This is a genomic window from Paenibacillus sp. FSL P2-0089 (assembly GCF_038595095.1).
Classification (GTDB): Bacteria; Bacillota; Bacilli; order Paenibacillales; family Paenibacillaceae; genus Paenibacillus_AQ; species Paenibacillus_AQ silagei.
Window position 1 is genome coordinate 4,092,753 of sequence record NZ_CP152006.1, and the last position, 57,671, is coordinate 4,150,423.

Genomic DNA, 57,671 nt, shown 5'->3' on the forward strand with positions numbered 1-57,671 from the left:
TCTGGATCACCCAGCACCTCTACTCCAGTCAACACCGGATTCTCTCCTTGGTAGAGCAGGTCCTCGATGAATTTATCCAGCGTGACCGCGACGGTCTTGGAAGAGATCCTGTAGGACTTGTCGAGGGAACTAAATAATTTAGTAGCCGGCAGCCGGTCCAGCGGGGTCAGCACCTTCAGAACATTCTCGGCGGTCGTCTTCCGCGCAACCATCACATAGAAGTCCATGCGCGGCTCCCGGCTTCTTTTGATCACATCCAGCGTCTCACCCACCCCTTCGCGCGCCAGCTCTTCTCCAATCACGAGTACCCGGATATGGCCCATATATGGGGAACGGGAGCTGATCAGATTGAACTTGCGGAGGGATTCATAGATCGTTGGCACGTTAAAATTATACACTACTACGGGAACCCCGCTCCCCCCTGTTCCCCCCGCATTCTGTGAAGAGATAGAGGAGGGGATGACCACCTGCATCGTTACGTTGTAGCCTTTCTCCGCTTTATCAAGGCCCAGCGCCAGCACAAAAGCCAATTCATTCAGCTCCTTCCTCTCCCAGCACCCGCTAAGCAATAGCGAAAGCAGCAGCAGGGGAAGGCAAGCAGCGACGGCTCTCTTTATACGGCTTGTCATATCAGGAACCTCCGCGTTTGGATCTGTTCTGGCGATACAGATTCTGGGTTCTATTCTCTTGCGGTCTTGTTCTCAGGAACGGCCAGGGGAACCTGAAGATCGAATCCTTAAGGTCTGCCGGCCGGAAGGGCCCCAGCGGACTCATATAAGGAACGCCGAAGGAGCGCAGGCTGACGAGATGCAGCACCACTAAGAATACTCCGCACAATATTCCGTACAGCCCCATGAACCCGGCCAGTGCAATCAGGAAAAACCGGATGATGCGTGCAGCGATGGACATCCCGGCTTCGGGAATCACAAAGCTTGAGATTGCTGTTATGGATACAATGATAACCATAGCTGAGGAGATGAATCCCGCCGCAACCGCTGCTTGCCCGATGACCAGCGTACCGACGATAGAGACAGCCTGGCCCACGTTTTTTGGAATCCGTACGCCTGCTTCCCGCAGAATCTCATAGGTTAATTCCATCATCAGCGCTTCGACAAAAGTCGGAAACGGCACCGTCTCCCGCTGGGCCGCCAGGCTGATCACCAGATTGGTCGGGATCATCTCCTGATGAAAGGTGGTTATAGCTACATAGAACGCAGGGGCAAACAAGGTGATAAAAAAAGATAGAAACCGGATGAACCGCAGCAGGGTAGAAATATCCGCCCGCTGATAATAATCCTCCGCCGACTGAAAGAACGAGACAAATACGGTTGGGGCCAGCAGCACAAAAGGCGTACCGTCAACCAGGATAGCCACCTTCCCTTCCAGGATGCCCGCCGCAATGGTATCCGGCCGGTCACTGTTATAGATCGTGGGGAAGGGAGTTGCCACCTTATCCTGAATGAATTCCTCGATATAGCCACTCTCCAGAATACTATCTGTATCAATGCTGTTCAGGCGCCGCTTCACCTCCTGCACCAGCTCTTTATTCGCAATGTGGCTGAGATACATAATCGAGACACTGGTCTGGGTGACGCGTCCGACCTGCATCGTCTCCAGCCACAATTGACTGTCTTTAATTTTGCGCCGGATTAGTGCGGTGTTGGTCCGCAGATTCTCGCTGAATCCCTCCATAGGTCCGCGGACCACAGACTGCGAGCTCGGCTCACTTACACCCCGGTCTTCCCAGCCGGGCAGCCCGATCCGCAGCGCTGATGCCGTCCCCTCCACCATCAGCATCACGTTGCCGGATAACAGGTCGTGTACGAACTTGGCGTAATCCTGAACCACGGTAAGATCACCGGCCATTAGCACACGGCTGGTTAAGATTTCTATTTTCTTATCCGGGTCCTGTTCTTCCAGAAGAGCCGAGGTCCGTCCCTCCTGAAGCGAATATAGAATCGAATTATGCAGCAGCTGATTATCTATCAGGCCATCAATATAAAAAATAGCCAGCTCTGTATGCTCTCCCAGCTTCAGCTGTTTTCTCACCAGGTCAGTGCTCTCGCCCAGCAGCTTGTACAGCTGTTCATTATTGACCTCCAGCCGGCTGGATAACTTCCCCTCCACCGCACTCTTCATCCGGGCCACTCCTCCTTCCCGTGAACCTTCTATTCAGGTTAGTTTGGTAGCATTGCTTGATAATTATTCCTCAAAATCAGATCCGTACTTGATTCACATAATTCTGGAAGGGGATGCCATACTAAGAGGGTTCCGGGTTCATAGGCCCTGGAGGTCACATGTAAAGGGGGATAGAGATGAGTATTGAAAAAGATCGGATCAGTACGGCACAGTTGGTAATCCTCGGTCTTTTCACCTTTATCGGTGATATGGCCCTGGTCTATCCTGCAGCCATGACTTCCGAAGCCCATCAGGATGCCTGGATCGCCGCCTTATTCAGTATTCCGCCGGGGATTGCACTAGTCTTCCTGTTTGTTGTAGTAGCAAATATCAGTCCGGACCAAAATATTATTGAGATCAGCCGGCAGGTGCTGGGGAAATGGCTAGGCAGCGCGGTAGGCGGGTACTATCTGTTCTTCTTCATCATCGCGGCCTCTACGTATGTCCGGGAAATTGAGGATTTCATGTGTACCCAGATCTACGAGGGAACTCCCGGCGGAGTCATCCGGTTCATGAGCATTGTTCTGCTGGTGTACGGTCTGCGTCTGGGGCTTGAGACGGTCGGCCGGGCAGCGCAGGTGTTCTTTCCGCTGTTTGCCTTATTCCTGGTGGCCCTGATGGTGCTCCTATTTCCGCAAGTCCAGCTGGAGCGTGTCTATCCTATGCTGACCACACCCCTGCCGGATATGCTGCATTCGATCATGATCGGTGTATTCTATCCCTTCGGAGAGATCTGCGTATTCTTCATGATCTACCCTTACACCCGCAAGAACAGTAAGATTAACCGTGATATCTTCATCGCGCTCTGCATAGGCTCCGTAGGTCTGAACCTGATTCTGTTTCTCTCGCTGACCGTTCTTGGCGTCTATTTCTCCGAGCATAATTTCTATGCCGCCTATATCCTGGCCCAAAAAATCAATATCGCCAACTTCTTGCAGCGGCTTGAAGCGCTGATGGCTACCGCCTGGATTATCACGACCTATTTCAAAACAGCACTCTACTTCTATGCCTTTGTGCTCGGAATGGCGCAAATATTCAAGCTGAAAAGCCACCGCCCTCTAATCTTCCCTGTCGCGTTCCTGATCTACGGACTTTCACAGCTCATCTCCAAGGACATCATCTTCTATGTCAAAGAAATCCCCCCTTACTGGGTGGACTGGAATTTAACCTATTCGCTCGCACTTCCACTGCTTATTCTCGTAGTACACAAAGTGAGGCAGCGGCGCGCTGCCTCCTAAGCTGTAGAGCTATAAGCTGTGCGGGGCTGATACGTCCAGGCCTATATATTCAAAGTAGTCAAAATACGCCGCTCTCGCCTGTTGATCCAGATCCTGCGCGCAGATCGCGGCATAAGAGCCCGTGAAGCCCAGCTTGCCGCCATGCTCATCCGAAAGGGTGCCGAAATCCAGCGGTGTACACATCGCTGTCCAGACCTCCCCGTCCCGGGAAGCGTAGAACATAATATCTCTGCCATGAACCTCTGCCTTCAAATAGTAACGCTCCCAGTCCTTCACCGAGATCTGCATGGAGGAGATTTCTGCATATTTACCGGCCTGGCACATTACAACGCCTAGAGCTACCCCTCTGAGTTCATCCGCAGTTACGCGCAGATAATAGTAATCCTTGTCATCATAGTAGAGCACCAGTCCAGCCATCTGCATGAAGCTGTCCGGCTTGTATTCCAGGCAGGTAGTCACGGTGCAGGCAAAATGCTGAATCGGCCTCCCGATCAGACTCTGGTCAAACAGCGATGCCAGGGATTCCCGGCCGCGGAGCCGCAGGAATCCGGGACGCTCCTGCAGGCTCACCCATGATTCATCGAACGGCACGCGCAGACTCTGGTAGGGATAACCCAGCACACGGCCGTCAAAATCATCCCGCTCCGGCAAGGCATCGAACGGGTGCGGGGGAAGCTCCGGCGCTTCGGACCGCAAGGCCGGCAGCTTCCCGCCGTGTGCCAGGCGCAGCCAGCCGTCCTCCGTCCATACGCAGCGCTGGATGGCCGTCTCCCGGCCCAGCGGATTCAGCTTGCCCGTTCCCGGGATCGGCCGGGTGCACAGATGAGCCATGTACCATTCCCCCGACTGCGTCTCCACCAGTGAGCCGTGCCCTGCCTGCTGGAAGGCATAGGTCAGATCATGAGCCGTAGTCATAACCGGGTAATCGGGATCGGTCTCATAAGGTCCGGTCAGGCTGCGGCTGCGCGCCATCGTGACCATATGATTCACTCCGGTGCCCCCTTCGGCAACCAGCAGATAGTAATAATCCCCGCGCTTGTACAATTGCGGTCCTTCCGTTACCCCTGTAGGAGTCCCCTGGTATATTTCATGAATAGGGCCGCTCAGCCTGCCGCTCTCAGGGTCATACTCCTGCATCACGATGCCGGAGAAATTGCTGTGATTCTGCCGGAAATCCCAGCGCATATTCAGCAGCCATTTACGTCCGTCACTGTCATGAAACAGGAACGGGTCAAACCCGCTGCCGTTCAGCCGTACCGGCGGACTCCAGGGTCCTTCAAGACTGGCAGCAGTGATCAAATAGTTATGCAGATCCTTATATACACTCGAGCGGGACTTCACATCCGTAAACAGCAAGTAATACAAGCCGTTATCGTAGGATATTGCCGGTGCCCAGATGGAGCCGGAGCTTCCGTTGCCGCGCAGGTCCACCTGTGAGGTCTCGGTCAGCACACGGGTAAGCGTATGCCAGTGCACCAGATCACGGGAATGATGAATCTCCACACCGGGGAACCATTCGAAGGTTGAGGTTGCGATATAATAATCATCACCCACCCTGAGGAAGGACGGATCGGGATGAAAGCCGGTCAGCACCGGATTGACAATAATTGGAGCCATAAATATTACCCCCTGGTCAATGTAAATTACAGATTGAATTGTACCTCTTGGATTCTATTGAAGAATCCCCATTTTTATTGTAGCTCCTAAGGGAGCGGAAAGTTATAATGAGTTATAATAAAATGTTTGTATTTTGTCTTGTTGGAGGCGTCATAGAGTGTTATGAAACAGCTATTCGAACCTGTTCTGTTTGCGAACCGGCAGTCTCTGATCTGGGACTACCGCATCTATACCGACGACCATTACAAGGGATACTACCACTGGCATCAGTGCTGTGAGATCATGTTCGTGCACGGCGGGCAGGGCAGCATTGTTGTGAATCAGCAGATGTATGATATCCGGCCGGGCATGCTTTTCTTTTTCCAGCCGTATCAGCTGCACCGGATCTATTCAGAAGTATCACCAGCTTGTCCATTCGTACGCACGATCTTCTATCTCGATCCCCATATGGCCGAGAATCTGCTGCAGGGCTTCAGCAAGCGTAAGGCATTATTCGCTGCTCTCTGGCAGGGGGACAACCCGTATTGCGGCTTTGATCTTCGTGACCGGATTGAAACCATAGAATGGTTCTACCAGAATTACAATGAGTTAAGGATGAAATCGTCTGAGGAAGACCCTGAGGATATCACGATGCTGCTCCTGCAGCTGCTCAGCTGCCTGGGAACAGGTGGGCAGTCACTGATCCATACCGGAGAACGGCGGAATCTCCGCTATTCGGAGCAGATTATGAACTGGATCGAGGCGCATTATCAGGAAGAGGTGAATCTGGATCAGCTTGCGGAGGAGACTCATCTCTCGAAATCCTATGTCTCGCGGATCTTTCATCAGGAAACAGGCGGCCGACTGGTCGACTATCTTACCGCCAGGCGGCTCAAGCAGGCCTGCCGGCTGCTCGGAACTACCGATATGCCTGTAGAGCAGATCGGCATCGCCGTCGGATTCCCGAACGCCTCCTATTTCAACCAGCTGTTCAAGCGGGTCCTCGGGACCACTCCGCTGAGGTACCGGAAAGGGAACCTGTAGGTAAATGACAATTTAACAATATTTCTTCATATCAAAGTGCAACTTTCTATAACCATATGACGCTATACTGAGGCCATATTCTAATTAATGGAGGCATCAGTGATGAGTACAGCATATTGGCAGGAAGTTATGAACCGGCTGGATACGAAGGTTACGCGGATGATCGGGCAGATCGGCGGGAAATGTCCGCATTTCGCCGGAGAAGACGGTAAGTTCGATGATATCGCCTCCGACTGGTGGACAACCGGCTTCTGGCCGGGGATGCTCTGGATTATGCATGATATGACCGGCAAGGACCACTATAAGGATGCGGCCTGGCCCTGGGATGAGACACTGGAGCAATGGTTCGTTAAGCCGACCGTGGAGCTGCATCATGATGTTGGTTTTCAGTTCCTGCCTACAGCCGTAATCAAGAACGTTCTGACCGGGGATGAAGATGGCCTGCGCCGGGGTCTTGAGGCGGCTAACTTCCTGGCTGCACGTTATAATCCGGTTGGCAGGTTCATCCGCGCCTGGAATGAGGACAAACACGGCTGGGTGATTATCGACTGCATGCTGAACATTTCCCTCCTGTTCTGGGCCAGCAAGGTGACTGGCGATCCGCGCTATAGACATATTGCGGTCAGCCATGCGGAGACTGCGATGCAGTATGGTGTACGGAAGGATGGATCGACCAAGCATATCCTCTCCTTCGATGCCGAGACTGGCGCATATATCGAGAATTTCGGCGGTCAGGGCTATTCCGCGGAATCCTGCTGGAGCCGGGGGGCTGCCTGGGGACTGTACGGCTTCATTAATACTTACCGCCACACCGGAGATGAACGTTTCCTGAATACTTCGAAGCGGATTGCCCATTATTTCATCTCTGCCCTTCCGGAGGATCATGTGCCTTACTGGGACTTCCGGCTGGCAGACGACAAGAGGATGTTCAGAGACAGCTCCGCTGCATCCATCGCGGCATCAGGCTTACTGGAGCTGGCTGACATCGTGCCGCTTGGCGAGAAAAGCCTGTACGCAAATGCGGCAGAGCGGATTCTGCGTTCACTGACCGAGAACTATGCCACCTGGGACCAGCCGGAGCATGAAGCGATTCTGCTTCATGGTGCAGGCAGCGGCGACTCCTTCATTGATGTATCGCTGATCTACGGTGACTATTACTATGTCGAGGCTGTCGCCAAGCTGAACGGCTGGAAGCATCGTATTTTCTAGTCTGGTAATGGCATAACAACAAACAGCGGACCTCCCTATCCTTGGGGATTCGCACATAATACAAACAGCGAACCCCCGCATCCGGGAGGCTCGCTGTTTGTATTTTTAAACTTATGCTTCTTGAAAACTCACCCTTTAATCCTGCGTATCCACATCTGCGCTTCAAAATCCTGCAAAGAATGCAACTTAGCTACTGATAACAGTATCCTTATTTCAACAATGTTGAATAAAAAGCACTATTTCTCATAATGTTTAACACGTTCCCCCGCTTATGCGCCGTCCGAATGATTACCCCCGCTGCTCATCCAGCCACAGAATAGCCGTCACACCGCGCGGATAATATTTGCTGCCGGTGATCTTGCCGGAGATAATCTGGTCGCTCCAGCTCCAGACCGAGAGCTGCGGATGCGTAAGCCAGCTTACATGTGCCGAATCGGCTGCATGGCCTTTGTCCCCCCACTCCAGACCGAGAATTTGTCTGGCGATGAACTGGCAGAGATAAATCTTGCTCAGCCAGCTGTTGTTGCTGGTGGAGGAGATTTTCCAGCCGCCGTCTTCGAACAGGCACACCCCTTCCACAAGCACGGCTTCAAGATGAGTGTCCAGCGCCGCAATATATTCGCTGAACCGTCCACCACGCTCCAGAGCTTCCTTGCAGCCGGTGAAGTAAGGGAACACGAGGCCTTCAATCGCCGGAATAATCTTCGAGTCATTGCCTTCTCCGATTACAGCCGGGATATAGCCGCCCTCGGTAACACTGCCCACAATGGTTGCTGCGCAGAGCTCTGCCTGTCTGCCGGCAGTCTGTGACAGCTCCGTATTGCCGTTATCGCGGAAAATCTTCTCCATCGCCAAATATGCTGCCCAGCACTTACCCGCCAGGTAAATATTGTTGCGCGCCTGGCCCAGTGACACATCCAGACTGTCGTACGTAGTAATCTCCGCACCGCCCATGGTCCGTGAGCTGTCGAGCGCCATCACACCGTTGCGTTTCGCCGGGTCCGGATGATCCCGGTTGAGCATACTTTGCAGGCAGCTCTCCAGTACCGTCAGATTGCGCTCCATCCAGCTGCGGTCGCCCGTGTGCTCCACATAGGTTGCTGCAGTGAGAATCCAGTTGACCAATTGCTCGTGAGTCATATGCGAGAAGCAGCCGTCAATGCCGTACAGCTCATAGGAGGAATACCCCGGGCGCGACACGGCGTTGGCTACTCCCATATCATGCGTGAAGCTAAGTCCGCCCGGATATTCGGTGCTATCTCCCGGGAAACGGACGGTGTCCACATAACTGAACCGGTCCACGAACATATCCAGCTCATTGCGTACGGTCCACGGGTTCATCTTCAGCTCGTAGAACAGCTGGTCTACCGTAAGGTCGAAGGTGTTCATCATCCGGTATTCGCCTTCGTTGACGACCCAGAATGGCTGGCCTTTGTACTCCAAGAGTTCGGTGGAGCCGTAATAGCTGCGGATGGCGTGAGCAAGCATGAAGGTCTGATCTTCGCTGAGCCCTGTTCCTTCCAGCATGGAGTTAGCCTGCATGGCCTGCTGCTTCAGCTGATCGAAATGGGACAGCGCATATTCCGCTACCGCCTCTACATTGCTGTAATAACGGTTATAGTAATAACTGGCATCCATCCCCGAGGTCACATAGCCGGACCGGTGGAAGCAGACTGCGAAGCGGTAGACCTTCCGTTCACCCGCAGGTACATCCATGATAAGTGCACCCACTTGACCCAGCCCGAAGGTCCAGTTCTCCTCCAGCTCCGCAGTGAGTATATCCTCCATAGTGAAGTGCATGGCGGACTTGATGCTTCCCTGCTTCGCGGCGATCGCCAGGAACCGGCCCTGGCCGACACCCGTCAGATCCTCCTTGCCTCCATCGAATCTTCTAAGGGCGCTATACGGGTCATTCCCCTGGAAGCCGAAGAAAGCACGGCGCGCAGAACTGCCCGCTGTGTTATCGACTTCAAGCTCTACCAGCACGGCTGGCAACAGCACTTCCTTCAGCTCTGCATCCGAGGCCGTCTCCGGGTCCGGCACCGGCCGCACTGGTGACAGAATGCGGAAGGTCAGATCCCCCGCCTGCCAGCTGTCCGTACCCAGCCGGAAATCACGGGTGATCTCTTCGTCCGCATAATGATACAGAACCTGCGGCTTATCCGGGTTCGGATCAGGATTCTCGATGTCATAGCGCTTACTCTCATCGTCACTGCCCTGCTCATGGAAAGGCAAGGTATCGAAGCCGCGGCCATCCTTGCGTTCCAGGCCAATATATACATTCTGTCTCGGCGGCTTACCCGCTTCCAGGTCGAAACCGCCGGACGCTCCCTTAAACCCTAAAGTGAAGCTGGAAAAAGAACCAATCGGTGAATGATGGGCATTAAAAAACTGATTTGTTGGCATAACGTAAATGCACTCCCTCCAGGCTGTGTCCCGGCAGTTCCGGGATCATAGCTCTATGTTAGCTCCGGCCCGGCTTATGCAACAGGCGTAAAGCCGCCAATTATTTGGACAAATCAATCGGACGCGGCGGCCTATGTTATAATAGAGCCAACTTTTAGTGAAAAAGAGGCCTGAGTATGAACGCATTAGATCCCGGAACACAGCATTCCATGGACGGCCGTATGTCCCCGGATATACAGGCTGCCTTCCATATATTCGCTGCCCACTGGCGCAAGGTGAACAAGGAGTGGCAATATCCGGCGCACACCCATCCGATGTTCGAGATCAATATCGTCCTGCAGGGTTCGCAGCAAATGACCGTAGGCGGGCAGTCTTACATCCAGCACAGCGGCGACATTCTGTTCATCCGCCCAAGTGTCCTGCATTCCAGCCTGGGTACGGTTTCAGAGGATGAAATGACCTATTATTGCCTGCATTTCGACATTGATGATCTGGTCCTGCGCCGCTCCCTGATGACGATGGACACTGTCAGCCTAAGCGGTGACACTCCGGAGCTGCAGGCGATCCGTTCTTCGCTCGATGCCATTATCAGCTCGACGATCCTCCCTGATGCCAGCGATACCCAGCGGGGCAGGCTGGTGACGCTCAATGCTTCGCTGCAGCTGTTCACCGCACTCAGCAGCTGGGTGCTGGCTGCATTGTCCTCCCCTGCCCGGAGCACCCTGCCGGGCGTTACGGAGAAAACCGTTGCCCTGGCGAATGCCATTGAAGGACTGCTCCAGGAATCCGTATTCACCGCTGCGGCAACCGGCAGCCGGGGCGGAAGCATCGAAGACATCGCCGCAAAGCTTGGCTATAGCCCGAGTCACTGTAACCGCGCCTTCCGGCAAATCTACGGACTGCCGCCGAGGCAGTATCTCTCTGACCTGATTATCCGCCATGCCAAGCTGCTCCTGCTGGATAACAGCCTGTCGGTGGAGAGTATCGCCTACAGGCTCGGCTACCGTGATGTCTCCCATTTCAGCAAGCAGTTCAAGCGCTGGACCGGCCTGCCGCCCATGGGCTACCGCCAGCTAACGGAGGAACCGGGGAAGACAGACGGCAAAGCGTTATCCGCTACTGCGCAGGAAATTATAACAAAAACTCCGCAAACCATTATATAATGGCCTGCGGAGTTTTTTATTCTCCCCCAGAAGACACAGACCTCTTACCCCTTGGTGGCCCCTGAGGCAATCCCCTTAACGAAATACTTCTGCAGGAAGATAAATACGATCAGCACAGGCACGACCGACATGGCGGTTCCGGCAAAAATCATATCCCAGCGCGAGGAGAATTCCCCGATATACCGGTAGATTTCTACAACCATTGTCTTAGCCTGGCCTGAAGGCAGAACCAGCATCGGCATCAGGAAGTCATTCCAGATCCCCAGACCGTTCAGCACCACCATACTTGCCGTAACCGGCCCGAGCAGCGGGAAGACGATCCTCCAGAAAATCCCGTAGCGGGAGCACCCGTCAATCTCTGCGGCCTCTTCAATCTCCCGTGGAATACCTTTGACGAAGCTGGTATAGAGCAGGCATCCGAAGCCTACAGCACCGGCGACATAGATCATGATAGGTCCCGCCAGACTGCCGTACAGGCCGAGTATTCTCAGCTCTTTGAACAGCGGAATCATATACGCCTGGAACGGAATCATCATCCCGGCCAGGAAATAGATGAAGACCAGCCGCGTCCAGCGGGCATTTCTGCGTTCAATCGCGTAACCTGCCATCGGAATAATCAGCACCTGGGCAACAATCGCCACAACGGTCAGAATCAGGCTGTTAAGTATCGCACGCGGAAATTCGGTCTCTGTGAGCAGATATTTGAAGCTGTCTAAATACAGTGTCTTCGGAAGAGCAACCGCATCGCGCATAATCTCGGCGTTGCTTTTGAATGCGGACATCAGATTAAAGAAGATCGGGAAGAAAAAAACAACCGCCACCAGGAGCGTAATGACAAACAGGACAATTTCAGTGATTCTCCGCTTGGTCTGCATCGTCATCTTAGAGCTGCACCTCCCGTTTCTGCAGGAATTTAACCTGGATGACCGTAATGATCAGAATAATCAGGAACAGAACCATAGCCAGCGCCGTGCCGAACCCTTGTCTCAGCTCCCCGAAGCCTACTTTGTAGATAATATAAGTTAATGTCTCTGTCTCAAAACCCGGGCCGCCGTCGGTCATTACGGCAATCTGGTCAAATATCTTCAGCGCACTGATCATAGAGAGCACCATACACACGGTCATCGAACCCGCAAGCAGCGGGAACGTAATATGCCGGAACTGCTGCCAGCCGCCTGCGCCGTCAATGCTGGCCGCTTCATTAAGCTCCTGCGGAATACCCTGCAGTCCGGCCAGATAGATGATCATATAATAGCCCGCGCCCTTCCAGACCGTGGACAAAATAATCGACAGCATAGCGTATTTCGGATTACCCAGCCAGTCCACGATATAATCGCCCAAACCGACGGAGGTCAGGATCTGGTTAAACACGCCGAAGTTGTAATTCAGAATCATTGCCCAGACAAAACCCATAACGATCCCGCTGAGCAGGGTCGGGAAATAGAAGATACTTCTGAATAAATTGCGGAACCAGCGTACCTTGTCAACCATTAAGGCCATCGCGATTGCAGCAATGTTCTCAAGCAGAACCAGCGTAATTGTCATAACCAGAGTGTTCTTCAGGGCGTTCTGCACCCGCGGACTCTGGAAGATCTCGACGAAATTGGCGAATCCGATATACCGGATATCACTGCTGATCCCATCCCATGATGTGAAGCTTAGGTAGACGCTGCCTGCTGTAGGGACAATGACAAACAGTGTGTATAAAAGGAATGACGGCAGGATGAACAACAGCGCGTAGGACTGCCATTTTTTCTTTTTCTTGCCTGGCTTCTCTGCGGCTATAAAAGACTTGTCTGTATTCACAATGGATGTAGCCATGGTTCCTCTCCCCTCCCTGGGACGCGCTTGTCTAGATAAGAGGAACCTCTGCCGGAGCAGAGGTTTCCTTCCGGCGCTTTTTATTTACAGCGAATTGGCTTTGACCTGATTGTCGTATTCGGCGTCGGCCTTTTTCATATATTCGGTTACGTCGGCATCGTTCACCACCATATCCTGGAGCAGCTTATAGTACCAGTTGCGGAATTGAGGAGGAATAAGGTTATCGCCCCACCAGTTGTTGATGGCCAGAGACTTGGTGACACCCGTGTCCGCAATAAGATCCAGGGCAACCTGCATTTGCTCGCTGGTCTCATAGGTAACTTGCTCTTTGGTCGACGGGATGGCATTAATCGAAGCCAGGTAGACCGAGTATTGCTCGGGTGCAAAGAAGAAGCGGATAAAGTCTTTGATCGCTGCCGTCTTATCGGCATCCTTAGCGGCATCCGCGGATAACGACCAGCCGGCCGGTGACGGGAGACCGATGACATTCACTTTACCTTCGCGGTCCGGGATCGCGTAGAAGCCGAATTCGAAGCCTGGATCAGCTTCAGCAATCTGGGTAAACATCCAGGTGCCGGAATACAGCTGTGCGGCTTTGCCGGATACCAGAATCGACGCGGTCTGATTATCAGCGGTGCTCAGCCAGCCTTTGTCCACATAGTTCTTGAACAGCTCTTTGAAATCAGTCATGGCCTGGACTACAGCAGGATCTGCGAAGCTGACGGTCTTGGCCGTACGCTTGGCGTTCCAGTCCGGGTCTTTGCTGTAGACATCGTCAATCAGGAATTTATTGACCCAGAAGCCCATATGGAAGATATCCTTGCCGCCTACTACCAGCGGGGAGATACCTGTTGCTTTCAATTTTTCCTGGATGGCAATGAACTCGTCATAGGTTTTGGGAAGCTCGGTGATCCCGGCGTCCGCGTAGGCTTTTTTGCTGTAGATGATTCCCTGTGGCGCGTTGACCTGCATCGGAGCGTTCCATACTTTGCCGTCCACCTGCGGCGGCGATTCGAACAGATCCAGCAGATCGGCCGGAAGCTCTACAATTTTGCCGGCATCCGCGAATACCTGGGTGTCACGCATTTCCACCAGATCCGGGAATTCTCCTACCGCGTCCTTCGTCTTTAACCAGTCCAGATAAGCCGCCGATGAGGTTTCACTTAAGTCTTTGATGGTGACGTTAGGATTCGCTTCCATGAATTTCTTAACGGTATCGGCAATGGCTTTCTTGGTCGCCGGGTCACCTGATGCATAACCGATGGTGAAGCTGACGTCCTTCTTCGCAGCATCAGTAGCTGCAGCAGTCCTAGCCGGAGCTTCAGTCGCGGCTGCGTTGCCGCCGCTGGCCTTGTTATTGTTATTTCCGCCGCATGCGGTGAGTACAGTGGTCGCTGCGAGCAGCATGACGGATAATTTCGTAATGGTGTTCTTCATATCTTGAGTAACCTCCCCTTGGGTATACAGCCCGGAAGCTGGCGGCCCGATGTGCGCATCATCGCCCGTAAGCGTTTCCTTATGCTCCAAGAATAGCATTCAGCCCTCGGGGTTAGAATGAACTAATTTAAGAGGGAGGTGCGGTAAATTTAAGAAGATGTGCAACATGTAAATTCTTAATTCACAGCAAAAAACGAAGGTCCCAGAGACCTCCGTTCTTGCGCGGGCTATAGTGTAATGTCACTGCCAGTATTCCTGTACCTGCCTGTCATATTCAGTATCGGCCCGCTTCATATATTCCAGTACATCCCCGTCCTGAACAACCATTTCCTGCAGCAGCTTGTAGAACCAGTTACGGAACTGCGGAGGAATCAGGTTCTCTCCCCACCAGTTGTTGATCATCAGGGATTTGGTAACGGCCGGATCGGCCATCAGATCAAGCACCACCTGCATCTGTTCACCGGCTTCCCGCCTGAACTCCTGCCTGGTCGAAGGAACCGAATGAATCCGGCTCAGGAATGCGCCATAAGGCTCCGGTGAGAAAAAGAAGCGGATGAAGTCTTCGATCGCCTGCTTTTTGAGCGGCTCCTTGGCCGCCTGGGCAGACAGCGACCAGCCGGAGGGCGACTGCAGACCGACCACATTCAGCTTCCCTTGACGGTCCGGCACAGCATAGAAACCGAATTCGAAGCCCGGATCGGCTTCCTGGATCTGTGAGAACATCCAGGAGCCGGAGAACAGCTGGGCCGCCTTGCCGGATACCAGAATCGATGCCGTCTGGTTATCCCCTGTGCCCAGCCAGCCTGTATCCACATCATTCCTGAACAGCTGTTTGAAATCAGTCATGGCCCGGACTACATTGTCATCGGCGAAGCTAACCTCACCAGCCGTCCGCTTCGCGTTCCAGCCGGGATCAGCGGCATACACCTCATCTATCAGAAATTTATTAACCCAGAAGCCCATATGAAAAATATCCTTGCCGCCTACAACGAGCGGGGTGATCCCGCTTGCCCGCAGTCTGTTCTGGATCTCCAGAAACTCCTCGTAGGTTGCCGGAAGCGTCTTAATGCCTGCCTTGGCATAAGCCTTCTTACTATAAATAATGCCCTGCGGGGCAGAGACAAACAGCGGGGCATTCCACACCTTGCCGCCGATCTGCGGCGGCTGATCGAATAATTCCGCCAGTTCATCGGGGAGCGGAACGATCTTTTCCGCATCGGCGAAGGCCTCAGTATCCCTCATCTCTACCAGATCGGGGAACTCGCCCACGGCATCCTTAACCTTTAGCCAATCCAAATAAGCAGAGGAGCTTGTCTCACTGACATCCTGGACGATTATGTCCGGATTGGCCTGCATGAAGGCCTTAATGGTATCCCCGATAGCCTGCTTCGTCGCCGGATCACCGGAGGCATACCCTATAGTAAAGCTTATTTTACCGCTCTGGGATGGTGTATCCGGGTGGCTCCCCTGATCAACCGCCTGGCTCCCTCCGATTCCGCCTGATCCGGTTTTGCCTCCACAGCCGGACAGGATCAGCGCGGCCGCAAGCGACACTATTGTTATTTTCACACCTGATATCCTCGGCATTTGCACCCCTGTGACCTCCTCATTCTGTGATAACCGGGAATGTCAGCGTAATAGAGGTCCCGACATGCTCTCTGCTGTTCACAGACAGGCCATACCCCTCGCCGAAACTGGAGCGGATGCGCTCATGCACATTTTTCATGCCAACATTCTTGCTTGGGGCCTCCGGGTCTTCCAGAATCTTATTCATGCGGGACAGCGTCTCCCTGCTCATCCCCACGCCATCGTCATATATCGTTATCGCCAGCACTTGCTCTCTCCGTTCGACCGTAATGCCGACGGTTCCTCTTCCCTGCCCCCGCAGCCCATGCTGAACTGCATTCTCCACCATCGGCTGCAGGGACAGCTTCAGGATGGGCCAGTCCAGGTTAACATCTTGGGCAATATCCAGATGCAGCTCGAAGCGGTTCTCATACCGCACAGAAATGATATAGAAGTAATTCTGCAGATGGGCGAGCTCGCTGGCAAGGCTTACACGGTCTTCCCCGTAATCAATGACATACTTCAGCTCATTGGATAACGCCAGAATCATATCCGCCACCTCGCCCGCTTCCTTATCCACCGCGTTCATCCGGATCACCTCAAGGGTGTTGTACAGGTAATGGGGCCGGATCTGACTCTTCAGTGCATTCAGCTCGGTCTGCTTCTGCTTGATCTGGGCCACATAGGCCTCATCAATGTAGACCTGCAGCCGTTCCACCATCCGGTTGAACCCGTGGGCCAGCCTGCCCATCTCATCATTGCTGTTCACCGAGAGCTGGATATCCAGCTTGCCCGACTCCACCACCGCCATCTGCCGGATCAGCTCCCGGATGGGAGCGGCGAGACGTCTGGAGAACCAGGCCCCCATTACAACCATCACAAAGGCACACATGCCGATAGCGATATATACCGTTGCCCGGGCCGACAGCAGCTGCTCGAACAGGTTGCCGCGGTGGATTTTGGCGATAACCTGGCCATTCAAAAAAGGGATCGGCTCACTGAGCACAATCATCTCATTGTTAGTTAGCTCAGCAGCCCCAGCTCCCGCCGCACCCGCAGGCTGGTTGCTGAAATACGTCCGACCCTCTCCGTCCAGCAGGTACAGCTCATCCTTCTCCCCGAGACTCAGCTCACGGAAGAACTGCTGGAATAACGAGGTATCAATATCGAGGAAAAGCGTTCCGACTACCTTGGGCTCTTTGGTCACGCGCCCGGAGGTATCAATCAGGCTGCGCCCGATCGTGAACACCCTGCGGTCCGAGCCATAGAAATAACTGTCCTGATGAGTCGGGAAAATAGCCACCTTCGCAGGATCACCTGCCATAGCGGACAGCCACTCCGCACTCGGAACCGTCTCCATATTCAGCGACCGGTTGCCGCGCTCCTGAACATACAGCTTACCGTCAGACTGGCGGATAAACTGGACACTGGATATATAAGAATCACTGAATAGAATCGTCTTCAGGAAGGATTCTATCGGAATGGTGTTGATTCTCTCCAGCTCATTCACATTCTGTGTCTGATTCTGCGAATAGCTCTCGATGAACCCTTCATAACGCCCTGTATACATTAATTTGGATACTTCATTATACTGATTGAATGCTGAATTCAGATTATAGCTCATATAGAGCACCATTTGCTGCAGATTGCTGGTGGTATACCGCTCCACATAACCCGAGAAGGTCTGGACGGAGAAGAAGCTCAGCGCAAAGAGCGGAATCAGCCCGACCAGCAGGAAGGATGCAGAAAATTTAACAAAAATACTCTTCGGTCCCCGTCCCCAGACCGGCACAGGCCATCGTCTTGTCACTCTATGATCCTCCTCCAATCCGCTTAGCTCCTGACCGATTGCTTGTATTCCTGCGGCAGCTTGCCGAATTGCTTCTTGAACATGTCACTGAAATGCCGCGCGTTGTTGTAGCCGACCCGGTCGGCAATCTCGTAGACCATCAGATCACTCTGCAGCAGCAGCCGCTGGGCATGACCCATCCGCACTTCGGTAACATAATTCTTGAAGTTCTGGCCGGTATGCTTCTTGAAGAAGCTGCTGAAATAATAGGGATTCATATACACCATGGCGGCTATGGACTCCAGCGTAATATTCTCGGCATAATGCTCCTCCACATAGGTTTTCACCTGCGCAAGCTGCGGCATTTCCTTGCTGGAGATCCGGCAGATCAGCTGCTCGGACATTTTGGACAGGACCGCTTCAAATTCCTGCTGCAGTGCGCCGAAGGTCGGGGCATCCGCCAGCTTTTCCAGCAGCGGCTTCTCTCCCTGATTCAACAACCCCGCATCCGCGCCGAAGTCAGCCATATCCTGTTCAAGCTGGATCACGGCATTATACACATAGGACACCGCCTGGTTCCGGCTATCTCCAGAGAGCAGCCGCACGGTCTCCAGCAGCTCGCCCGTTAATGCCGTTAGCCGCTCCTTGTCGAGTGATTTGAGCGCTTCCGGCAGGCTGCCCTGGATGGCAGCAAGTGCAGATACAGGTACAGCGGCCTCCAATGACTCTTCGGGATAGGGAATTACCCGGTTCAATCCGGCGAAATATCTGAATCTTAGCGCTTTCAGCGCTGACTGGTAGGAATCCGCCGCCTCTTCAATGCCGCTGGCCGGGCGCCCGATGCCTACCGACACCTGCAGCTTCAGAAAGCTGTTGATTTTGTGATGCAGATCCTCCATTAATTGCTGCGGTTCATTCAGATGCTCATGCTGGAGCAGCACCCCGAAACGCTCTCCTTTGCGGAACACATACCCGTTGCCCCTGCTGTCCACTGTCTCCTTGATGATGTTCAGCAATGCGAATTCCACCAGCTTGCGTTCCCGTTCCTCCCAGCGCGAAGGCTGGCCGCTGTATTCATCCGTCTCAATGACACATACGCTGGCATAGCGGGTAATCGCCGTGCTGCCCATCCGGGCAAGCGTAGCTGCCGCAGCCTTATTGCCGTCGGTCAGCTGCTCCAGCTGCTCCTCAACCGTAACAGACAGGTTCTTCCGCTCATAGGATTTGAGCATTTCCTTGTTGCGCTCTTCTTCGGACTCCTGGCGGATCACCGTTACTGCGCGGATCACTACCTGCTCCAGCTGTCCCGTATTCACCGGCTTGACCAGATAATCCAGCGCCCCGTATTGTACCGCTTGCTGGGCATAACTAAATTCCTGATAGGCGCTAATAAAGACCACTTTGATCGGACGCCCGGAATGATGAATTTCACGGATAATATCTATACCCGAATAACCCGGCATACTGATGTCACTGATAATGAGATCGGGATGACAGCTGTCGATCATCGCCTTCAGCTCTATCCCGTCACATGCTTCCCCTACTATATCAAGCCCGAGCCTCTCCCAGGCTATGAGCTTCTTCAGCCCGCGCAGAATAACCGGCTCGTCATCCGCAAGCAGCACCCGTATGGTTCTGTTCATTGCTGCACCTCCGCATGGTTGTCATTGATATATTATTACAGGATTGCGGCTGTTTCAGTCTGTATTCATTATTGAAGAGATGCATCCAATTATACTGTATCATGACACCTCCGGCAGCCAGGTGAAGCTTTTTAAGAGGAAAGCGCAGTTTTTTAAGACAATTGTGAAGCTGGGAACTCCCGCCGGACTCGTGGTACAATATCTGATATGATCCTCGAAAAAGTTGGTGAACTCTTGATCTATCTCATTAAATTCGTATACAGCTTTATCTTGCCGCCCGGGATATTCGTCCTGCTGCTCCTGGGGATGGTAGTCTGGCTGTGGAAAAATAACCGCCGTCCCGCAATCGTGCTGCTGGCAGTCACGCTCCTGCTCTATCTGTCGATGACCTCTGCTGTCAGCGACACGCTGATCGGAAGCCTGGAGCGGAAGTACCCTCAGCCTGCTTCCGCAGAGGGGGATGTGATCGTAATCCTCGGCGGCGGGGCCACCTCCGGCACCCCGGATCTGGACGGGCAGGGCAATATGTCCGGTCCGGCAGCGAACCGGCTGCTGGCAGCTGCGCGGCTGTACCGCGAGACCGGCCTGCCGATTATTTTCTCCGGGGGACAGGTATTCGCCGACAGCGGCAACGAAGCGGATATCGCCCGGCGGCAGCTCATCGGCCTCGGCATCCCCGCAGAGGACATCCTGCCGGAGAACCGCTCGCTCAATACGGAGCAGAATGCGGTCAACACCGCGAAGCTCATGCAGGAGCATGGCTTCAGCCGTCCTGTTCTGGTGACCTCCGGCTTCCATATGCCGCGCAGCATGGTCCAGTTCGGGCATGCCGGACTAACCCCGCAGCCTTTTCCCGTGGATTACCAGGCCAGCCGTCCCGTGTCACTCTATGTAAGCAAATTCACTCCGTCTGCCGGAGCCGTCTCCACTACCGGACTGGCGCTGAAGGAGTATCTGGGGTTAATCGCTGCGAAGCTGCTGCCTTGACCCCTGCAGCTAGCTGCACGCGGCCGGACGCCCATCCAAGAAAGCGAGGTGCCGTAACCAGTGAACCCGTATGATGAAGAGAAGTTAACCGGCGGAAATGTAAACGAGATTATCCGCAAGGCAGACACCGTCTACCGTCCCACAGGGAGCTGGAGCACAAGTATTCATGCACTGCTACAGCATTTGGAGCAGCAGAATTTCGCAGGAGCACCCAGATTCCTGGGTGTAGATGAAGCTGGGCGCGAAATCCTATCCTTTCTTCCCGGCGAGGTTGCGGGCAACGCTTATCCTGAGCTGGAGCCGTACATGTGGTCGGAAGAGGCCCTTACGGGCCTGGCGCGCCTGCTGCGCAGCTATCATGATGCAACGGTGGGCTTCGTACCGAATAGTATACATACGGAGTGGCAGCTTCCCTATGCCGATCCTGACGCACATGAAGTGATCTGCCATAATGACGCGGCGCTGTACAACGTGGTGTTTCAGCATGGTTCGCCCGTGGCGCTGATTGATTTCGACATGGCTGGTCCAGGCCCGCGCCTATGGGACATTGCCTATACCCTCTATACTTCAGTACCGCTCGCCGGTTTTGCACCCGACTATCTGACAGGCTCCACGGTACCTTATCAGGCAGACCTGCATGCGGCAGACCGGCAGCGGCGGATTGAGCTGTTTTTTGAAGCCTACGGACTCGCTGTCCCGGAAGATCTGCATGTCTGGTTGACCCGGCGGCTCACGGCTATGTGCGATACGCTGAAGAAGGAGGCCGGGGCGGGCAATCCTGCTTTTGTCACAATGGTGGAAGAAGGCCACCTGGCCCACTACGAGCGCGAGCTGCAATTCATAGCGGAGCATTACAGCGAATGGACTACTGCTTGAAGCAAAAGCCGGAACCCTACACACATAGGAGTTCCGGCTTTATTCGTTACACTTCCTCTTTAATCAACTCTGTAAAAACCGCAGACACCTCTTCAGCCAGCAGCTTCGGCTCAAGCTCCATCTGAACGCCAATCCGGCCTGCGCTGACCGCGATTGTCTCAAGCTCCGCCGCACTGCTGTGAATGAACGTAGGGTAAAGCTTCTTCATCCCGACAGGGGAACAGCCCCCGCGGACATATCCCGTGTGCTTCAGCAGGTCCTTCAGCGACAGCAGCTCAATCTTCTTCACTCCGGCGGCTCTGGCGGCTCTCTTCAGATCCAGCTCCTCAGCAACCGGGATCACATAGACATACGGCTGCGGTCCGCTGTGTGCGACCAGTGTCTTGAATACTACCTCAGGAGGCAGGCCAATCTTCTCAGCAACCGCTGTTCCGTGAATCAGCCCGTCCTCATTGTCGTAGCTATGAATGGTGTAGCTTATCTTCCTTGCATCCAGTATGCGCATGGCATTCGTTTTGTTCATCTGCCGCTCCCCCTAATCCCGGGGATAATTGATTTGCATAATGTCCATGAACGGCACCTTGATAATCTCTTCGTTATTTCTGACATGCACCCTGCCGGTACGCGAATCCATCTCTACAATCACCCCGCGCACCTCTTCTTCCTTCCCCCAGACCGTCAGCAGAATCTCGGAATCCTCCTGCTTCGCCTCTACCAGCTGGTTGCCCAGCTCCTCAAGCACGAATTCGTCGCGGGTGGGACGTTTTGCCACTTTTGCCTTCGCCACACTTTGCCTCCAGTAAGCCATTACAGAATATAGGATAATGCCCGGTGTAAATGCTCGTGTCTATTATACCATGAGAGCAAGCCTGATTTTACACAAATCACGATTATTATTCATGATTCAAAAGCGCTGCCCCCGCGATGCCGGGATGGGTCATTTCATACGGGTCCAGAATCAGGTTCAGCTCTTCCTCGCTAAGCACATTGTACTTCAGACACAAGGCCCGCACCGATTCTCCGGTCAGAATAGCTTCCCTGGCAATCCGCGAGACGACCTCATACCCCAGATGCGGGTTCACGGCGGTAATGATGCCGACGCTTCTCTCTACCTCACGCGCAAGCTTCTCCTTGTTGGCTTCAATCCCTGCCAGACAATAGTCGGTGAACACCCGGAAGGAATTGTTCATGATGCTGATCGACTGAATCAGATTGAACACCATCACCGGCTCCATAACGTTCAGCTCCAGTTGACCGGCCTGAGCAGCGAGGCAGATCGTATGATCATTGCCAATCACCTGAAAAGCCACCTGGTTAATCACCTCGGCCATCACAGGATTCACCTTACCGGGCATGATGGACGATCCCGGCTGGCGGGCCGGCAGCGTAATTTCATTGAAGCCGGAACGCGGGCCCGAGGCCATCAGGCGCAGGTCATTGGCGATTTTGGACATATTCATCATGCAGACCTTCAGCGAGGCCGAGACTTCGGTATAGGCATCCGTATTCTGCGTAGCATCCACCAGATGCTCCGCGCTGACCAGCGGCAGACCGCTGATCTCGGCCAGCAGCTCGACGACCCGCTTGATGTACCGGGGATCGGCGTTCAGTCCGGTACCTACGGCGGTCGCGCCCATGTTCACCTCATACAGATGACCGCGCGTATGCTCGATCCGCTGAATATCACGCTCCAGCACCCGGCTGTACGCCTCGAATTCCTGTCCGAGACGAATCGGCACCGCATCCTGCAGGTGGGTCCGCCCCATTTTAATCACAGAATCGAATTCAGCCGCCTTCTGCAAAAACACACCGTGCATCGTCCGCATCGTAATCAGCAGCTGCTCCAGCAGCGATAGCGTGGCAATATGAATCGCCGTCGGAAAAGCATCGTTCGTCGATTGCGCCATATTCACATGAGTGTTCGGACTGAGCTGCAGGTAATCCCCCTTGGCCTTGCCCAGCAGCTCCAGCGCACGGTTCGCAATCACTTCATTGGCATTCATATTCAGCGAGGTGCCTGCGCCGCCCTGAATCGGATCAACGATGAACTGCTCATCCCAGTTCCCCGCGATCACCTCGTCTGCCGCTTGGACGATGACCTCACCCAGGCCCTTATAGAGGCGGCCGATTTCCATGTTGGCGAGCGCAGCGGATTTTTTGACAATCCCCATCGCCTTGATTAATTCATGATGCACACGGTAGCCTGTAATCGGGAAATTCTCCACCGCCCGGAGGGTCTGTATCCCGTAATAGGCCTGATGCTCCACTTGCTTGCTGCCCAAAAAATCCTTCTCCAGCCGATATTCCGTCTCTGTCATCCTGCTCTCCCCCATGTCTTCAGTAGTAGATCCTCTGCTGCAAATTAGTCAACTTATTCTTTCCTTGCAGCACCAAAGATATTACCTTCATTGCTGCGCCATGCTTAAGGCCAATGCGGGTAGCGCAAAGAACCCGGCAGCCATTGCTGACCCCCGGGCTCTATGTCATTGTAGCTTAAAATTTAAGATAGTTCCAATCCGAAAAAATCCTAATGTCCCCAGGGAGCGAAGTGTCCCGTTTAGACCTTATAATGTTCAAATGATACCGGTTTCCCGTTAATCAACGCCTGTATTCCCGTATGCTTATTGTCTATGCTGAGCTGCAGGCGCTCATTCCCGATCCAGGCCGTATACGCTGCCGAGAGGATCTCTCCTTCCGTAAATTCCGGTGTCCGCTGTATAGCGGCTGCGGCAAATTCCTCAAGACTGTATATCCCCAGCTCCGCCGCCTGATCTGTGCTTAACGCTTCAACCACGACGGCTCCGGGCATGTTCTTGGACGTTACCTCCAGATAGGATGGCCGCTCCAGCAGTTCATATTCCTGTGATAGATAGACGGCAAAATACACATTGCCCGCATAGCCAAGCAGCGCCTTGGGCTGCCTGATCCATTCGCCTAACGGGAGCACCCCGACGATGGCCGTATCCTCTCCTTCGGGCACCGGGAACAGCGACAGGATCGTGTTCTGATGATATAGTACCTCCATATAAGGACTCTGGTGCCGGGGATCTCCTGGCTGATAGCCTTGACCCGGATGGAAAAAATAAAGCCGGTTCACGCCCGCCGCCGCCGGAACCGGGAGCGAGAAGGCCCAGCGCAGCTGCTCATTGTCGAATTCCTCCACCCGCTCCCACATCCCGCCTGCCGCGTAATCCTTGCAGATATAGGCGTAAGAATGCAGCGCCGGCTGGCGCTCCGTGGAACCGGCAACTACTTTCTCAGTCTTCTTGCAGACTTCTGCCGGTAACCGGCGGTTCAGGGCTGCGGAACGCACCTCCTCCGGCGCTTCATAATAGAGGAACCCTGCATATTCAGTACGGGGCATCTCCTCAGGCAGCGCGAAATCCCCGAACTGCACATAGTCGTGCAGCAGATTGCCGTCTGCCGGAACATCATGCGGCCAGCCCCGGGAATGGGCGCCCGCCCAGGCGCCTTTAAGGTACCACTGGCTCCGCTCGGTCCACAGGAAGTCCAGCATCTCGCCAAGCGTCTCTCTGACGCTGTTGTCTGTTTCAAGCTCCCAGGCGCAGGTGAACGCCTGCACCCAGTGCCAGAACCACGGCAGGCTGCCGTATTCCGGCATGCCCTTCGCCCGGATATGCGCCAGCGTCAGCTCCAGACTGTGCCGCCCGTCCTCCCTCAGCAGATCATCCTCGAACAGCTTGCCGAAGATCAGCTTGGCGGCCGTATATTTGGCTTCATGATGGCCGAAGGTCGCTACCTGCTTACGGAAGAAAGCGCTGCGGTAGATATGGCCGATAGCCGTATGGAACGCCACCCGCAGTCCCGCGCTGAACCGGTCGCAATATTGCCGGTTGAACCAGACCATCAGGCTGCCCATAATCTCAACCGGCAGCTCATGCGGTGCAGCCTCTCCCGGAGTGGGATGCAGCCCCAGCGGCCAATGTCCATAGAGGGGGGTCCCCGGCATCCGGTTCTGGAGCCTAACGGTTTCTAATAGTACAGACTCGGCTTTCCGCTTGGCATCCTCCTTGCCAAACGGCAGCTCCAGGGTGTCATCCACCGCAGCGGCAAACAGATAAGACGCATAATAGAAGTTGTTCCGCACATCATCATGGAACCAGAGTCCGCTGTACAGCAGCGGGCGGCGCTCCGCCTCCACCGCGATAGCGGATATAATCTGCCGCTGGCGTATTTTAGAAGTCGTCTGTTGCTGAGGCATATCTGCCATCTCGTTCACCCTCCGTAGGTATGAATTCCATATTTTTAATCCTGAATAATTCCCCTGTACTCCAGCTCTATTGTGCACGCTTTCAGTTCAGATGGCAAACTTATTCCCGAACAAATAAACTAAAATAAACATACTAAAAAAGATTATGCTTGATAAATGAACGTAAATGGATTAAGTTGTACCTATACGAACGAAAATATATTTTCTAAGGAGACTGAATATTCGATGGAAAGACGTTTTGCATCACATCCGAATGAAGTGAAGCAGTTTGACACTGAGCGCCTGCGTAAGGAGTTCCATATCCCGGTTATCTTTGCACCAGACGAGCTGAAGCTTGTCCTGACCCATGAAGACCGCATGATCGTTGGCGGAGCGAATCCGGTGAACGGAGAGGTGACTCTGACTACGGACCTCAAGGAGCTTGGCGTAACTTACTTCCTGGAACGCCGCGAACTGGGAATCATCAATGTCGGCGGCCCGGGTTCGGTTGTTGTGGACGGTACTGAATATGAGGTTGATTTCAAGGAATGCCTGTATGTGGGTCAAGGCTCGAAGGATGTTATTTTCAAGAGTGCGGACAGCGCTAAGCCGGCAAAATTCTATCTGAATTCCGCTCCGGCACACCAGTCTTACCCGACTACGAAGACTACGCTCGCTGAATCCGAATCCGGAGCCATGGGCGGTCTGGAGAATTCCAACGAACGGACGATTCACCGCTTCATCCACACGAACGGCGTGCAGAGCGCACAGCTTGTAATGGGAATGACTCAGCTGAAGCCGGGCAGCATGTGGAACACCATGCCATCCCACACGCATCCGCGCCGGATGGAAGCCTACTTCTATTTCGATCTGCCGGATGATTCCATCGTCTTCCACCTGATGGGCGAGCCGACCGAGACCCGCCACATCGTAATGCACAATGAACAGGCTGTCATCTCGCCAAGCTGGTCCATTCACAGCGGTGTCGGTACACATAACTATACCTTCATCTGGAGCATGGCCGGAGACAACAAGCGGTATGATGATATGGACCCCGTAGGGATGAAAGAATTACAATAGTAGCAAATCAACTACGGAAAGATGAGGCAGGCGGATGAACCCGATACGGCGGCACGAGATGATTATGGAAGTTATGCTGAACCAGAAGGATGTAACCGTGAATGAATTGAGCGACAAGCTCCAGGTCACTGGCAAAACGATCCGCGAGGACTTAAGCAAGCTGGAGGAGCAGGGACTGATTATGCGCGTCCACGGCGGTGCCGTGCTGGCACAGAGCGATCAGTTCGGCATTCTGCCCCTGCGCAATCCGCTGGATAAATACGCCGAGGAGAAGACGGAGATTGCCCGGCGTGCGCTGGCGCATATCGCTCCGGATGACATCATTGCCCTGGACGGCGGAAGCACAACGCTTGAGATTGCCCGGCGGCTTACGAATATGCCTCTTACGGTCATTACCAATGATGTCTACATCATCAGTGAGCTGGTCCAGAGAGATAACATCCGTCTGGTCGTACCCGGCGGCTACCGTGTCCGCAATATGCTGGCCGGTCCCGAAGCCGTGTCCTATGTACAGAAGCTTAATATTCAAAAAGCCTTTCTCTCGGCCACAGCCGTTCATATTGAACACGGCCTGTCCATCTATACCGGCGATCTTATAGATTTCAAACAGGCGCTAGTCTCCACAGCCCGTCAGGTGTTCGCCGCTTGCGATCATCACAAGTTCGGACAGACCGCGCTGCGCACCTTCGCCTCCCTGCAGGAGGTCGATGTGCTGCTGACAGACAGCGGGCTTGCCCCGGAGACCGCAGAGCTGTTCCGCAAGGCCGGCGTCAACATTGAATGCGGCTAATTTCACAATTCAAATCGCTCAAAGGAGAGAATAATCATATGTCATCTTTATTCAGCTTGGCAGGTAAGACAGCAATCGTAACAGGCGCAGCACAAGGTCTTGGACAAGGCATTGCCATCGCCTTCGCAGAAGCCGGTGCAGACGTAGTCTCTGTATCTCTTAATTCCAGTGACGAGACCGTAGCAGCCTGTGAAGCTTTTGGCGTCAAAGCACTGAGTATCGCCACAGACCTCAGCGACCATTCCAAGCTTCAAGGCATGTTCGACGAAGCAGTTGCCTTCACCGGCAAAGTGGATATCCTAGTCAACTGTGCAGGCATGATCCGCCGTACTCCGGCCAAGGACCACAGTGAGAAAGACTGGTTCGATGTCATTAACCTCAACCAGAACACTGTCTTCCTGCTGTCCCAGATCGTCGGCCGCCACTTCCTCGAAAGAGGCAATGGTAAAATCATCAACATCGCCTCCATGCTCTCCTACCAGGGCGGCATCAACGTGCCGGGCTACACCGCAAGCAAGCATGCCGTAGCCGGTCTGACCAAAGCCTTCGCCAATGAATGGGCAGGCTCGGGCCTTAACATCAACGCGATTGCTCCAGGCTACATGGCTACAGAGAACACCGCTCCTATCCGTGCGGACCAGAGCCGCTCCGACTCCATCCTTGACCGTATTCCAGCCGGACGCTGGGGCACTGCCGATGATGTGAAGGGACCTGCCGTATTCCTGGCCTCCGCAGCATCCGACTACCTGAACGGCCACATTCTGAATGTGGATGGCGGCTGGCTGGCTAGATAAGTATAGGCTAGTATACGGCCATTACAAGATTTAATAGAGAAAGACCCCCGGGGCTTCGATTGAAGCTCGGGGGGTCTTTTGCCGCTTATAAGGATCAGGCTGTCGGGTCGCTGAAGACCACGAATTGTTCCGGATTCGCACGGATGTACTCCGCGATGATCCGCAGGCTGCCTGCTGTGATCTGCTGATACCGGGTGTAGAGTCCGCTTACCGCAGTTTGAAGCTCACTATCTGTGTTCAGGTCTGGGATCGCCGCCTCGCCCCAGCCTCGTCCTACCCGCCGGTTCCTCGCTGCGAATATCCCCTTAGACTCTTCCAGAAGCTGAATAAGTGCAAAGTCTCCAAAATACTGCAGTCCCTCCAGCACCCCCTCCCAATGCCCGGGCTGATCCAGCAGATAGCAAATCCACCCATAGTATTCTTCGGCAGAGTTAGAACTATGGCCATACAGAATCCGGAACATACAGAGTGCCTTCTGTCCTCTTCCAAGATGCGAGATCGCCTCATTCTTCACCTCCGGAGATTTCGCGCGGATCTGCTGGAAGGTCGGCTCCATACAGGCCCAGCCGAGCCGCTCGGCGCTTAGGGATTCGAAAGTAATACGGTCCATCGTTACCAGCGTCACTAATGTTCCTCCTCAATTGTTATACATATAGAACAGGAATCCGGCCAGAGCGAGGCCGAAGCCACAGCCTTCATGGCGCCCCCGTTCATCCATCATGTGCTCTAGGGCTCTATCCTCTAATTTACTGGATATTATTGTATTTCCTTATTTATGGTAAGCTGTTTATAACTTATCGTCAACCCATGCGCGGTATCGTGCACGGGATCAATTAGCATTTTGTGAAGGAGCAACTATTATGGTCCAGGAAATACTTACTACGTTTGATGAACAAGGGAACCGGACGGGGACGGCTCCCCGGGACGAGGTTCACCGCCAAGGTCTCTGGCATGAGACCTTCCACTGCTGGTTTGTCCGCAAAGCTGACAGCGGGCTGAGGATCTGCCTCCAGCTGCGCAGTCAGCAGAAGAGAGATTATGCCGGGCTGCTCGATATCACTGCTGCCGGGCATCTGCTGGCTGACGAGACCGTTATGGACGGTATCCGCGAGGTACAGGAGGAACTGGGACTTTCAATTGCTTTTGACGAGTTGCAGCCGCTGGGGGTCATCCCCTACCAGATGGATTCCGCCGGATTCATGGACCGTGAACGGGCGCATGTATTTGTCTACGAGAACCGCTATGCACTAAGTGAATTCACCCCGCAGCTGGAAGAAGTGGCTGGAATCGTAGAGGCCCGCTTCGCTGACTTCCGCAGCTTCATCTCGGGAGCAGACAACACGCTTCATGTGCAGGGCTTCCAGGTCACCGGGAACGGTGAACGAACGGACATCGACGAGCTGGTGAACTTCACGCACTTTGTCCCGCATGAGCGTGAATACTTCAGGCGGGTGATTGAGGGGATTGAGCGGTTGTACGGTCCAGCCACAACCTAAAGCATACTCAAAAGGCAGAACCCGTCGACGGGGTTCTGCCTTCTTTTGTAACTCACTCTATCTGTGCTGATACTTGTAACTATATTACGCGATTTAGCTGCTTCACTTATGCTTTGGCCGCTGCGCGCTTCAGAATTGCCAGTCCATTCACTGCCAGCTTCAGCTCGGCCGGAGCCGCTGCGCCGGATTCTACATCAGTATAGGCTTGTCCGTCCAGCGTCACTACTTGCTCGGAGCCGCTGAAATTCTGCACGAATACATACTCATGCTCACCATCGGAACGCAGCTGGGCAGTTACACCGGTCGGAAGCTCACTGTTCAGTGTGCGGCTGATCCGCTCTTTTCCAGTAATTGCGGCGTACAGGTCCACATAGAACTGCGCGTCCTTCACACGTGTTGCCAGATGATAAGCCTTACCCGCTCCCAGCTTGTTCACAGTGAGTGCAGGTCTGCCGGCGTAAAAGTCGCTGCGGTAATGACCCAGCGCCTCCGCGCCTTCAAGATGAATCAGCTCGGCGATCTCATGCGCATCGTATTCCCCGCTCAACTTCAAGCTGTTGCCAGGGTCCAGCACCAGACCGTTCAGGTCGCGGCTGTGCAGCCCTTCTGTCTCTTCGGCCCAAATGCCCAGCGTTCTGCGCAGCGGTCCAGGGAAGCCGCCCAGGTGACACAGATCGGTCTCGCCGACCACTCCCGACCAATAGGTGGCAAGGAAGGTGCCGCCTTGCTCTACATACTTCTCAATCCGCTTCCCGTTCTCTTCGCTGATCAGGTACAGCATAGGAGCAATCACCAGCTTGTAGCCGGACAGGTCATCGCCTGAGCCTACCACATCCACCGGAATTCCCAGCTCCCACAGTCCCCGGTAATGCTGAAGCACCGTCTCTTCATATTTCAGGCCGGAATTGCGGATACCTTGGGCATCCTTTACCGCCCAGCGGTTATCCCAGTCGAACAAAATGGCTGTCTCAGCAGGAGTTGTTGTACCTACAACATCCTCCAGTCCCGCCAGGGTACGGCCTACCTCAGCTACATCCCTGAATACACGGGTCTCCGTGTGTCCGCTATGGTCGATCACCGCGCCGTGGAATTTCTCGCTGGAGCCGCGGCTTTTACGCCACTGGAAGTACTGTACAGAATCTGAACCATGCGCTACTGCCTGGAGTGAGGACAGCTTGTGCATTCCCGGACGCTTCAGCTTGCTGACAATCTGCCAGTTCGTGAGGGAAGGCGTGCTTTCCATGAGCAGGAACGGCTTCTTTTTGAAGCTGCGGTACATATCATGGTGCATCGCTGTCCAAGCGGCCAGACGAGCGTCATCATCGTCCTCGGTATATCCCCAGTCCGGGTAAGCATCCCATGATACCACATCAAGAATCTTCGCCATATTACGGTAGTCTACGCCGTCAATCATATGCATGTTGGTGGTCACCGGCAGGTCAGGGTTGAAGCCCCGCACCGCGTCAATCTCATGCTGGCAGAAGTTAATCGTCTGATCGCTTACGAACCGGCGCCAGTCCAGGTTAAGACCGTGAACCTGAGTCTCACCATGCGGAGCAGGGGACTCGATCTGTTCCCAGGAAGTATACGTATGGCTCCAGAAGGTAGCCCACCAAGCGTGGTTCACCTCATCCAGATCATTATTGTACTTCACCTTGAGCCAGTCTCTGAAGGCATCCTGACAGTAATTACAGTGACATTCGCCGCCGAATTCATTAGAGATATGCCAGCCGATTACTGCCGGGTGATGCGCATAACGCTCAGCAAGCTTGGAGTTGATCAGCGCTGTTTTTTCACGGTAGACCGGAGAAGTGAAGCAGTGATTATGACGGACGCCATGCAGGTTGCGCACCCGGTTCCGTTCCACCCGCAGCACTTCAGGATACTTCTCGGACATCCATGCCGGACGCGCACCGCTCGGAGTAGCCAGGAACGCATAAATACCATTCTCCGCAAAACGGTCCAGCAGCTGGTCCATCCACTCAAAGTTAAATACCCCTTCTTCGCGCTCCAGGGAGACCCAGGAGAAAATCCCGACAGACATGACATTACAGCCTGCCAGCTTCATCATGCGGATATCTTCTTCCAGCACCCCCGGATATTTCAGCCATTGCTCGGGATTATAGTCGGCGCCGTGAAGCATTACAGGAGCCTTGCTGCTGATTGCAGGAACTTTGCTGCTCATATTATTTCATCCTCTCGTTTAGGTGTGATGGTAGATGTCAGGATGGGACTTTTCACTGATACAATTTCTTCTGTGGCTCTGTCCCTCTTGCTTATAACGATTTACACTATTTATAATAAAGGATAATCCGTGATCAATGGTAGGATAATAATAGCGTTTGCATAGCACAAAATGAATATGAGGTGTTCGTATGCTCCCCTTCTCTCTGATTGAAATGCCGCGTGACCTGAATGCTTTCCCTCTCTATCCGTACTCTGTCGGCCGTCATATCCAGTATCACCATGTGCGTCCTGCCGGATTCCCGGTGCATCAGATTTTCCTGATCCGCAGCGGCAGCGGGCGGTTCCGTGACCTGGAGGACGGCACCGAAACGGTGCTGCAGCCTGGGATGGCCTATGCATTTCCGCCTGACCGCGGGCATGAATATTATCCGTTATCCCACGAGCCGTGGCATGTCGGCTTCATCGGGTTCCACGGCAGCCAGTCTGCCTCCGTTCTGGAGGGTCTTAGCCTGCTGCCGCCAGCCCCGTTCCGCCTCGAACGGTTCGAGGAGTGCTGGGAGATGCTCGGCGGGATCTGGCACACGGTGAATGGGAACAGCTCGGCGCGTCAGGAGGAACAGTCGATGCAGGACTTGTCGGTGACGCTGTACCGGCTGCTGCTGATGCTGCGCAGAAGTGAAGTCTCCACAGGTGCAGCGACCCGGCTGGAGAACGAAAACGTCCGCAACGAGGCACTGAACAAAGCAGTCAGCCTGATCAACGAGCATTTCACCGAGCCGCTGCTGATCACCAATCTGGCGGCGGCTGTCGGTTATTCCGTCCAGCATTTCCAGCGTCTGTTCCTGCAGGAATACGGGGTCACTCCGCATAAGTATCTGCAGAACCTGCGGCTGCAGCGCGCCATGCAGATGCTGACCGAGGACCCTGAGCGTCCCGTGCAGGATATCGCCCTCAACCTTGGCATGGAGACCAATTACTTCATCCGGGTCTTCCGCAAGGCCCATGGAGTGACTCCCGGAGTAATGCGCAGCCGGCTGCATCCGGGCAAGGATCATACCTAAGCTGCGCCGGGCTAAAAAATAGCTGCGGCACACTTCCAAAAGAAGTTCTGCCGCAGCTATTCACGCTAACCATATTCCTAGTTACACCGCCGTAAACTGGCTGTTGTACAAGCGGGCGTAGTAGCCTCCGCTCTCCAGCAGCCCGTCATGCGTTCCGCTCTCCACGATATCTCCATCCTTCATGAACAGGATGAGGTCCGCCTCGCGGATCGTGGACAGCCGGTGGGCAATGACGAAGCTGGTCCGCCCGGTGATCATCGCCAGGAACGCCTTCTGTATCCGCGCCTCTGTCAGCGTATCAATGCTGCTGGTCGCCTCATCCAGAATGAGCATCGGCGGATCAACCAGCATGACGCGGGCAATGGTGAGGAGCTGCTTCTGACCCTGAGAGAGATTATCTCCCGAGGTGCTGATCCTGGTGTCATAGCCTTCAGGCAGGCGCTTGATGAAGCTGTGCGCATTCGCGGCCTTGGCGGCCGCAATCACCTCCGCTTCGGAGGCCTCCGGCTTGCCGTAAGCAATGTTGTCGCGGATGGAAGCCCCGTACAGCCAGGTCTCCTGCAGCACCATGCCGAAATTGCGCCGCAGACTGTCGCGGGTGATGGAGGTAATATCTACTCCGTCAATCCGGATCGTTCCGCTGTCTACTTCATAGAAGCGCATCAGAAGGTTGACCAATGTGGTCTTGCCCGCCCCGGTCTGGCCGACGATTGCCACGCGTGTGCCCGGCTTCACCTCCAGGCTGAAGTCCTTGATCAGCGGGCGCTCCGGTGTATAAGCGAAGCTTACCTTGTCGAAGGTGATCGTCCCCCGGCTGTTCTCCATCACATATGCATCCGGCTGGTCCGGGGCTTCCTGCGGGAGATCCAGAATGGTGAAGATCCGCTGCGCCGAAGCTGTGGCGGACTGCAGCTGTGTGATCACACCGGTTATCTCATTGAACGGCTTCGCGAACAGACTGGAATAGATCAGGAAGCTGGACAGGTCCCCTACGGAGAACAGGTCTCCGATAACAAGCACACTTCCGATCATCGCAATCAGCGAGAAGGTGATATTATTAACCAGCCGCGTAGTCGGGTTCGAGAGCGAGCCATAGAACTGCGATTTCGTCCCTGTCTTGTACAGCTCATTATTCCGCTCCGCAAAGCCTGCAAAGGAGCGGTCCTCGTAATGATAAGCCTGCACCACCTTCTGCCCGCCGACGATTTCCTCAACATAGCCGTTCAGCCCCCCGAGAATCTTGGCCTGCTCACGGAACAGCTGCTGGGAGCGCATCGTAATGAAGCGGGCAACGAAGAAGGTTGCCGGGGCAGACAGCAGCACCACCAGCGTCATTATCGGGCTGATATAGAGCATCAGCCCGATGGCCCCCGCAATGGTTACGATCCCCGTCAACAGCGTAGAGAAGCCCTGCAGCAGCCCGTCAGAGACGGCATCCATGTCGTTCACGAACCGGCTGATGCTGTCGCCCTGGGGATGGTTATCATGGAACTTCAGCGGCAGGGCGTCCAGCTTGTCAAACAGCTCGCGGCGCAGGTCATAGACCGTGCGGAACGCCAGCTTATTCGTATAATAAGTGAGCAGCCAGCCGAAGAAGCTGCCGACCAGATATACACTGCCCAGAATCAGCAGCAGGCGCAGAATTTCCGGGAACTCCACCCGGTCCGGTCCGATCATATGGTCGATGGCGCGGCCAATCAGGAGCGGCCCGATCAGGCTGGCAACCACGCTCAGGATGGCGCAGAAGATAGCTCCATACGTTATTTTCCGGTACTCACGGGTATATTGAAACAGACGTTTCCAGGTCATTGTACTGGTCATTGTAAAGCCTCCTCGCTTGAGAGCTGTGACATGCAGATTTCCTGATAGACTGCGCAGCTCTCCAGCAGTTCCTCATGCGTACCGATTCCGGCAATCCGGCCTTCATCGAAGACGATAATCTGATCGGCCTGCCTTACTGTGCTCACCCGCTGGGATACAAGCAGTACGGTCATATCTGTACTGTTCTTGCTTAGTGCGCGGCGCAGTGCCGCATCCGTAGCGAAGTCCAGCGCACTGGAGGAATCATCCAGGATGAGAATCGGCGGACGTCCGACGACAGCGCGGGCAATGGTCAGGCGCTGCTTTTGGCCACCGGACAGGTTATGCCCGCCGCGTGCCACCAGCGTATCCAGCCCTTCCGGCAGCCGGGTGATGAACTCCTCTGCCTGGGCAACCGCCGCTGCAGCCATGATCTCGTCCCGGGTAGCAGACGCCTTCCCCCAGCGGATATTCTCGGCAATCGTGCCGGTGAACAGCACCGCCTTCTGCGGCACGATGCCTATTCTGCTGCGCAGCTGCTCCAGGCGGTAGTCCCGTACGTTTACACCCTCGACCCTAACCTCCCCTTCCACAGCGTCGTAGAAGCGCGGAATCAGATTCACGAAGGTGCTCTTGCCCGAGCCGGTACTGCCGATTAATCCTACCGTCTGCCCCTTGAGGATATCTACAGAGATATTTTCCAGGGCCAGCTCACCGGTCGTGTTATAGCCGAAAGAGACATTGCGGAAGGAAATCACCGGCGCTGCTCCGTCCCGCTTCGCAGCAGGTGCATGAGCAGGCACTTCAACAACCGAAGCTGTAATCGCCAGCACCTCATTGATGCGGCTGGCAGACGACGAGGCTTTGGTGAACAGAATGACCAGATTGGAGACTACGATCAGGGCCAGCAGGATCTGGGTTACATAGTTAATGAATGCAATAATCTCACCCTGCGACAGACTCCCGGCTTCAATGTGAATGCCGCCTGCCCATAGAATGGCAATAATCGCCGCGTTCACTACCAGTGTCGTCATCGGTCCCAACCAAGCGGAGATCCGTCCGACACGGATGGCCGTCTGCGTCAGATCCTCAGAGGCTTCATTGAAGCGCTGCTTCTCGCGGCGGCTCTCGGCGAAGGCCCGGATCACCCGGATGCCTGAGAGATTCTCGCTGAGCACCAGCGCCAGAGCGTCCAGCTTCGCCTGATATTTGCGGTACATCGGTGAACTGCGCGTAATGATGAAGTACAGAATAACACCGAAGACCGGAGTGGCGGCAATCAGGATCAGCGACAGGCGGAAATCCAGAATCATCGCCATAATAATAGCCCCGATACAGATGAATGGCGCACGGATGACCAGCCGGATGAGCATGGCTACTGCCAACTGCAGCTGGTTAACGTCGTTCGTGATCCGGTTGATCAGCGAAGGCGTGCCGATGACATCCAGCTCGGCATACGACAGCGAAGAGATGTGCTTGAACATTTTGTTGCGCAGCGTGGTGCCGAACCCCTGTGAAGCCCGCGCCGCATAATATTGACATACCATGGAGCAGCCGAAGCCCAGAATTGCCATCAGCACCATCAGGGACCCCATCCGGTAGACGTAGCTGCTATCCTGCTTGCCAATTCCGTTGTTGATGATCAGGGCTACAATCGTCGGCAGCAGCAGCTCGAGAATCGCCTCCAGCAGCTTGAAAATCGGCCCAATTGTCACTTCTTTCTTGTACGGTTTTAAGAATACTGCAATTTTGTGCACATTCATCCTCACCTAACTTAGCGTAGTATTTGAACTTCCACACCCTTAAAAGGGCGGGATTCTTAGCTAGTTAGCGGGCGCATACGTTTCCGCTTTGCCCTACTGCTAAGTTAAGGGCGAGTTCATTCGCCCATCCTAGATCAGAGCTTATAGCTATCTAGGCTGGCAGACTGTTACCATCTGCCACAGGTTGACGCCTGATGTTGATGGCACCGACCCGATCCCGATGTGCTGTATAACCGCAGTTGCAATGATACGTTCGATCCTTCGCTTTGTTCCGCTCTCCACAAGAGGGACAGGCTTGCGAGGTGTATGCCGGATTCACTTCAACCACTTGGATTCCAGCAAGTGTCGCTTTATATGCGATGAACATTTGCAACTGATAGAACGACCATTGATGTAGATTTTTAGCGTTTTTACGACTTGTTCTTGTCGTCTTACGAATATTCGTCAGTTTCTCTAGCTTGATGACAGACACCTTTTCTTGAATCGCCATATTCACGATCTGGCGGCTGATTTTGTGATTCTGATCTTTCATAAAACGACTTTCCTTGTCGGTCTGTTTACGGATCGCGGATAACTTTTTAAGCTTTCCTAATTTGCGGCGATAGCTGCTGTACTTACGACGAACAAATTTGTTTTTACGTCCATTTCCGCAAAATTTTGTCTTGCCACTTGAGGTTACGGCAACAGCAGGCACTTTCAAGCCTAGATCAATCCCCATCACTTCATCACCATCGACTGGTTTGGTAGGGCGTTCGATTGAAATTTGAACAAACCATTTTGCTGATTTTTGAACCACGCGCAGAAGTCCAAGCTTCCCATTCGAAAGGATGTCTCGCTCCCGATCCGAAAGAAGCGCAGGAACCGCAAGACGTTGTACTTTTCCATCCAGGATCACCGGGAAAGAAATGGTGTTGCCCCAAATCGTATAATTTTGATTGTTCACGTAGTACACCCTCTTTTGGAGAAGAGGTCGCTTCTTCGTTTTCTTGAACCGCTGAAATAGGCTTTTGGCATCTCGAATCACTTGATTCTTTACAGCAGAGGGGAGATTGGCATGAACGGTTTTTGAAGTTAGTTTCGGAAACGTTCCAGATCTTTCTGCTTGCTCCGTTAATTCGTTGACGGTTCGAATATATTCGCCCCCCATATCCACCAGTACAGACGGACGGGGTGGAAAAATGCGGATTTGAATCGTTACGGTTTGCAGGGTCTCACCCCCTTGTTTATTGTTCCTCAACATATCGTTTCTGTTATCCTTCTTGAAAAAAATAAAAGACCCGTTATGATTATGTCATACCCGCTTACATATTCATAATATTGGTTTCGTATCTATCCCATATGGATAACGTATGTCATAACCCTTACAAATGGAGGCTCAACCATGGATATCCGCCAATTAAAGTATTTCCTGGCGATTGCCGAGGAGGGACAAATTACATCCGCAGCCAGGAAGCTGCAAATGGCCCAGCCCCCGCTCAGCCAGCAGCTCAAGCTGCTGGAGGAGGAGCTCGGAGTCAAGCTGGTGGAGCGCGGACCGCGCAGCATCCAGCTGACGGATGCCGGAATCATTCTGCGTAACCGGGCCCAGCAGATTCTGGAGTTAACGGACTCCACCGCCCGGGAGATCAGCGACTATGCCAAAGGACTAAAGGGGAGCCTTACCATTGGAACGGTCTCTTCATCAGGCGCTACCCTGCTGCACGAGCCGCTGACAGCGTTCCATAAGCGGTATTCGGGCGTAACCTTTGAGATTCATGAAGGCAATACGTTCTTGATTATCGACTTGTTGAACAAGGGCATTGTTGAGGTGGGCATTATCCGCACCCCGTTCAACACCAGCAATCTGGAATGCCTGTATTTCCATTCGGAGCCGATGATCGCGGTGATGGCCGCTGATTATGACTGGGCCCCTAGCCAGAGTGCTGCTCAGCTTGGCGAGCTGCAGGACAAACCGCTGATTATCTATCGCCGCTTCGAGCAGCTCATCCGCGAGACCTGCCTGGAGCACGGCTTTGGGCCACAGATCTTCTGTATGAATGATGATGCCCGGACCACGCTGCTCTGGGCCAATGCAGGACTCGGGATCGGCATCGTGCCCAAGTCGGCGTTCGAGCTGGCCAATCACAGCAACCTGATCTACAAAGAGATCCTTTGCGAGACCCTGCGCACCCGCGTAGCCGCCGTATGGATGAAGGATAAGTATTTGTCGTCCCTGGCTACCAAGTTCATCGAGACCTTCAAGTCACTCTAATGGCCTGCTTATCTTCTGGAGGATGTCCAATTTCGACTCCCTTCATCCTGAGGATGAACGGCCCGCAGCTTGGCTTCATGCGCACGCCAAAATCCCCGCACCGGTCAAGCGTCAGCGCGGGGGTTCTTCTGAATTACGGTCTTAAGGCTGGCGGTTGCGCCTGCTTAGACCATGATTTTGCAAATATCATTCGTGAACTGCACCGGATCATTAACCTGCAGTCCTTCGATCAGCAACGCCTGGTTATACAAGAGGTTGGTGTACAGACCCAGCTTCTCCTTGTCGCCTTCGGCAGCCGCTTTCAGGGACTTGAAGACATCATGGTGAATGTTGATTTCCAGCACCTTGTCCGCTTGCACATCCTGGCCGCCGTTAGGCATGGCCTTGAGGATTTTCTCCATCTCGATCGTGAGCTCGCCTTCAGTGGACAGGCAGACCGGATGGGATTTCAGCCGTTTGGAGGCTTTGACTGCCTTCACTTTGCCGGACAGAATGCCCTGCATAGCTTCGAACAATCCCTTGTTCTCGTTCTCTTCCTCTTCGGATGGCTTATCCTCGGCACTCTCTTCAATCCCCAAGTCGCCGCTGGAGACATTTCTGAACTCCTTCTCCTTATAAGCCATGATCATCTTGATTGCGAATTCATCGATATCATCAGTGAAGTAGAGAATCTCATAGCCCTTGTCCAGCACCATTTCGGTCTGCGGCAGCTTCTCGATGCGCTCTACCGATTCACCCGAAGCGTAGTAGATATATTTCTGGTCTTCCGGCATTCTCTCAACATATTCAGCCAGCGTCACCAGCTTCTTCTCCTTGGAGGAGTGGAACATCAGGAGGTCCTGCAGTGTTTCTTTTTCCATACCGTAGTCGTTATAGACCCCGAACTTCAGCTGTCTGCCAAAAGACTTGTAGAACGTCTCATACTGCTCACGCTCATCCTTCAGCAGGCTCAGGAGCTGGCTCTTGATCTTGCTCTTAATGTTCTTAGCAATCATCGTCAGCTGGCGGTCATGCTGCAGCATCTCACGGGAGATATTGAGCGACAGATCCTCGGAATCGACCATCCCCTTGACGAAGCTGAAGTAATCCGGCAGCAGATCGGCGCATTTGTTCATAATCAGCACGCCGTTGGAGTAGAGCTCCAGGCCTTTTTCATATTCCTTGGTATAGTAGTCAAACGGAGTATTCTCCGGAATGAACAGAATTGCGTTGTAGACCACTGCGCCGTCCGCACTGATGTGGATGTGCTTCAGCGGCTTGTCGAACCCGTAGCGCTTCTCTGCATAGAAGTTGTTGTAATCTTCTTCGGTCAGCTCTTTCTTGTTCTTGCGCCAGATCGGCACCATGCTGTTGACCGTCTGCTCTTCGGTGACATCGATGAATTCATTCTCAGCATCTTCCTTAGGCTGTTTGCTGGTAATGTCCATCTTGATCGGGAAGCGGATAAAGTCCGAATACTTCTTGATGATTGATTTCAGACGGTATTCTTCCAGGAATTCGTCGTAGTTATCGTCCTCGGTGTTCTCTTTGATCTTCAGCGTAATTTCGGTACCGACCGTATCCTTCTCACAAGGCTCAATCGTGTAGCCGTCCGCACCCTGGGATTCCCATTTGAACGCCTGCTCGCTGCCCAGCGCCTTACTGATTACGGTCACATCGTCCGCCACCATGAATGCGGAATAGAAGCCGACCCCGAATTGTCCGATGATATTGTGTCCGTCCTTGGCTTCATTATCCTTCTTAAAAGCAAACGAGCCGCTGTTCGCGATAATCCCCAGGTTGTTCTCCAGCTCTTCCTGCGTCATCCCGATGCCGGTATCGGCAATGGTTAACGTGCGGCTTTCTTTGTCAGCGGTTACTTTAATGTAGTAGTCCTCTTTATTGAACACCAGACTATCATCGGCCAGTGCCTTGTAATAGATTTTATCGATGGCATCACTTGCATTGGAGATCAGCTCCCGCAGAAAAATCTCGCGCTGCGTATAAATGGAGTTAATCATCATTTCCAGCAGTCTTTTGGATTCAGCTTTAAACTCTTTTTTAGCCATGAATAAATAAATCTCCTTTCAAAAGTAACCTTCGGATTGCGGAGCATCGTTTAGCACTCCACTCACTTGAGTGCTAACACTCCCTTTTATATACCATATTCTAGTTTTTGATGTCAACATCTTGCCGCCTAGGAAGCCCACAAAAAAAGAAATGCATTCTATTTTAGTCCATGTTAGCATTCGGGTTGTACTCCATTTGACCACTTAACCACAGAAAGGATAATGATTAATGATGAACATTCAGCTCGAAAGCATTCCGGCAACACGCATAGCTTATGTACGGCAGACAGGCCCTTACGGCCCCGGCAACGCTCAGGCGATGGAACAATTGAAAGGTTGGGCGCGGGAACAAGGCTTGCTTCAAGGCTCGGCGGTGCTGTTCGGCATTCCGCAGGACAACCCTGCAACTACAAGGCCGGAGCTTTGCCGATATGATGCCTGCATCAGCCTGACTGAGAGTCCTCCCGCCGGGGCCTCAGTACCTTACGGTGAGCTTCCCGGCGGAGTCTACGCAGTGGTAACCCTCCAGCATACGGCTGAAGCTGTCGGACAAGCATGGGCCGAGATTCTCCCGGCGTTGTCACGCAGCGGCCATAAGCTTGATCCCGGGCGGCCGATTATAGAGAGATACACGGAAGACTTGGTCAGCAGGCATCTTTGTGAGCTTTGTTTTCCTGTGCTTGAGTAAGGGCAGGAAGGTGCTTTGAAAAGCGGAAGACCCGAAATCCATGATATAGCTACTTAGGACAGCCTTTATTTTGGAGCAGGATCAGTGTGAGCGCTTGGGTGGACGCTCCGCAAACAGAACGTTGTTCCCATCGCTGTTGTGTCCAGATTTTTTCATTCCCCCTTAGCGGTGAAAATCCGGACACAAAGGCGAACGCTCCGCTTGTCCACAATCATTCTGCCCGCTCCGCTGTTTATGCGGGTTGCGAAATTTCTCTCACCGACCGCTTGCTTGGAGCCGCATTGTTGCACATTTTGCAGGATTTCTCTAAAAATGTTACTGGCTATTGTACATTGTTGCATCAATTGCAGGAATTCCGGTGCTTGGAGCAAGTTAGCGCTGGCTTTGTTGCATTTTATGCAGGATTTCAGCATCAGTCGTTTCTATTGGGCCGTATTACTGCACTTCTTGCAGGATTTCTCTACAATGTTACGGCCTGCGGAGCATGAGGCCCATCCACATCACAGCAGCACCGATTGTGTTCGGATTTTCGCCTACATTTGGACCTCACGCCTCGCGCCTGCCCAATGTGTTCGGTTTTCCGCCTACATTTGGCCCACGCGCCGCCCCCCAACAAATTGTATTCGGTTTTTCAAATACATTCCATCCGCTCCCCTTTAGACATCCGAAGAAATTCATAATTTCCTAAAAAATAAGAAAAGAGGCCATCTCTATAAGTGGAATTTCCGCTTACGAGAGACAGCCTCTTTCATCTTTTCATAGTTAATCCAAATCCAGCGTTTCCCCCGGTCCCATAGAATGCAGCGTGCAGCCCATCAGCTGCCCGCCCTCGATCAAGGCTTCGCGGAGCTTGTCGGTCTCCGGTTTCGCGGCATGAACCAGCACGGCGTGCCGGACCGGAAGAGACTTCAGCATACGCTGCACATCTTCCCGGCCCTGATGCACCTTGTAGCGCAGCTTGAGCACCTCGCATTCTCCATGCTGTCCCGGTTCATGCAGCAGCTTGTATCCGAAGGTACCGGCCGCTACATGACCGGTGATCAGCACGGAATAGGTTGAATGGGACGCCCACCTCGCGTAGTACCAGCGGGACAAGGACGATTGCATCATGCCATCCGGCACGAACCACAGGGAAGGGCCGCAGCCTGACAGCAGCTCCTCCCTCTCCGCCTCGCTCTGCGGCATCGTCCATCGGCGGGCGGCAAGAAAGTCTGCTATGTGATCCGCTGCGGAATACCCTCCTGTTCGCTCAGCACTCCTAAGCCAGAACGGCGAGGCTGCCAGCCGCCTCATCCCCTCTATCAGCTTCGCCTCCACTACCATCGGCAGATCACCGAATAGCTTGGCGGCCCACAGCATCATCTCCTGGCCGCGTCCGCCTGCCGGAACCGGGAGCAGCACCTTGCCCCCCCGTGCCGCAGTCCTGCGGATGGCCTGCTCCAGCTGCCTTAGCTTATCGGACTGGGTCTCCTCGTCCATTCCGTACGCCGCATCGGCCACCGCCAGATCAAGACGCTGCCCGCACGACCATACCCTCAGCCTCTGGCCCGCATCCGGGATGCCCCCGGCTGCTTGTATCGCCTCAGCTGGTGAATCAGCCGCAAGTAACAGGGATTCCGCCGTATAGTCGCCGGAATAGAAGATTGAGCGCCCTTCCGCAGCGATCAGGAACCATACAGATCCCGCCAGATGCCCGCTTCGTCCCCACATGACCTGAACCCCGGGAATCAGTCTGAACCAGGACAGGCAGTTGCCCTCTTCCTCCAGATACCGGTAACGGATCGCTTGTTCATCTGCTTCAGTGTATGGCAGCTCATGGCCCTCACGGCTAATACTTGAACGCCAGGAGCGTAAGTAAGCATCCAGTTGCGCCCTTGTTTCCCGCGTTGTCCATACCTCACCCTTGTAACCCTCCGCATACAGCAGCGGCAGCGCTACCGAATGATCCTCATGGGCATGGGAGAGCAGTACCATGTCCAGCATTGCCGCCTGCCCGGGTTCGATGAGGGGATATTGTCCGGCTCCGCCTTTTTTGACGCCGCAATCAAGCAGCAGACGGTAGCCCCTTCCACTCAGGAGGTAAGCGGAACGCCCGTGTTCACCGGCTCCGCCCCATATGGTCAGCTTCGTCATAATCCGGTCCACTTTGTTCTGGAATTCAGCAGTTCAATGCCGAGCAACAGCAGCACCGTCAAGCCAACCGATACCACCGCCATGGCCATGCCAAGCGATACCTGCCCCTGTTCGAACTGGGCAAAAATATACGTAGCCGAGGTCTGCATCGAAGGCGGCAGAATCAGCAGCGATCCAACCAGCTCCCGTACAGATATGGTGAAGGTCATCATCCAGCCTGCCAGCATACCGGGCATAATGAGCGGAAGCAGAATCCGCCGCAAGATATAGAACGGGCCTGCTCCGCTCACCTGGGCCGCTTGAAACAGCAACCCGTTAATTTGCGAGAAGCTGGACTTCACATACTGCACAGTATAAGGAAGAAACAGCACCACGTACGTAAGCACTACCATCCCGTAGGTGTTGTAGAGCGTGAAGGGCATCCATGGCGCATTCCAGAGCAGAATCAGCCCCACCACCATTACAATGCCCGGAACCGTATTAGGCAAAAGACTCAGCAGATCAATGATCCGCTGCAGCCGCCCCGAAGACCTGCCGATGGCCAGGGCAAGGCCGGCTCCAAGCACGACAGCCACCGATGCTGCGGCAAGCGACAGCCCCAGACTGTTCCCAATCGCCTTCAGGCTCGCCGATCCCCAGGAGAGCAGCTCCCTGTAATGATCCAGCGTCAGATTGTCCAGCGACAGCCCGGAACCGCGCAGCTTCATCAGCGAGGCGGCGATAATCGAGAAGTAGGGGATGCCTATGGATAATAGCAGCAGGGCAGCCAGATACAGGCCCGCTAGCCAGCCTGCACCGCCGCGCAGGGAATACATCTTGGAGCGCTGTCCCTTGCCCCCCACCAGACGGTAAGTGAACCGGCGGCTGACCGCCGACTGCATGTACCAGATGACCAGACAGACCGACAACAGCACCGATGCGAGCGATGTAGCCTTGCCGAAGTCAATCGGCCAGCTGGAAATGTATTTATGAATTTCCGAGGTCATGACATAATAGCCGATCTTGCGGCCGAAGGTAGCCGGTGTTCCGAACTCCGCAATCGTCTTGACGAAGACGAGCATCACCCCCATGCCATAGGCCGACAGCAGCAGCGGCATGATGATCCGCTGGAAGCGGTAGCCTGCCTTTGCCCCGTGCACCGCTCCCGCCTCTTCCAGATTGCCGCCTATGCGGATAAGTGCATCCCGAAGCAGCAGATACAGGAACGGGAACAGATGCATGCTCATAATGAAGACCATTCCCCAGAAGCTGAAGAAAGAATCACTTAACGCAACCGCACCCGGAAGCCACTGCTGAAGATATCCGCCTTTTTGCATGAACAGAATCCAGCCCATGGAGCCGATATACGGCGGGGTCATGAATGGAATCAGCAGAATAACATCAATCCAGCGGTGCAGCCCCATGCGGGTCTTGGCCATCATCCAGGCCAGCGGCATCGCAAGCAGCGTAGTTCCTGCCACTACGCATATACCAAGCCATACCGAGTTCAGCAGCACCCCGGACAGACTCTGTCCGGTGATCGTACGGAGAGGGGCCATCCAGTCCAGCCGCTGATCCGGGGTAACGCTTTGCCAGAAGATGAGCAGAAGCGGAATGCCGATGCTGACCGCCAGCAAAAAGAAGGAGAGCAGCAAGCCCGCTCTCCGAAGTATCCGGTTACTGTCCATGGAGACTGGACTCATTGCTTTCACCTCAACCTTAATCCTTTATTTGTAAATTTCCGCGAATTTCGAAGCCGTCTCATTTCCATGCTCACTCATCCAGGTCCAGTCTGCCTTAAGCTGCGGGATGTCTTTCAGATTGGTCCGGTTCAAAGCTTCAATATCCTCGCGGCCCGGTATGAGATACGCATCCGCTACCAGCTGCTGAGCTTCATCAGACAACAGATAATCAATGAATGCTTTAGCATTGGCCACGTTCGGACTCGTTTTCAGAATGGCTGCCGGTCTCGGACTTACCACTGTACCCTCCTCAGGATAGATAATATCCAGCGGCTCTCCTTTGGCTTTGGCCTTGTAGGCCATATAATCTACTCCAGCTGCCACAATACTCTTAGCTCCTGTAATCACCGGATCAAGCGCCTCCTGGTTCGCTCCAGCCATGGCAACACCGTTCGCCTTGTAATTCTTGAACAGCTCCCAGCCCTGCTCGCCGTTCACACTCAGATAGCCTGTGATGAAATCCAGCGCCGAGCCTGACAGCGTCGGATCAGGAATGTTAACGGCATCCTTCCACTCCGCATCTGCCAGCTCTGCCCAGGTCTTGGGCGGATTCGCTACCAGCTTCGTATTATAGACAATCCCCAATGCTGATGCGCTTGAGCTGAAATAATTGCCTTCTGCATCCGACCAGTCCTGAATCAGCTTGTCCTTATTGGCCGCTTCCGGGTAGGGCAGCGTCAGCCCCTCCGCCTTAAGAGCCTGTGCGGAAGGCAGGGAAGCCAGAATCACCACATCGGCCACCGGGTTTGCCTTCTCCGCTTCCATCCGGGCCAGAATCTTGCCGGTCGTTCCCTGGAACATCTCCACCGTGACACCTGTCTTGGCCTTGAAACCATTCACAATATCGTCTGCCAGGCCCTGCGGTCCGGCGGAATACAGCACCAGCTTGCCGCTTAACGCAGCTTCTGTAGCTTCAGGAGTTGACGAGGCTGCCCCAGTTGCCTCAGGTGTACTCGTGCTGGCCCCGCCGGCACTGGTGCTGTTGCCCGTACCACAACCCGCCAGACTCATACTCATCACAGCAGATAACAGCAGCACTGCCCCTTGTTTACGCGGTTTGTTCCATTTCATGGTTATGATTCGCTCCTTTTAGGTTCTTCTTCATTTGAATTCGAATTCATCCGGCATATCCGCCGCGGTGAGACATAGAGCTGAACCCTTTCTCCTACAGGAATCCGGTTGTTCAGATAGGCTGTCCATATTCCGGCCCCCTCCACCTCCGCACGGATCTCATAACGTTCTCCGGCATAACTGACACTTCGTACAACAGCGGAATAACACAGATCATCGCCCGCCGTCCGGCTCCAGCCGATATGCTCAGGCCGCACCATCTCCTGCTCCGGCGTAAGCCAGTTCGACTTGCCGATGAATGAGGCCACGAACGGTTCTGACGGTGTCTCGTATACCGCTTCAGGAGTTCCAGTCTGCAATATCCGCCCGCTTTTCATAACGACAATCTCGTCGGACATCGACATCGCTTCGATCTGATCGTGGGTCACGTAGAGTGCAGTGAGACCCATGTCCCGCACCAGCGACATCATCTCCACTCTCATCTCTTCCCGGAGTACGGCATCAAGCGCGCTTAACGGCTCATCGAAGAGCACCACACCCGGACGGACAACTACCGCTCTGGCAAAAGCAACCCTCTGCTGCTGACCGCCCGACAGCTGATGCGGATACCGGTTCTCCATCCCCTGCAGCCGGACCATCTCCAGTGTCTCCAGTACCTTGCTCCGCAGCTGCGCACGCTGCCCTGAGGCCTTCAGCCCGAAAGCCACATTCTCATACACCGTCATATGCGGCCAGAGTGCAAAATCCTGAAACACCATCCCGAAATTCCGCTTGTGCACCGGAACATCGATCCGCTGCGCAGCGGAGAAATAACATTTCCCGTCAGCGTATAATTCCCCGCCATCCGGGCGCTCAAGGCCCGCTAACATCCGCAGCAGCGTGGTTTTGCCGCAGCCGGAAGGCCCCAGTAAGGTAGTGAACTTACCGTGCTTCAATTCAAGCCCGGCAGGCAGCAGCGCCGGTTGTCCGCCAAAGCTTTTATGAATCCCCTTTATCTGAATATTCATTTCGATCCCTGCCTGTCTTCTTGAGCTGTCCTCAGTCTAACGTCTGTATTCGCAGGTTGTTTATTTTTCATGTAAACACGTAATTAACTTTATATATGAATTCTGTTAACGTTCATAGATAAAATCTACGGTGGGGGATATCCCACTAACGATTGGAAGAGGTAACTCCATGAATCTGATGAAACTGCAAATTATTGAACTGATCGACCAGCTGCACCATATGACCAGCGTAGCCGAGGTACTCGGGATCAAGCAGCCGACCGTAACCTTTCATATGAAGTCGCTTGAAGAAGAGCTCGGGGTCCGGCTGTTCGAGGCCCGCAGCGGCAAAACCTTTCTCACCGAGGCAGGACAAGCCCTCCTTCATTATTCCGTGAAGATTAATGCGCTTGCCCGTGAGGCCCGCCGGGTAGCCGGAGAATTCGACACCCTCTACCGGGGAACGCTGCTGATTGGGGCCAGTTATGTACCTGCAACCTATTTGCTGCCATCCATATTACATGCGTTCTCCCAGGAGTTCCCCGGCATCCGCATGGCTCTGTCTGTGAAGCCCTCCCCGGTCATCCGGGAGATGCTGATCCGCCACGAAATCGACTTAGGTGTGATCTCCTCCGAGCCTTTCACGGAGCCTGCTCTGCAGGCTGAATCGCTGATTACAGATGACCTCGTCCTGATCTGTTCTCCTAAGCATCCTCTCGCCCGCAAGACTCAGCTTACTATGGAGGAGATGAGTAAGACTCCCTTTGCGCTGCACGGAAGCGAATCCAGTACCCGCCGCCTGACGGAGCGCTGGTTCGGACAGCAAGGGCTGCAGCTGCGCAATACGATTGAGGTCGATTCACTGGAGGCCATCAAGCAGCTCGTGCAGCTGGGCGGCCACATCTCCGTGATGTCCCGGATGGCGGTACAGTGGGAGCAGCAGCAAGGTCTAATTCAAGTGCTGCCTATTCAAGGGGAGATGTCACCGCGTTATATCTATGCCGTGCATAACAAGGACCGGCATCCTTCAGTGCAGATGGAGAGCTTCCGGAGCAGCCTGCTGGCCACCAAAAACTGTTAGCCGTCATTGAGTAAGTCTATGCAGGATTAACGCAATTCCCCTTTCACTTTAACTGCTCCCATATACTCAACCCGTAAAGTGGGTCATGTACCCAAACCTGATCATAGGAGTGATGATGCTTGAGAAAATGGAAAAAGCTTACCCTGTCCTTCATGCTGAGTATTGTGACAGTAGGGGGTGGAATGGCCGGACAGGGTATTCTGCTGCCGGAGCGCGTCTCAGCCGCAGCTAACGCCGTTCCAGCCTATGAGGTGAAGTTTCTGGCAGACCCTGATCTTGTACTGGACAGCAGCGGATCACCGCGCAGCGAGGTCGTGGATACGTTCGACCTGAATTCTACTCCACAGGCAATTCGAGTCGGGTATTTCGATACCGACACGCTTGAGCTGAACAGCAAGGGGTGGGATGTGCGGTTGCGCAAAAAAGAGAACAAATCCGATTATGAATTGACCTACAAGAAACGTTATCCTGTCGTGAACGGAAATATCCAGGCAGCGCTCACCCTGGCGAATCAGGAGGGCTTCGACGCTTCAGATGACAACTATGAAGCAGAGGTGGATTGGGGGTATGGTAAGCAGACCCTCAGCTTCTCCAATACCAAGAAGGTCAGCACCAAAGCTGCCGGAGCCGTACTCCCTTCTGAGGAAGAAGCCTTGAAGCTGCTGCTGGACAAGCTGCCGGGCAAATTGAAGAACTGGTCTGCATCGAACTGGGGGAAGCAGAAGCTGGCAGCCTCCCGGGCGCATGGCCCGTTGACCTTCGAGCGGTATACAGGCACCTGGAACAATCAGGAGATCACTCTTGAGGTATGGCCAGTGCGTGATGAGGCGGGAAGCGGCATCCAGAATATCGTGGAAATTTCGTTCAAAACCACCGATAGCACCAGTGTAACCGGGTTACGTGCCGGGCTGATGAGCCTGCTGAACGCCGAGGGCTGGCTTCTTCCTGCTGATGGCCTCAAGACCCAGCTGATTCTGGAAAGGTATTAAAGTAATCATCAATATTAGCTTATAACTCAAAAAGAGCACTGCCGCACCCTTCATGAGGGCGATACGGCAGTGCTCTTCTGCTGATATGAATTTGTTACGAGACGGCTCCCCGCTGCCCGGTACGTTACCATTACAGCGCAACAGTCTTCGCCTTGGCATCCTCAAGCAGCATCTGAATCAGCGACTGGAGCGGCAGGGACTTCCACTTCTTCGGATGCAGCAGCAGTTGCAGATCGAAATGAATCTCCGGGTGGGCAAAAGACAGCTCGGACAGGTTCCCCCGCTCGATCTCCTCCTCCGCCACAATCCGCGGCAGCAGCGCTATGCCCAGGCCATTGCGTACACAACGCTTAATCGCCTCCAGATTCGACAGCTCAAAACCAATCCGGAACACGATCCCGTGGTCCCGGAGTAGGTTCTCGAACAGGCTGCGGTAAATGCAGCTCTCCTCGGAGACAATCAGCTCGCAGTTGTTCAGATCCTGGAGGGTCACCTGCTCCAGCCGGGCCAGCGGATGGCTGGCTGGTGCCACGAGGACAAGCGGCTCATCACGGATAATCGTTCGCGTAAGTGCGCTATCCACCGTGCTGCGGTCCAGCAGAAGACCGATATCAACCTCTCCGTCCCTGATTTTAGAGATCAGATTGGCCTCCTGCTCGGTCTGCAGATGAATATTCAGACCAGGGAACATCGTCCGCAGCTGCTGCAGGAACGGCGGCAAATAGAAGGCTGCGAGCGAATCAATCGTTCCAATCGTAAGCGTTCCGCCGATCTGCTGGGCGATTGTTTCCTTAGAGCGGTCATAGAGATCCAGAATCTCCACGAACAGCTTAAGCAGTTCTTCTCCCGGCGGTGTCAGGCGCAAGGCGCGGCCATGCCGTTCGATAAGCGGCACGCCGTATTCCTTCTCAATCTTCTGTATCTGCGTCGTGACGCTGGACTGTGCATAGCCCAGCTCTTCAGCCGCACGCGTGAAGCTCTGCCGCTTGGCCACTTCGCGGAAGGTCCGCATATACGTTAAGTCCATCGTCTCACCCTAACATCAATATTATTGATAACCTACATCATTTATTATAGCTAACAACGATGCAATAATCCATGGTACAGTAGAACAAACGGATTTTACATTTTTGGAGGACGATATTCATGTTAACAGAAGAACAGATTTATGGAATTTATGTTCCCGTGGTCACCCCGTTCCATGCTGCTGGTGAGCTTGATCTGGAATCGTATCAGCGTTATGTGAACAACATCATCAAGAACAATATTCATGGTCTGGTCGTCAATGGAACCACTGGAGAATCGCCGACAGTCAATATACAGGAATTACAGTCGCTCGTGGATACCTCACGGGAACTTCTGAAGTCCAGCTCTATCCCGCTCGTGGTGGGCACAGGTACAAATGATACCTACTCTACCGTGGCCCGTACTGAGCTGGCGGCGAACGCAGGTGCCGATGCCGCACTGGTGGTTGTCCCTTATTACAGCCGTCCGTCCCAGGAAGGCATCATCGCCCATTTCCGCAAGGCGGCAGAAGTGGGTCTGCCCATTATGGCTTACGATATCCCGGGCCGCACTGGAGTCGGCATGACGCTGGACACCGCCCGTACGATCCTGGAGATGAACAATGTCGTAGGGTTAAAAGACTGCTCCGGCTCCCCCCTGCTCGTCTCCGAGCTGTCCAAGAGCGGCAGCAAGCCTGTGCTCTGCGGCGACGATCTGCATTTCTTCGACATGCTGGGCTACGGGGCCGCCGGAGGCATGCTGGCCTCAGCCAATGTACATACCGGCCGCTTCCTAAGCATCTACGAGCAGTACAGAGCCGGTCAGATTGAGGCTGCACAGGCTGCGTATGATCAGCTAGTGCCGCTGATGAAGCTGCTGTTCAAGGAGTCCAACCCAGCCCCGATCAAATGGCTGCTCAGCGAACTCGGAGAGCTCTCCTCGGATACGCTCCGCTTGCCAATGACTTCCATTAGCACCGCGCTGCGCGAGGAACTGGGCGCCTACCTTGCAGAGGAAGCTGTCAGCGGCAGACAAGAAGCGATATAACCGTTAAGAGGCCATGGAGCAGACAAACACCCGCCATTTTCAGTGAGATACTGAGAATGGCGGGTGTTTATGTTAGATAAGGTCAAGCATTACTGCACCTTACAAAATCGAATTACGAGCGGCCCGCTTTAGCCGCTGGACGGCTGGACGGACGTCCGCTCTGACCGCCAGGTCTGCTGCCCGAAGGGTTTGAACGGCCGTATGAACCGCTGGACGATTTCTGGCTCTGGCTGCCGCCTGGACGCCCGTTGGCATTAGCCTGGCCCCCCGAAGCACCTCTCGCTCCACCGCCAGCATAACTGCTGCCCGATGCGCTTCTAGCTCCACTGCCTGCTTGACCGCTTCCAGAAGCGCCTTTAGCGCCACCTGTGTTGCCGCCGCTCTGCTGTTTGCCTTGCGCAAACCATTCCGACTTCGGCTTGCGGGGCGGATTCGTCTTGGCTTTCTGCGACGGTTTGACCGGCGCTTTGCCAGGACGGTCTGCCAGCAATGCCAGATTGCTCTTAGACATCGGATACGCATGCTCCTTGATCTCCGGAATCGTCTTGCCGATCAGCTTCTGGATATCCTTCAGATAGGGAATTTCCTCCGCTTCGCACAGCGAGATGGCGATGCCGCTCATCCCCGCACGGCCGGTCCGGCCAATACGGTGAACATAGGTTTCCGGAATATTCGGCAGGTTGAAGTTGATGACATGGGACAACTCATCAATATCAATTCCGCGCGCAGCGATGTCTGTAGCTACCAGTACGCGTGTCGCTCCGCTCTTGAAATTTCTCAGCGCATTCTGGCGCTCATTCTGTGATTTGTTCCCGTGAATGGCCTGTGCTGTAATATTAATGCGGGTTAAATCCCGGGTTACCCGGTCCGCGCCGCGTTTGGTGCGTGTGAATACCAGTGCCGATACAATCGACGGGTCCTGCAGCAGACGGTTCAGCTGATTCTGCTTATTTCCGTTCTCCAGCAGATAGATCGACTGCTCAATTCTGTCTACCGTGGAGGATACCGGAGTAATCTCGATTTTCACCGGATTGACAAGCAGTGTCTTTACCAGCTGCGAAATCTCCGCAGGCATAGTGGCTGAGAAGAACAATGTCTGCTTCTTGAGCGGCATCTTGGCGATAATCCGCTTCACATCATGAATGAAGCCCATGTCCAGCATGCGGTCCGCTTCATCCAGCACGAGAATCTGCACATGCTGCAGATCCACACGCTTTTGGCTGATCAGGTCGATTAGACGGCCCGGTGTAGCAATCAGAATGTCGGCACCGATTGCAAGCGCCCGCTCCTGTGCCTTCTGTGATACTCCACCGACAATGGCTGTCGAACGGATGGTTGTGAACTTGCTGTAAGCCTGAATGTTCTCTTGAATTTGCAGCGCCAGCTCACGGGTAGGCGTAAGAATCAGGGAACGGATGCGCTTGCCTCCGCCGGTTCTGCCCGGCTGCTGGCTCAGCAGCTGAATAATCGGCAACGAGAAGGCCGCCGTTTTACCGGTACCTGTCTGTGCACAGCCCAGGATGTCTCTGCCGGCTAATGCCGCAGGAATAGACTCTTCCTGGATCGGGGTCGGGGATGTATAGTTTTCCAGGCTAAGCGCCTTAAGAATCGGGGGGATCAGGTTCAAATCGTTAAATGTCATTTTATCTCCTTCATTGTGCATACATATATTGGTGAATCCTTAATTCCATTACTGTATATTCCTTTTGCGGCGTCTCCACATAGCGCTCAGCAAAGTCATAACACATAATGATAACACATAAAAGCGAATATGAAAACTTTCATTTCTTTCTTTTCAAAAAAAACTACAACAAAAAAGCAGAGGAAGGGTCCCCTGCTCTTGTCTTACCTATTATAAAATACTAGTCTAGGATTTCAGCGGTATCGCCATTATTGGCACCGGCAGCGTTAGCTTCATCGGTATCGATGTGCATGTCCAGCTTGAAGCTGTCGGATACGCGTGCAATCACGTTCTCCAGCACCAGCCCGCGTTCGCCGCCCAGACGTACCTTCAGGAGCTGCTTATCGGCAATGCCCCAAGCTTCTGCTTCGGAAGTATGGAAGTGGATGTGGCGCGCTGCTACAATAACACCAGTCTCCAGCTCAACTTCACCGGCAGGTCCTTTAATCGTAATTCCTGGTGTTCCTTCAATATTGCCGGATTCACGGACAGGTGCCTTCACGCCGAGGCTGAAGGAGTCTGTGCGGGATACTTCCAGCTGCGAAGCCGGACGGGCAGGTCCGAGGATTCTTACTTTGTCGAACTTCCCTTTCGAACCAATGACAGCCACTTGCTCATTCGCTGCGAATTGTCCGGGTTGGGACAGCGGTTTGAACTCGGTCAATTGATAACCTGGGCCAAACAATGCTTCTACGTGCTCCTGCGTAAGGTGAATATGCCGGGCCGACACACCTACGGGTACAGTCTTGCTCATTTTTAAGTCACTCCTTGTATTTTCTCTAGTATCTGTACAAGCCACTGAACATTATACCTCTAATTACCTGAAAATAAAAAGACCCGCATCACAATGCGAGGCTTTTTTCCGGGCATATTACGATTCTGTGAATGCTTCATCCTGGTTTTTCCAATTCATAGTCACTTCCTGGTGAGAAAAGAGGGTAAACCTGCGGAAGAAGGCAGCTGCTCCCTCAAGAACCCCAGCGCATTCTCATACAGCCAGCCCCGTACATCAGCTTCGGGATAGTATTTCAGCAGCATCTCGGCGAACTCCGCATATTGCCCCGGATGCTCCAGCCCTTCTACCCACGCTTCAATTCCGTCAAAATCCGAGCCGAACATCAGCTGTCCGCTCCCGCCAAGACCACAGACATGCTCAATATGCCTCCGCATATCCTCCCTCCGGGCTGCTCCTTCATCCCGCACGAACCAGGGGACAAAGGTAAGCCCGATTCGCCCATCCTTGGTAATCAGTGCCTTCAGCTGCTCATCACTCAGGTTGCGGGGATGACTGCAGACCGCTGCGCAATTTGAATGCGAAGCAATGAACGGACGGGTACTGAGCTCCAGCAGCTCCCAGAAGCCTGCCGGGGCCAAATGCGACACATCCAGCAGCATTCCGCTCCCGTTGCACCAGTCGATCAGCTTCCGGCCATGCTCAGTGAAACCGCCGTTCCGCCGCTCCAGCACACCGTCCGCAGCCCAGTTGGCATAGTTCCAGGTAATCCCCAGGCAACGCACACCCAGCTCGAAGCATAACTGGGCATAGAACAGATTGCCCTCCAGACCGTCCACGCCCTCCAGAGAGAGCATTCCATAGGCCGGTGCAGTGAAGCTGCCTTCCTGCGCTTCTTCCTTCCACCTCAGCCACTGCAGCCCTCCAGGACCGGTAACCTTTTGATGGAAGCACTCGATTTGCCCCAGAATATCCTCGAACTTTGCCCTTCCGCGCACCGCAGACAAATAGATGGCAAAAACCTGCAGTCCGACATTTCCCTCTGTCAGCCGCTCTGCGGTCACATCCAGCCGGGGATCATTCTTGAAATCTATCCCTGGATTCGCCTGCAGCTTACTCAGAGCATCACAATGAAAATCCGCCACCTTCAGCCTCCTGTTTCCCACCATAGGTCAGCTCTCCTTCTTTCTTCACCTGCTGAATATCCAAATGAACCGTTGACAGCCCAGCGTCTATTTCATGTATATGCACCTAACTGAAGCGGCAGTCAGCACAGCAAAAAGCCTGTTTACAATGTAAACAGGCCTAATCTAAATGATTCACTTGAGTTATCTAGGTTCTACAATAAGTTTGATAGCCGTCCGGTCTTCCCCATCAATCACTATATCCGTAAAAGCCGGAATACAGATCAAGTCCACTCCGCTAGGTGCGACAAATCCCCGGGCGATGGCAACGGCCTTCACGGCCTGGTTCAGTGCTCCTGCTCCAATAGCTTGTAGCTCGGCCGATCCACGTTCGCGAAGAACACCTGCTAATGCGCCAGCAACGGAATTTGGATTGGATTTAGCTGATACTTTTAATACATCCATAGTAAGTACCTCCCCTGGGAAAATGATGGTGTTCTTCTTCCACTACAGTAGATGTTATTCGCTTCAGAAGAATTAATTCCTTCTTTTTGCGGACCTCTCCGGAGAAAATAGTTCAAAAGATACTCTTTTTCGATATAATAAATATCACACTTCACCCAAAACAAAATGAGTATTACCGAATTACCTATTTGCAAGTAGAAACGGCATTGCCGTCCTTAGCTCATCACCCATTCATCCTCACGCAGCCGGATCTTCTCCAGTCGTGTCGCTCTGCCTGTAGCTTCATCAAGTTCTGCGAATAGACCATGCAGCTGCCATTTGCCTTCGTCGACTACAAACCGGGAGGGAAGCTGAGTTGTAAATTTATAGATGATCGCATCCTTTTCCATACCCAGAATCCCTTCTCTTGAACCAACCATACCCGCATCTGTAAGATACGCTGTACCTCCAGGCAGGATCACATCATCATTACTCTGCACATGAGTATGTGTGCCGACTACAATCGAAGCCATTCCATCCATAAAATAGCCCATCGCAATTTTCTCGGAGGTTGCTTCAGCATGGAAATCCACCAGAATGCACTTATGCTCTCTGCGCAGTTCCTCCACAATCTCCTCGCCTACCCGGAACGGGTCATCAATCGCCGGAAGAAAGGTACGGCCCTGCAGATTCACAATCGCCAGCTGCTTGCCGTTCCCCTTAACAACGGTATATCCACGGCCCGGTGTCCCCGGCGGAAAGTTAGCCGGACGGATGATCCGCGGCTCGTCGTCGATGAACTCGAAGATATCCTTGTTGTCCCAGGTGTGGTTGCCCATCGTAATACCGTGGATACCCCAGTTAAAGAATTCGTTAGCGATAGCAGCGGTGATCCCTCTGCCGGCAGCGGCATTCTCACCATTGGCAATGATGATATGCGGCTGATATTTGCTTTTCAGGGAAGGCAGCATTTCACGCAGCGCTTTTCTGCCAGTATTGCCTACAATGTCTCCGATAAATAAAACTTTAATAATCTTCTCCTCCTAAATTTTGGGTTTGTGTATGCTCTGCCAACCATAAATCGCTGCTTAAGTATAATTTCACCTATTCTGCTTCATTCCAAACTCCACGACGTGCTGCATGAAAAAAGGCCCCGCAAGGGGGCCGATTTCCTTATTTATTTCGCATATTCTACAGCGCGTGTCTCGCGGATTACCGTAACCTTGATATGACCTGGATAATCCAGCTCACTCTCAATCATCTTCGTAATATCGCGGGCCAGACGGAAGCTTTCGGCATCATCAATCTTCTCAGGCTGTACCATTACGCGAACCTCGCGGCCCGCCTGAATGGCATAGGATTTCTCGACACCCTCGAAGGACTCCGAGATCTCCTCCAGCTTTTCCAGACGTTTGATGTACGTTTCCAGGGTCTCACGGCGTGCACCTGGACGGGCAGCCGACAAAGCATCAGCAGCACCAACCAGCATAGCAATAACCGAGGTAGCCTCGCAATCTCCATGGTGGGACGCGATACTGTTGATAACCACCGGATGTTCCTTGTACTTCTTCGCCAGTTCGACGCCGATTTCAACATGCGAACCTTCCACTTCATGATCAAGCGCTTTGCCGATATCATGCAGCAGTCCGGCACGTTTTGCAAGCACGATGTCTTCCCCAAGCTCACCGGCCATAAGTCCAGTCAAATAAGCAACCTCCATGGAGTGCTTCAGTACGTTTTGACCGTAGCTCGTGCGGAATTTCAGGCGGCCCAGAATTTTGATCAGATCCGGGTGCAGACCATGAACGCCAACCTCGAAGGTAGCTTGTTCACCGTATTCGCGAATCCGTTCATCCACTTCTTTGCGGGATTTCTCCACCATTTCTTCAATACGTGCAGGATGGATACGTCCGTCTGCGACCAGCTTCTCCAGTGCAGTACGGGCCACTTCGCGGCGGATCGGATCAAATCCTGACAGAATAACGGCTTCCGGCGTATCATCAATAATAAGATCAATCCCGGTCAGAGTCTCCAGCGCACGGATATTGCGGCCTTCACGACCGATAATCCGGCCCTTCATCTCTTCATTCGGCAAGGTAACGACAGATACCGTAGTTTCCGCCACATGATCAGCCGCACAGCGTTGAATCGCCAAGGTGATAATCTCACGGGCTTTCTTGTCCGCTTCTTCCTTAGCCTGCTGTTCGATTTCCTTGATCATCTGAGCAGTTTCATGGCGAACTTCCTGTTCTACATTGCTGAGAATGATACTTCTGGCATCATCGATGCTCAGATTGGAGATACGTTCCAGTTCAGTAACCTGATTCTTGTAAATAACATCAATTTGCTGTTGGGTTTCATCAATTCGTTTCTCTTTGTTAGCTACTTGTTCTTCTTTTCGTTCAAGCGATTCCATTTTTTTATCCAGCGATTCTTCCTTTTGCAGCAAACGTCGCTCTTGCCGTTGGATTTCATTCCGACGTTCACGAGTTTCTTTCTCAGCTTCGGTACGGATTCTATGAACTTCGTCCTTAG

General features: G+C 53.7%; 48 protein-coding genes (2 of these 48 cut by a window edge). 17 read left to right on the forward strand and 31 right to left on the reverse strand.

From position 1 onward, the window contains the following. Both NST69_RS16970 and NST69_RS16975 read right to left on the reverse strand, forming a co-directional pair. Window positions 1–629, reverse strand: the 5' portion of a protein-coding gene (locus tag NST69_RS16970; RefSeq protein WP_342546403.1) for a Ger(x)C family spore germination protein. Its footprint begins 595 nt before the window's first position; only the first 629 of its 1,224 coding nucleotides appear in the window; the start codon lies at window positions 627–629; its stop codon lies off the left edge, out of view. A gap of 1 nt (window position 630) precedes the next feature. Then, on the reverse strand, window positions 631–2,139 hold the full coding sequence (locus NST69_RS16975) for a spore germination protein (protein WP_342546405.1): 1,509 nt from the start codon (window positions 2,137–2,139) through the stop codon (window positions 631–633). A gap of 176 nt (window positions 2,140–2,315) precedes the next feature. Here NST69_RS16975 and NST69_RS16980 point away from each other — a divergent pair, with 176 nt between their 5' ends. Next, window positions 2,316–3,416 carry an endospore germination permease gene (locus NST69_RS16980; RefSeq protein WP_342546406.1) on the forward strand — a complete coding sequence of 367 codons (1,101 nt, stop codon included), beginning with the start codon at window positions 2,316–2,318 and terminating at the stop codon, window positions 3,414–3,416. Between the two features lie 9 nt (window positions 3,417–3,425). Here NST69_RS16980 and NST69_RS16985 read toward each other — a convergent pair whose 3' ends face one another. Beyond that, window positions 3,426–5,033 carry a glycoside hydrolase family 43 protein gene (locus NST69_RS16985; RefSeq protein ID WP_342546407.1) on the reverse strand — a complete coding sequence of 536 codons (1,608 nt, stop codon included), beginning with the start codon at window positions 5,031–5,033 and terminating at the stop codon, window positions 3,426–3,428. A gap of 162 nt (window positions 5,034–5,195) precedes the next feature. Here NST69_RS16985 and NST69_RS16990 point away from each other — a divergent pair, with 162 nt between their 5' ends. Next, entirely contained in the window at window positions 5,196–6,056 is an 861-nt protein-coding gene (locus NST69_RS16990) for an AraC family transcriptional regulator (RefSeq protein WP_339310082.1), read from the forward strand. 102 nt (window positions 6,057–6,158) lie between these two features. Further along, window positions 6,159–7,265 (forward strand): glycoside hydrolase family 88 protein, encoded by a 1,107-nt coding sequence (locus tag NST69_RS16995; protein WP_342546410.1) that lies wholly within the window; start codon window positions 6,159–6,161, stop codon window positions 7,263–7,265. A gap of 288 nt (window positions 7,266–7,553) precedes the next feature. On the opposite strand, the gene NST69_RS17000 is transcribed toward NST69_RS16995, so the two are convergent. Beyond that, window positions 7,554–9,671 carry a glycoside hydrolase family 52 protein gene (locus NST69_RS17000; RefSeq protein WP_342546411.1) on the reverse strand — a complete coding sequence of 706 codons (2,118 nt, stop codon included), beginning with the start codon at window positions 9,669–9,671 and terminating at the stop codon, window positions 7,554–7,556. Window positions 9,672–9,847: 176 nt separating this feature from the next. Here NST69_RS17000 and NST69_RS17005 point away from each other — a divergent pair, with 176 nt between their 5' ends. Further along, window positions 9,848–10,834 carry an AraC family transcriptional regulator gene (locus NST69_RS17005; RefSeq protein WP_342546413.1) on the forward strand — a complete coding sequence of 329 codons (987 nt, stop codon included), beginning with the start codon at window positions 9,848–9,850 and terminating at the stop codon, window positions 10,832–10,834. 44 nt (window positions 10,835–10,878) lie between these two features. Here the strand turns inward: NST69_RS17005 and NST69_RS17010 are convergent, their stop codons facing one another. The 6 genes from NST69_RS17010 to NST69_RS17035 all read right to left on the reverse strand — a co-directional run bounded on the left by NST69_RS17010 (window position 10,879) and on the right by NST69_RS17035 (window position 19,090). After that, window positions 10,879–11,715, reverse strand: a complete 837-nt coding sequence (locus NST69_RS17010) for a carbohydrate ABC transporter permease (RefSeq protein ID WP_211720010.1) — start codon at window positions 11,713–11,715, stop codon at window positions 10,879–10,881. 1 nt (window position 11,716) lies between these two features. Beyond that, the gene (locus NST69_RS17015; RefSeq protein WP_039294669.1) at window positions 11,717–12,655 is read right to left on the reverse strand and encodes a sugar ABC transporter permease; all 939 of its coding nucleotides are present in this window, start codon (window positions 12,653–12,655) and stop codon (window positions 11,717–11,719) included. An 84-nt stretch (window positions 12,656–12,739) separates the two neighbouring features. Next, complete coding sequence (locus NST69_RS17020; RefSeq protein ID WP_342546416.1) at window positions 12,740–14,092, reverse strand: extracellular solute-binding protein; 1,353 nt, start codon at window positions 14,090–14,092, stop codon at window positions 12,740–12,742. A 240-nt stretch (window positions 14,093–14,332) separates the two neighbouring features. Further along, window positions 14,333–15,661 carry an ABC transporter substrate-binding protein gene (locus NST69_RS17025; protein ID WP_342546418.1) on the reverse strand — a complete coding sequence of 443 codons (1,329 nt, stop codon included), beginning with the start codon at window positions 15,659–15,661 and terminating at the stop codon, window positions 14,333–14,335. 37 nt (window positions 15,662–15,698) lie between these two features. Continuing rightward, entirely contained in the window at window positions 15,699–17,468 is a 1,770-nt protein-coding gene (locus NST69_RS17030) for a sensor histidine kinase (RefSeq protein WP_342546420.1), read from the reverse strand. A gap of 23 nt (window positions 17,469–17,491) precedes the next feature. Further along, window positions 17,492–19,090 (reverse strand): response regulator, encoded by a 1,599-nt coding sequence (locus NST69_RS17035; protein WP_342546422.1) that lies wholly within the window; start codon window positions 19,088–19,090, stop codon window positions 17,492–17,494. A gap of 234 nt (window positions 19,091–19,324) precedes the next feature. Here NST69_RS17035 and NST69_RS17040 point away from each other — a divergent pair, with 234 nt between their 5' ends. Together NST69_RS17040 and NST69_RS17045 are read left to right on the forward strand one after the other, a co-directional pair. Further along, complete coding sequence (locus NST69_RS17040; RefSeq protein WP_342546423.1) at window positions 19,325–20,077, forward strand: YdcF family protein; 753 nt, start codon at window positions 19,325–19,327, stop codon at window positions 20,075–20,077. A 60-nt stretch (window positions 20,078–20,137) separates the two neighbouring features. Continuing rightward, entirely contained in the window at window positions 20,138–20,953 is an 816-nt protein-coding gene (locus NST69_RS17045; RefSeq protein WP_342546425.1) for an aminoglycoside phosphotransferase family protein, read from the forward strand. 46 nt (window positions 20,954–20,999) lie between these two features. Here the strand turns inward: NST69_RS17045 and ybaK are convergent, their stop codons facing one another. The 4 genes from ybaK to NST69_RS17065 form a co-directional block, all read right to left on the reverse strand. Then, window positions 21,000–21,476, reverse strand: coding sequence for a Cys-tRNA(Pro) deacylase (ybaK, locus tag NST69_RS17050; protein WP_342546426.1), 477 nt, complete (start codon window positions 21,474–21,476; stop codon window positions 21,000–21,002). Between the two features lie 12 nt (window positions 21,477–21,488). Next, entirely contained in the window at window positions 21,489–21,761 is a 273-nt protein-coding gene (locus tag NST69_RS17055; protein WP_268748447.1) for a YolD-like family protein, read from the reverse strand. An 85-nt stretch (window positions 21,762–21,846) separates the two neighbouring features. Continuing rightward, window positions 21,847–23,271 carry an aspartate ammonia-lyase gene (gene aspA / locus NST69_RS17060; protein ID WP_339310098.1) on the reverse strand — a complete coding sequence of 475 codons (1,425 nt, stop codon included), beginning with the start codon at window positions 23,269–23,271 and terminating at the stop codon, window positions 21,847–21,849. 239 nt (window positions 23,272–23,510) lie between these two features. Then, entirely contained in the window at window positions 23,511–25,184 is a 1,674-nt protein-coding gene (locus NST69_RS17065) for a hypothetical protein (protein ID WP_342546429.1), read from the reverse strand. 225 nt (window positions 25,185–25,409) lie between these two features. Between NST69_RS17065 and kduI the strand changes: the two genes are divergently transcribed. Genes kduI through kduD form a run of 3 tightly spaced genes read left to right on the forward strand, consistent with a single transcriptional unit; the run spans window position 25,410 to window position 27,827 of the window. Further along, window positions 25,410–26,243, forward strand: coding sequence for a 5-dehydro-4-deoxy-D-glucuronate isomerase (gene kduI / locus NST69_RS17070; protein WP_036724811.1), 834 nt, complete (start codon window positions 25,410–25,412; stop codon window positions 26,241–26,243). 34 nt (window positions 26,244–26,277) lie between these two features. Then, entirely contained in the window at window positions 26,278–27,033 is a 756-nt protein-coding gene (locus NST69_RS17075) for a DeoR/GlpR family DNA-binding transcription regulator (protein ID WP_209878561.1), read from the forward strand. Between the two features lie 38 nt (window positions 27,034–27,071). Further along, on the forward strand, window positions 27,072–27,827 hold the full coding sequence (gene kduD, locus NST69_RS17080) for a 2-dehydro-3-deoxy-D-gluconate 5-dehydrogenase KduD (RefSeq protein ID WP_342546433.1): 756 nt from the start codon (window positions 27,072–27,074) through the stop codon (window positions 27,825–27,827). A 94-nt stretch (window positions 27,828–27,921) separates the two neighbouring features. Here kduD and NST69_RS17085 read toward each other — a convergent pair whose 3' ends face one another. Then, a complete protein-coding gene (locus NST69_RS17085) occupies window positions 27,922–28,452 on the reverse strand; it encodes a hypothetical protein (protein WP_342546435.1) in 531 nt (176 codons plus the stop codon). Window positions 28,453–28,687: 235 nt separating this feature from the next. Between NST69_RS17085 and NST69_RS17090 the strand changes: the two genes are divergently transcribed. Then, window positions 28,688–29,323 (forward strand): NUDIX domain-containing protein, encoded by a 636-nt coding sequence (locus tag NST69_RS17090; RefSeq protein WP_342546437.1) that lies wholly within the window; start codon window positions 28,688–28,690, stop codon window positions 29,321–29,323. A gap of 106 nt (window positions 29,324–29,429) precedes the next feature. Here NST69_RS17090 and NST69_RS17095 read toward each other — a convergent pair whose 3' ends face one another. After that, the gene (locus NST69_RS17095; protein ID WP_342546438.1) at window positions 29,430–31,508 is read right to left on the reverse strand and encodes a beta-galactosidase; all 2,079 of its coding nucleotides are present in this window, start codon (window positions 31,506–31,508) and stop codon (window positions 29,430–29,432) included. Between the two features lie 190 nt (window positions 31,509–31,698). On the opposite strand from NST69_RS17095, the gene NST69_RS17100 reads away from it, so the two are divergent. Next, window positions 31,699–32,571 carry an AraC family transcriptional regulator gene (locus NST69_RS17100; RefSeq protein ID WP_342546440.1) on the forward strand — a complete coding sequence of 291 codons (873 nt, stop codon included), beginning with the start codon at window positions 31,699–31,701 and terminating at the stop codon, window positions 32,569–32,571. An 81-nt stretch (window positions 32,572–32,652) separates the two neighbouring features. Here NST69_RS17100 and NST69_RS17105 read toward each other — a convergent pair whose 3' ends face one another. The 3 genes from NST69_RS17105 to NST69_RS17115 all read right to left on the reverse strand — a co-directional run bounded on the left by NST69_RS17105 (window position 32,653) and on the right by NST69_RS17115 (window position 37,374). Continuing rightward, entirely contained in the window at window positions 32,653–34,392 is a 1,740-nt protein-coding gene (locus tag NST69_RS17105) for an ABC transporter ATP-binding protein (RefSeq protein WP_209879558.1), read from the reverse strand. After that, on the reverse strand, window positions 34,389–36,128 hold the full coding sequence (locus tag NST69_RS17110; RefSeq protein ID WP_342546442.1) for an ABC transporter ATP-binding protein: 1,740 nt from the start codon (window positions 36,126–36,128) through the stop codon (window positions 34,389–34,391). The genes NST69_RS17105 and NST69_RS17110 overlap by 4 nt, the downstream gene beginning before the upstream one ends. 157 nt (window positions 36,129–36,285) lie before the next feature. Then, window positions 36,286–37,374 carry a transposase gene (locus tag NST69_RS17115; protein ID WP_342546443.1) on the reverse strand — a complete coding sequence of 363 codons (1,089 nt, stop codon included), beginning with the start codon at window positions 37,372–37,374 and terminating at the stop codon, window positions 36,286–36,288. A gap of 141 nt (window positions 37,375–37,515) precedes the next feature. Here NST69_RS17115 and NST69_RS17120 point away from each other — a divergent pair, with 141 nt between their 5' ends. Beyond that, on the forward strand, window positions 37,516–38,385 hold the full coding sequence (locus tag NST69_RS17120; RefSeq protein ID WP_342546444.1) for a LysR family transcriptional regulator: 870 nt from the start codon (window positions 37,516–37,518) through the stop codon (window positions 38,383–38,385). Window positions 38,386–38,549: 164 nt separating this feature from the next. Here NST69_RS17120 and htpG read toward each other — a convergent pair whose 3' ends face one another. Next, on the reverse strand, window positions 38,550–40,433 hold the full coding sequence (htpG, locus tag NST69_RS17125; RefSeq protein WP_342546446.1) for a molecular chaperone HtpG: 1,884 nt from the start codon (window positions 40,431–40,433) through the stop codon (window positions 38,550–38,552). 229 nt (window positions 40,434–40,662) lie between these two features. Here htpG and NST69_RS17130 point away from each other — a divergent pair, with 229 nt between their 5' ends. Both NST69_RS17130 and NST69_RS17135 read left to right on the forward strand, forming a co-directional pair. Beyond that, on the forward strand, window positions 40,663–41,121 hold the full coding sequence (locus NST69_RS17130; protein ID WP_342546447.1) for a GyrI-like domain-containing protein: 459 nt from the start codon (window positions 40,663–40,665) through the stop codon (window positions 41,119–41,121). 86 nt (window positions 41,122–41,207) lie between these two features. After that, window positions 41,208–41,609 carry a hypothetical protein gene (locus NST69_RS17135; protein ID WP_342546448.1) on the forward strand — a complete coding sequence of 134 codons (402 nt, stop codon included), beginning with the start codon at window positions 41,208–41,210 and terminating at the stop codon, window positions 41,607–41,609. Window positions 41,610–41,883: 274 nt separating this feature from the next. Here NST69_RS17135 and NST69_RS17140 read toward each other — a convergent pair whose 3' ends face one another. The 4 genes from NST69_RS17140 to NST69_RS17155 are packed head-to-tail and all read right to left on the reverse strand — an operon-like array spanning window position 41,884 to window position 47,053. Next, window positions 41,884–43,254 carry an MBL fold metallo-hydrolase gene (locus NST69_RS17140; RefSeq protein WP_342546450.1) on the reverse strand — a complete coding sequence of 457 codons (1,371 nt, stop codon included), beginning with the start codon at window positions 43,252–43,254 and terminating at the stop codon, window positions 41,884–41,886. Further along, window positions 43,251–44,936 (reverse strand): iron ABC transporter permease, encoded by a 1,686-nt coding sequence (locus NST69_RS17145; protein WP_342550190.1) that lies wholly within the window; start codon window positions 44,934–44,936, stop codon window positions 43,251–43,253. Before NST69_RS17145 ends, NST69_RS17140 begins: the two co-directional genes overlap by 4 nt. Window positions 44,937–44,960: 24 nt before the next feature. Then, window positions 44,961–46,046 (reverse strand): ABC transporter substrate-binding protein, encoded by a 1,086-nt coding sequence (locus NST69_RS17150; RefSeq protein ID WP_342546452.1) that lies wholly within the window; start codon window positions 46,044–46,046, stop codon window positions 44,961–44,963. Between the two features lie 2 nt (window positions 46,047–46,048). Next, window positions 46,049–47,053 (reverse strand): ABC transporter ATP-binding protein, encoded by a 1,005-nt coding sequence (locus NST69_RS17155; protein ID WP_339310116.1) that lies wholly within the window; start codon window positions 47,051–47,053, stop codon window positions 46,049–46,051. Between the two features lie 169 nt (window positions 47,054–47,222). On the opposite strand from NST69_RS17155, the gene NST69_RS17160 reads away from it, so the two are divergent. Both NST69_RS17160 and NST69_RS17165 read left to right on the forward strand, forming a co-directional pair. Continuing rightward, a complete protein-coding gene (locus NST69_RS17160) occupies window positions 47,223–48,113 on the forward strand; it encodes a LysR family transcriptional regulator (protein WP_339310117.1) in 891 nt (296 codons plus the stop codon). Between the two features lie 119 nt (window positions 48,114–48,232). Continuing rightward, entirely contained in the window at window positions 48,233–49,102 is an 870-nt protein-coding gene (locus NST69_RS17165; protein WP_342546458.1) for a CYTH domain-containing protein, read from the forward strand. Between the two features lie 130 nt (window positions 49,103–49,232). On the opposite strand, the gene NST69_RS17170 is transcribed toward NST69_RS17165, so the two are convergent. Beyond that, window positions 49,233–50,129, reverse strand: coding sequence for a LysR family transcriptional regulator (locus NST69_RS17170; protein ID WP_209879570.1), 897 nt, complete (start codon window positions 50,127–50,129; stop codon window positions 49,233–49,235). Window positions 50,130–50,248: 119 nt separating this feature from the next. On the opposite strand from NST69_RS17170, the gene dapA reads away from it, so the two are divergent. Continuing rightward, on the forward strand, window positions 50,249–51,154 hold the full coding sequence (gene dapA, locus NST69_RS17175; RefSeq protein ID WP_339310121.1) for a 4-hydroxy-tetrahydrodipicolinate synthase: 906 nt from the start codon (window positions 50,249–50,251) through the stop codon (window positions 51,152–51,154). A 112-nt stretch (window positions 51,155–51,266) separates the two neighbouring features. On the opposite strand, the gene NST69_RS17180 is transcribed toward dapA, so the two are convergent. The 6 genes from NST69_RS17180 to rny all read right to left on the reverse strand — a co-directional run. Then, window positions 51,267–52,796, reverse strand: coding sequence for a DEAD/DEAH box helicase (locus NST69_RS17180; RefSeq protein ID WP_339310123.1), 1,530 nt, complete (start codon window positions 52,794–52,796; stop codon window positions 51,267–51,269). Between the two features lie 220 nt (window positions 52,797–53,016). Continuing rightward, complete coding sequence (locus tag NST69_RS17185) at window positions 53,017–53,589, reverse strand: phosphate propanoyltransferase (RefSeq protein ID WP_036692683.1); 573 nt, start codon at window positions 53,587–53,589, stop codon at window positions 53,017–53,019. Window positions 53,590–53,750: 161 nt separating this feature from the next. Next, window positions 53,751–54,737, reverse strand: coding sequence for a membrane dipeptidase (locus NST69_RS17190; protein ID WP_342546463.1), 987 nt, complete (start codon window positions 54,735–54,737; stop codon window positions 53,751–53,753). 159 nt (window positions 54,738–54,896) lie between these two features. Continuing rightward, window positions 54,897–55,157, reverse strand: coding sequence for a stage V sporulation protein S (locus tag NST69_RS17195; protein WP_019910496.1), 261 nt, complete (start codon window positions 55,155–55,157; stop codon window positions 54,897–54,899). A gap of 215 nt (window positions 55,158–55,372) precedes the next feature. After that, window positions 55,373–56,167, reverse strand: a complete 795-nt coding sequence (locus NST69_RS17200) for a TIGR00282 family metallophosphoesterase (protein WP_036724768.1) — start codon at window positions 56,165–56,167, stop codon at window positions 55,373–55,375. Window positions 56,168–56,313: 146 nt separating this feature from the next. After that, window positions 56,314–57,671, reverse strand: partial view of a ribonuclease Y gene (gene rny / locus NST69_RS17205; RefSeq protein ID WP_036724766.1) — the 3' portion only. 184 nt of this gene lie beyond the right edge of the window; the window shows 1,358 of its 1,542 coding nt (coding positions 185–1,542); its start codon lies beyond the right edge, outside the window — the gene reads right to left on this strand; it ends in the stop codon at window positions 56,314–56,316.

Coding starts and splice junctions, on each gene's coding strand:
- htpG (WP_342546446.1), bottom strand. CDS start 40,433: ATGGCTAAAAAAGAGTTTAAAGCTGAATCCAAAAGACTGCTGGAAATG.
- NST69_RS17090 (WP_342546437.1), top strand. CDS start 28,688: ATGGTCCAGGAAATACTTACTACGTTTGATGAACAAGGGAACCGGACG.
- NST69_RS17190 (WP_342546463.1), bottom strand. CDS start 54,737: ATGGTGGGAAACAGGAGGCTGAAGGTGGCGGATTTTCATTGTGATGCT.
- NST69_RS17170 (WP_209879570.1), bottom strand. CDS start 50,129: ATGGACTTAACGTATATGCGGACCTTCCGCGAAGTGGCCAAGCGGCAG.
- NST69_RS17145 (WP_342550190.1), bottom strand. CDS start 44,936: ATGAGTCCAGTCTCCATGGACAGTAACCGGATACTTCGGAGAGCGGGC.
- NST69_RS16995 (WP_342546410.1), top strand. CDS start 6,159: ATGAGTACAGCATATTGGCAGGAAGTTATGAACCGGCTGGATACGAAG.
- kduD (WP_342546433.1), top strand. CDS start 27,072: ATGTCATCTTTATTCAGCTTGGCAGGTAAGACAGCAATCGTAACAGGC.
- NST69_RS17000 (WP_342546411.1), bottom strand. CDS start 9,671: ATGCCAACAAATCAGTTTTTTAATGCCCATCATTCACCGATTGGTTCT.
- NST69_RS17055 (WP_268748447.1), bottom strand. CDS start 21,761: ATGGCTTACTGGAGGCAAAGTGTGGCGAAGGCAAAAGTGGCAAAACGT.
- aspA (WP_339310098.1), bottom strand. CDS start 23,271: ATGACAGAGACGGAATATCGGCTGGAGAAGGATTTTTTGGGCAGCAAG.
- NST69_RS17185 (WP_036692683.1), bottom strand. CDS start 53,589: ATGAGCAAGACTGTACCCGTAGGTGTGTCGGCCCGGCATATTCACCTT.
- NST69_RS17160 (WP_339310117.1), top strand. CDS start 47,223: ATGAATCTGATGAAACTGCAAATTATTGAACTGATCGACCAGCTGCAC.
- NST69_RS17095 (WP_342546438.1), bottom strand. CDS start 31,508: ATGAGCAGCAAAGTTCCTGCAATCAGCAGCAAGGCTCCTGTAATGCTT.
- ybaK (WP_342546426.1), bottom strand. CDS start 21,476: ATGAACAAAACGAATGCCATGCGCATACTGGATGCAAGGAAGATAAGC.
- NST69_RS17150 (WP_342546452.1), bottom strand. CDS start 46,046: ATGAAATGGAACAAACCGCGTAAACAAGGGGCAGTGCTGCTGTTATCT.
- NST69_RS17065 (WP_342546429.1), bottom strand. CDS start 25,184: ATGGCAGATATGCCTCAGCAACAGACGACTTCTAAAATACGCCAGCGG.
- NST69_RS17180 (WP_339310123.1), bottom strand. CDS start 52,796: ATGACATTTAACGATTTGAACCTGATCCCCCCGATTCTTAAGGCGCTT.
- NST69_RS17075 (WP_209878561.1), top strand. CDS start 26,278: ATGAACCCGATACGGCGGCACGAGATGATTATGGAAGTTATGCTGAAC.
- kduI (WP_036724811.1), top strand. CDS start 25,410: ATGGAAAGACGTTTTGCATCACATCCGAATGAAGTGAAGCAGTTTGAC.
- NST69_RS17020 (WP_342546416.1), bottom strand. CDS start 14,092: ATGAAGAACACCATTACGAAATTATCCGTCATGCTGCTCGCAGCGACC.
- NST69_RS17100 (WP_342546440.1), top strand. CDS start 31,699: ATGCTCCCCTTCTCTCTGATTGAAATGCCGCGTGACCTGAATGCTTTC.
- NST69_RS17120 (WP_342546444.1), top strand. CDS start 37,516: ATGGATATCCGCCAATTAAAGTATTTCCTGGCGATTGCCGAGGAGGGA.
- NST69_RS17035 (WP_342546422.1), bottom strand. CDS start 19,090: ATGAACAGAACCATACGGGTGCTGCTTGCGGATGACGAGCCGGTTATT.
- NST69_RS17010 (WP_211720010.1), bottom strand. CDS start 11,715: ATGACGATGCAGACCAAGCGGAGAATCACTGAAATTGTCCTGTTTGTC.
- NST69_RS16985 (WP_342546407.1), bottom strand. CDS start 5,033: ATGGCTCCAATTATTGTCAATCCGGTGCTGACCGGCTTTCATCCCGAT.
- NST69_RS17115 (WP_342546443.1), bottom strand. CDS start 37,374: ATGTTGAGGAACAATAAACAAGGGGGTGAGACCCTGCAAACCGTAACG.
- NST69_RS17155 (WP_339310116.1), bottom strand. CDS start 47,053: ATGAATATTCAGATAAAGGGGATTCATAAAAGCTTTGGCGGACAACCG.
- NST69_RS17015 (WP_039294669.1), bottom strand. CDS start 12,655: ATGGCTACATCCATTGTGAATACAGACAAGTCTTTTATAGCCGCAGAG.
- NST69_RS16990 (WP_339310082.1), top strand. CDS start 5,196: ATGAAACAGCTATTCGAACCTGTTCTGTTTGCGAACCGGCAGTCTCTG.
- NST69_RS16980 (WP_342546406.1), top strand. CDS start 2,316: ATGAGTATTGAAAAAGATCGGATCAGTACGGCACAGTTGGTAATCCTC.
- NST69_RS17005 (WP_342546413.1), top strand. CDS start 9,848: ATGAACGCATTAGATCCCGGAACACAGCATTCCATGGACGGCCGTATG.
- NST69_RS17105 (WP_209879558.1), bottom strand. CDS start 34,392: ATGACCAGTACAATGACCTGGAAACGTCTGTTTCAATATACCCGTGAG.
- NST69_RS17130 (WP_342546447.1), top strand. CDS start 40,663: ATGATGAACATTCAGCTCGAAAGCATTCCGGCAACACGCATAGCTTAT.
- NST69_RS17195 (WP_019910496.1), bottom strand. CDS start 55,157: ATGGATGTATTAAAAGTATCAGCTAAATCCAATCCAAATTCCGTTGCT.
- dapA (WP_339310121.1), top strand. CDS start 50,249: ATGTTAACAGAAGAACAGATTTATGGAATTTATGTTCCCGTGGTCACC.
- NST69_RS17140 (WP_342546450.1), bottom strand. CDS start 43,254: ATGACGAAGCTGACCATATGGGGCGGAGCCGGTGAACACGGGCGTTCC.
- NST69_RS16975 (WP_342546405.1), bottom strand. CDS start 2,139: ATGAAGAGTGCGGTGGAGGGGAAGTTATCCAGCCGGCTGGAGGTCAAT.